This window comes from Pseudoalteromonas maricaloris, assembly GCF_024746855.1.
GTDB lineage: Bacteria > Pseudomonadota > Gammaproteobacteria > Enterobacterales > Alteromonadaceae > Pseudoalteromonas > Pseudoalteromonas maricaloris.
The window spans coordinates 1051885-1109555 of the sequence record NZ_CP024625.1 but is presented as its reverse complement, the minus strand read 5'-3'; the positions used below and the strand labels follow the sequence as shown (position 1 = coordinate 1109555).

Below are 57671 nucleotides of genomic sequence, written 5' to 3'. Positions count from 1 at the left end.
GTTATCATCGTAAAGTACGATGTCAACACGCTCACCACCAAGCTCTGAAGACACAGCTTGTACACGTGCGCCACGCATACCAACACACGCACCTACAGGGTCGATACGCTTGTCGTTTGATTTTACAGCGATTTTAGCACGAGAACCTGGGTCACGTGCCGCGCCTCTAAGTTCAATCATTTCTTCGCCAATTTCCGGAACTTCAATACGGAATAGTTCCATCAACATTTCAGGCTTAGAACGCGTAACAAATAGCTGTGCACCACGCGCTTCAGGCTTCACTTCATAAAGTAGACCACGTACACGGTCACCCGGACGGAAGCTTTCGCGTGGTAGCATGTCTTCACGGTAAATTACCGCTTCAGCATTGTTACCAAGGTCGATAACGATAGCGTCACGCGTTGCTTTTTTAACAACACCTGTCACTAGCTCGCCTTTTTGATCTTTATATGCATCAACAACTAATGCGCGCTCAGCTTCACGTACTTTTTGTACGATTACCTGTTTCGCCATCTGTGTGGTGATACGGTCAAATTTAATTGATTCGATCTGCTCTTCAACGTAATCACCTAATTGAATGTCAGGCTCATCAACTTGCGCCGCTTCAAACGTGATTTCCGCATATGGATTCTCTAGTGAACCGTCTTCTTGTGGTTCAACCGCTTTCCAACGACGAAAAGTATCGTACTCGCCCGTTTTACGGTCGATAGTAACGCGTACTTCGATTTCACCACCGTGCTTCTTTTTTGTTGCCGTCGCTAGTGCGAACTCTAATGCTTCAAAAATCTTTTCTCTTGGGACCGCTTTTTCATTGGAAACAGCTTCTGCCACCAACAATATTTCTTTTGCCATAGGTAATGCCTCGCTTGCCCTTGTCCTTCGCACTCAAAGTTAGAATTTTGCGATGATATTGGCACGCTCAATGTTGCTCAACATCAAGATGAAATCCTGAGCGTCAACTTTTAACGTGATCATATCGCCATTAACTGCTACTAAGTCGCCTTTAAAATTACGGCGACCTTCTTGCGGAAGTTTAGTACGCAAACGTACTTCCTCTCCCACTGCTGCTTCATAGTGAGCTTGTTTGAATAATGGTCTGTCAACACCAGGAGAAGATACTTCCAAACTATATTCGTTCGTAATCGGGTCTTCGACATCTAAAATTGCACTAACTTGACGACTCACTTCCGCACAGTCATCTACATTAATGCCGTTTTCATGATCGATATATACACGAAGTGTAGAATGACGACCAGCTTGCACAAACTCAAGACCGAGTAATTCAAAGCCACACGCAGCAACTGCAGGCTCCAACATTTCAGTCAAATCTTGCTCGAGTTTTGACACAGAACTCCTCCATACAAACAAAAAAAGGGCCTAAAGCCCCAAATCATAGCTGCTTGATCTTGGGCTCAGAATACACCTTGCGCCAGATACAACAACGCCCCGAACCAAGCGGGGCGTCACACGAATAACAAACTGTGTGGCCAAAGGCCGTGCTTGGTTTGCGAGCTATCTCAGCCAAATTAATCATCAACTTAAACAAAAAAGCCGATGCTTAAACGCAAAACGCGCATTACAAGGAATGCGCGAAATCAAAGAACTCAATCTTTAACTTGGTTGCGGGAGCCGGATTTGAACCGACGACCTTCGGGTTATGAGCCCGACGAGCTACCAGGCTGCTCCATCCCGCGCCAACACATAAAATTGTTTTACTTCTACTTTTCAAAGAAGTGGTAACCGGATTTGAACCGACGACCTTCGGCACTTTACCAAATCAAGCGCCCGACCATCTATCGAGCAACTCCATTCTACACCGAAACATAAAATTGTTTTACTTCTACTTTTCAAAGAAGTAGACATCTCAAAAATGCCATTTGAATGAGCGATGTATTGCCCATGCTTAAAGCCAATTATACTGAAAAACGAAAGTTTCAGTCCGATTGACTAAATATGCTGCGTATTATAAAGACAGTATGCCTAGATAGCAACCTTGATTTAGAACTATCTTCTGACGTTTCAGCTCGTTGCTGAGATGTAATCAGGTATTTTACTTTTCACATACAACACCGTGACACCAAACTCATCGGTCCAGTTTCGTCCCCTCCCATTTTTTGTAACAAAAAAGAAATATTTGATCCATAATTGGGAACAGAAAAATCACGAAAGAAAGGAAAACCAAATGAGAACGGTTATAAAATCAAGCAAATTGACAGCGCTGTCTATATTTAGCTTTGAAGCGTTTGCAGCGCAATGTGAATCGGCAGGACCACAAACACCGAGAGATATTGATAGTTTGCAGGGTCACAACAAACGGGTTTTTGCTATGGCTCCACCAAAAGAAAAACTCAACCTATGTAACATCCACTTTCATAAAAATGCGGAACATAAAGCCAAAGACTTCTCTGTCGTTTCCAATGACCCGAAGTATGGTGGATTCCAGTGTAATGCAACTGCAAGCCTCACCCCTGCGGAGCTTGCTCCTGTAGAAGATAAAGTATGTAACAACGTAAAGCCCGGCGATACAATTGAAGTACACTGGGTTCATAGCTCTTGTGATGTAAAACCCGGCCCGACACTCGGCGCTTGCTTAAATGACAGCTGCGCCAACCCCGGTCTACGCGTCGAAACTCAAGTGTTTTTAGTGGTTAATGATGAAAATGCGCAAGACTTCACTGAGCTTGATTATCAAGGCCAAGTTGGCGGTTACCATCAAGCGGGGGCTTTACCGAGCAATACCGGCACACCAGTTGAGTTTTTAGGTTCAACTACAGGACCTAGCTATAGCAACCAACAGTGCTCACCTTTACAGGTAAGCTGGAGTGTACGTCCAAGCTGTGCCAAAGTTGATATAAATAGTCTCGCGCGTTGGTGTAAAGACAATGATTTTGAAGAGGACCATGCGCATGGCATTCGTAAACTCGTGACAGATCCACAGTTGCTTTCACCAATCAAGCACTAATATTTTTAAATCAATGTGGGCCGTTGCTAAATATCGGCCTACTTTAGCTAGGTCCAGCATATTGAAATTCAATTAATTATTACAATGTAAGAAAAATCTCACAAAAAAATATTAAAAAGTCTCGCATTTAAAAAAAACAGCTATACTCAGACTTAGGCTATTTGTTTTTGAGCAAAGGATCCGCTCTTCATCAGTTTGAAGAGGCGTCTATGAGCATTACTCCCTATCAATATCAACTTTTAACTCAAACGCTTGCGAGTATTCGTCCGAATTTCCATGGCTTTTGCACTTCTTGGTACAACCAAATTCAACATTACGATTTGCGCATGCAAATTCCAACAAATGTGGGACAACTCATAATCTGGGAGCATCAAATATTTGATTTTGTGCAAAATTGTGTGATGCGTATCCCACAGCAGTCAAACTTATTACATTATCTGCAAAAACAACGCGGTACGCTGTTATTTATGGGAACGTCAGAAAAAGATATCAGTGTCTTGTTGTTTACCTTTATAGCAACGCTAAAAAGTCATCTTGGCAGGCATTTTACCACAGCAGCAAAAAACGCTTGGAACAAAGCACTGTTACTCATCGAAAATATGCTGCGCTTTGAATTATTCAAGAAAACGAATATCGTTGGTCTACAGGAGTTCAAAAGAGCGCAGCAACAAGCAAACTAACTTGAGCAGCTAAACGAAGAGACAACGGCAGCCACTAAACATTACTCTAAGATCAAAGTCATGCAGAGCTTACAAAACCAAACTCTGCGTGACTTCTGACCCTTAGCTATTTAGACTTTCACAAAATCTTTATATAGGAAGTGATAAAATGCTAAGAGCGATTGCCTTTGCGTCTACTATGGTCGTTTCACTTACCGCATGCGATATGCTGGAAGACTCTAAAGCCCAAATCGAGGCACAATATTTATCTGAACATCAAGAGCTACAACAAGTGGTTGAGCAGATCCGTGATAAAGGGATCGAGTCAGTGCAAGCATCAGCAGAGGCAGGTAGTGTTGCAGCTTGCGTTGCAAATAATCTAGATGCCGATCCGATGGGCGCGCTTATTGCGGTTGAAGGCGCATTGCAAGACAGTGCAAATTTAAGCGACCTACTCAACTCTATTTCTCGCCTAAGCCAACAGGAAATTTCCATCGAACAATTTCCTGATTTGCTTCAGCAAGGTGCTGATACAGTTAGATACTTAAGAACTTTGCTTGAGCAGTATGATTTGGCTGAGCTAAAACAGCAAGCAAGTAACTTACTTGAGCAAGGCCAAACCAAAACACAAGACGTTGGTGCTCACTTGCGTACACTTATAGAATCTTGCCAAACTAACTGAGCAATTTAGCTGATTGTTACGTATAGAGTCTTATTCGTTCATGACTGTTAAGAATAAACGTGAAAGTAGGACTCTATTTATTTGAAAACGACTGCCGCCTTAGTGATAATCCCGCACTTACAACGCTGGCGTCTCAAGTCGACACACTCATCTGCATTTATCTACCCACTGTAAACCTATGGACGGCTCGCAAGGCGCAGTGCTCACCTTCTTTTGCTGTCGAATGTTATCGCAATCAGACGCTCAATGCCTTACATCAATCACTAGTTTCACAACAACAGAAGCTGTATCTGTTGCGTGACACAGCTCAGCTCAAAGCACTGACTGAGATTATTCATACACAGCAGGTAACTCATATCGGTCGCACTGTTCATCCAGGATTCGATGAACAAAAGCTTTGGTTAAAATTACAAGATAATTTCCCACACATTCAATATATTAGTGCTTATTCAAACACCCTTTTTGAGCCAAACTCACTACCAATCAGCGTCAGTGAACTACCACAGAGCTTTACGCCATTTCGCAAAGCTGTAGAGGAAATTGAACCTAATTCACCTATTGCAACCGCGAAGCTTCCACCAAGACCGAATCGGATATCAGAGTTAGCTGAATTTAAAGCAAACTCTTCATACAGTATCAAAGTAGCCGCCGGTGAAGCGCAAGCTCAACAGCAGCTACAACAATACTTCCAAACGGGTGCGGCTCTCACATACAAAGAAACCCGAAACGCCTTGTTCGGTGAGTATTTTTCCACTCGGTTTAGTCCTATACTTGCCTATGGCGCTATCAGTCCTAGACAGATCAAGCAAGCACTTACTCAATTTGAGCAGCAAAGAGGCGCAAATGAATCAACCTATTGGATTTGGTTTGAACTGTTGTGGCGTGAGTACTTTCATTGGTATGCGCTCAAACATCAATACAGGCTATTTTGCTTTTCAGGCGTCAAAGCCAAAACACCAAAAACCAGTTTCTATCCAGAGCGCTTTTTAAAGTGGTACCAAGGTCGAACGCCCAGCGCACTGGTCAATGCCATTATGCACGAATTGACTAAAACCGGTTGGATTTCCAACAGGGCAAGACAAATAGCTGCGAGCTACTGTGTTAATGAGTTGCAGCTAGATTGGCGCTATGGTGCCGCTTTTTTTGAGCAACATCTTATCGATTACGACGTCGCGGCAAATTGGGGAAATTGGCAGTATATCGCGGGTGTTGGGGCAGATCCTCGTGGCGGTCGCCATTTCAATATCACAAAGCAACAAGCACTATTTGACCCAGATGGTGAATATATAAAATTATGGCAAGGAGAAGCCACTCCACAACTCGACAGCCAAGATCATGTTGGTTGGCCTTTGGAGGATAACTAATGGCACAACAAAAACCTCAATATAAAGGCCTCAGATTAATTCTTGGCGACCAACTCAATGCTAAACATAGTTGGTTTGCTGACGATAAAGCAAAGTATCTTTATCTGATAGCAGAACTCAAACAAGAGACCGACTACACCAAACATCACATACAAAAAGTGTGTGCTTTCTTCAAAGCTATGGAGAATTTTGCCGTTGCGCTGGATAAAGCTGGATTCCATGTGCTACATCTCACCCTCGATGAGACTCAGGACTATTCGGATCTCCCCGCTTTAATTGCGCATTTATGTGATAAATATCAGGTGTCTAGTTTTGACTATCAAAGACCGGATGAATATCGCTTACTGAAGCAAATGATGGAATTAACACTCGACCAGTTACAGGTTCGCAGCTTTGACACTGAGCATTTTTTAGTCCCTTATGAAGAGCTGGATGACTACTTAACGCCAGGAAAACACACTACGATGGAGTTTTTCTATCGCAAGCTCAGACGCCGTTTTAATGTATTAATGGATGACGGTGAGCCGCTTGGCAAGCAATGGAATTTCGATAGTCAAAACCGTAACAAGCTCAAGCAAAAAGACATCGACGCTATCCCACAACCGCTTTGTTTTGTCAACGATGTTAGTGACATTTTAAAGCGGATTAAGCGGCATAAAGTAAAGACCATTGGCAACAGCGAAGAATCATTGCTATGGCCGACTACCCGTGCGCAAGCTCAAGATCTTTTGGCCTTTTTCTGTGAACACCTATTGCCTTCGTTCGGTCAATTTCAAGATGCAATGACCTGTAAAAGTGACGATAAATGGACACTGTATCACTCACGACTCTCTTTTGCCCTCAACGCAAAAATGCTTCACCCCAAACACGTTATCGACAGTGCTATCGCAGCATACCAAGACAACTCACAAATTGATATTGCACAGATTGAGGGGTTTGTAAGGCAAATATTAGGCTGGCGAGAGTATATCCGAGCTGTTTACTGGCTCAATATGCCAGACTACCGCCATAAAAATTACTTGCTTGCCCAGCGTAATCTACCAAGCTATTTTTGGCATGGAAAAACGAAGATGCGCTGCCTCAGTGAAGCCATCAACCAAAGCCTGGATTACGCCTACGCTCACCATATTCAACGATTAATGGTCACGGGAAACTTTTGTCTGTTGACCGGAATTCACCCAGATCAAGTGGATGAATGGTATTTAGGTATCTACATCGACGCCATTGAATGGGTCGAAATGCCGAACACCAGAGGCATGACACAATTTGCTGATCACGGCATAGTAGCAACCAAACCCTACGCTGCAAGCGGTAACTACATGCAAAAAATGAGTGATTATTGTCAGCATTGTCACTACGACGTCAAGCAAAAATCGAGTGATGATGCCTGCCCACTAAACAGCCTCTATTGGCATTTTATGCACCGCCATGAGGATAAGTTTGCCAATAACCACCGGATTGGCATGATCTATCGAAATTGGCAAAAACAAGATGAGAAAACACGGCAAGAAGTGCTCATAAGGGCACAATGGTGCTTAGATAACATTGAGCAACTTTAGGCTACGCTCGGACGTAGCCTAAACATTAAAAGAGGCGCCAACGCCTTTTTTTGGTTTTTACTTTGTGAACCCAGTTCACCTCAATAGTGGTCACTGCTAGCACATCTCGAGACTGCTTTGAGATAAGCTCATAGCTCAAACTCTCATCAGAACTAAAGTCTAACTCATATTTAAAAGTATCCGCTTTGGCCCAACACTGGAGGATCTTTTTCGACAAACTCTCTCGAATGCAATAGTCACCTTCAGTTGGTGCATTTACCGTTACTTTGACGTCAGCATAGCAAGTCCTCCCCTGGTTCAGGGCAACACACTTGCTCGGTACAGCATGAAGTATTCCCACTGAGTTAGTTTCTTCGGCGCGGAGCTGGTGGCTCCACAAGACCCCTAGAAACAACACTGTCCATGTGATTAATTTAGAATACATATTTCACCCCAGTAAAGAATACTCTGGCGTGGCGAGAGCGAACTAAGGGGCTATCTAACGTATCTTGAGAACCAACTAACCATGATGCGCCTGCGCTAAACACCCAATCTTCTGCAATTGGATAATTTAGTTGCATTTGTACGAACGCCGAGGCCGAAGCACCGGGTTTATAGGGAGTCAAATAGTCATTGACTTCATCCTCTGAAACACCATAGAAGTAATTATGAAAATTACTAGAATAATAGTTAGCGCCAAAGTTAAGCCATAAATCCCAGTTCCTCAATTCAAAGTTACGTGTCGCTTCGAGGTGAAAAACCCAACCGTTTGTGTCACCAAAAACATCGTAGACTATTTCAGCAACGGCAAGAAATTCACCGACATGGCGATAATAGGAAAAGCCTAAAGAATTATCTTGATCGCGTTTACGAATGCCTCTTAGCTCAGGTACCACATCGTCGGTATCGTAGTAACCACGTTCAGAAAAAGGCAACATATAACTGCCATAAATGGCATCAATTCCCCATTCACCATTGTTGATAATTTGGTAACCAACATCCGAGCCACCAAAGAAATCTCCTGAGTGGGTATTCAAGTAAAAACTTTTATATTCTATTTTTGCATCGACTAGAAAAGTACCATGTTTGAATGTCGAGTCCGTGCCAATCAAAGCTGGCATTGTCATATCAACGTAAAAGGCACCAACACTCAGCTGCCAAGCAAACTCGTCATCAAGCTCGTCACTTTGTTCTTCGCAAATTCCATAAAACGGTAACAATAAACTGATTATTATAAGTAGTTTTTTCATAGTTCCATTCGTTTAGCGCAGGTGTGCCTAAATTCTCCCCGAGATCATACCTGACCCCTTTGTGACCAACAAGCATCTTCTCTAATTTTTAACCTATACACAATTTAACTTTATTTTAATAAATATTTCACATAAATTATTTTAAATAGCGCACTTTGCTTTAAGCAGAAAAATTCGCGTTCACATAAATTAAAATCAATAGAGGCAATTCATGAAAAAATATTTACTCCCTTTGGCGCTAATAGTCGTAGCAGGTCAAAGCCACGCATTTAGTCAAGAAACACATAAGCGTATCGTAATCGACGCTGTGAACTACATGGCGCAAAACCCGACAACAACACAATATGCAAAGCTACAAGCCTACGCACAAGCTAACGGTATGTCTGTATCTGCGCTTGCCAACTTACTAGGCCAAGCGGCTTATGACGTCGATGATTTTGAAGATACGTTTTTTTGTGGTGCCATTACGGGTGACTGTGTACAGGCACCTCTTTGGGGTGCTGCTGAAAGCATCGTGAAATACACCAGTTACTGGCACTTCCAAAACCATACTCAAGGAGCTGATACTCACGGCAATGACTTCGGTGGTTATAACTATCAAAAGTTAACCGTGTGGGGCTCTGTTGATACGATGGCGGCGACTTGGCTAAAAGGCGATTATTTAGACGATGGTCATGGCGGCGAAACTGGATGGTTTAGTGCTGATGACACTGAATACGATAGTTATGGGATAACAGAAAAGCACTATCGTATTGATAGTCACTCAACGTACAGCATGTATGATGACTTTGAAGAAATGCCTTTTCAACCGATTGACAACTTAGGTCAGTATTGGTACCAAAGTTATGTGCAAAGCGGGAACCCACAAGTACTCGGTTTTGTATTTCACACCACGGATTTACTTCAACCACACCATACTTGGACAACATCAGATCTGAATCATGCTGGCTGGGAGTCTTGGGTGAAAGACTATTATGATCAAGAATCATTAAATGACTTTACTTTGGTCAAGCAAGCAATGAATAGTTTTAGTGCAGTTGATACTAACTCAATAGACATCCGCCCACTACTAACGCAAGGTGGCGCTTTCTCCTACTCACAAGGTGGTATCGTATTGAACTCTGAGGATCATTACGATCGCGTAAATACAGGAAAACAAGTGATCCCACATGCGATAGCGATGGTGGTTCATTTACTTAATCACGCGATGGACGTGAGATAATGCGATTTGTTTTACTTTTCTTGGTAAGCAGTTTTTGCTTACCAAGCTTTGCCTCACCAAGTATACCTAAAGCCCTGACGCCTTTGGTTCACCAACTCTACCTTGAGCAAGGCCGAACACTATCTAAAAAGCAAACTACAGCGCAGTTACTTGAAAACCAGTTCTTACTATTCCAAGCGAAGCAACTTAACCCAAGTATTTTGGAGCGCCAATCTAACGTTGGTTTCAGCACCCAATATCACGTCGATAAGTTTCTCGCAAGCTCACTCTTACATTGGTTCCCGGCACTTTCTCAGCTTGAAAAAAAACACTACCCTTTGGTATTTGATAAGGATCAGATGCTGTCTTTACTAGGACAGTACCCCGCTGATGGGCAATACCCTGCTGAGCAATTACTCAAATGGCAACAGCTGCAACTAACAAAATCAGCGCCACTGACACTTGCTCAAGTATTACATAGCCAATCAATGCAAAACCGCTTTAAACTTCACCAGGGAGAACTCGCGTTACTGCAAGCTATTGTCAATCAACATCTCAATCAACAGGCGCTATTTACCGCCGCAAAACCTTATGTTGCTAAGCAAGGCCTGACAATAGAACAGTTACGACAAGTGGTAACCGCAGAACTATTGAGGCCGAGCATGTTGGCATTTCTTGGTGTTAAGGAAGAGATGCATGGTGCAACGAGCCAGTATGTTGATACCCTAAGAAGTGAAATTCCAGAAAGTGCTATCGCGAAGTATTATGAGCGTCATAAGAAGCGGTTTAAATACATCAAGCAAGTCAGTGCGAGCGCAGCGAAATTTCCCGAACAAAAAGCCGCACAGCAATTTAATGATTATGCAAATGCACACTCATGGCAACAAGCCGTCGCTAAATATACCCCGATATTAATATGGCAGGCTCAACTCACTCCGCTGACCCGCCAAAGCACGCCGAAATGGGAAACACAGCTGGCGTTTAGTAATCAACAAGGCAAGATAACGCCTAGTATTCGCACGCCAAGTGGCGAATGGCTGGTATTGTATAGCCAGTCACCGATATATGATTATTACGATGTGAAAAGTGAAACAGTACGCTACCAAGCACTGCGGGCACTGACCCAAGAGTTTGCTCAGCACAAATTCGAGCAAGATTATATGGCTTGGAAAACGGCAAACAGCGGAGCGGTAATATGAAGTATTGGCAAGCATTGATTGTCATATTCCTTGGGGCTGTGATAGCTGGATTCACACTGCGTTTTGCCAACATAGGTTGGCAAAACCCCACATATAATCCCCCTTCACAGACAAAGCCTGAGCAGCAGAAAAGAACTGAAACGTTAATCACGCCAATCAATACTTATGCTCCTATCAAACCAAATGCCGAGACCTCACCCAAAGCCGTTAAGCCAATCACGGAGCCTGAATATCTGCCGCCAATAAACCAAGCTGAAAAGCAAATGGATGATTTTCAGGGCGATTTGTCGGATACCGAAGCTTACCAAGCGTATTTGGATCAAAAAGACGCCAAGCTAAAACAACAGTATATTGCGGCCGTCGATGGTAAAGTAGCGCAAATAGAAGTTCTGCTAGCACGTGGGGTTAAAGAGGGATTACCACAACAACAGTTACAAGAGGCAAGAGACAAAATCACGGCACTTAAAGACATGCAAAGTAAACTACGTACTGAATTGAGCGAACGTGATAGCAAATAAAATTAGGCCGCGGCTCCTCTTGCGTCTCCCATGCGCTCAGTCACAGAACAAAACCATTAACGTACCTGCAGCTGAACCTTGCCGCTAGCCACATTAGGGTTTTTCATCACCGCATTGAGGACGACATCTTGTTGTCCTCCGTGATAATAGCTAATAATTTCTTCTAGCACTGTTTTGGGAGTACTTGGATTCATCGCAAGTGCTAAGTGCGTAGCAAAGTCTCGTTTTAGACTCAAATAAGTTAGCGTGTTTGGTGCCGTCGCGGGGTTTTGTGCAACCGCAAGATCTATCACATCGCCACTTTCAGGCAGATAAGAAACCAACGCTTCGAGTTGCTGAGCTGAAGTGTGGCTGTCTTTGGCTTGTTTTAACACTAAAATATGTTGATTCATGTGTAATAAGATATAAATCGCAATGCTGACAACACCTCCCCAAAGCACTAAGTGTGTATATTTGATGCTTAGAACTAAGCCATCGACATGTAAATCATGACGGACAGCATGCATTTTCAAAAAGAAATAGCTAAAAATGATACTGAATAGAAAAACCAACAAGCTATAAATTAGCATCGCGTTTACGCCAGTATCTTGCGAAAAGGGCGAAAATTGCACTTGGTGATGAAATTGTGCGGACATGTGAAACAACAAAGTATAAAATCCACCCGCGATGAGTAACGATAACCCACCTGATTTCAACAACAATATCAGCTTATCTTTTAGCTCCATTCTTCATCTCAACGCAATATTTTTCTTCTACCATACAAGTAACTCGCTAAAAACACTACTTAGATAAAAACTAAATACAATGATCGAGCCATTAAACAAAGATGCAATGAGAAAGTGCTGACTCGGATAACGATACCCCGTCACTTTAAATCCAAGCGCAAAAACCCCGAGTACAGCAAAGAATGGGGTAAATGTAAAAATAGTTTCTCCCACTACTAATCCAACAATAACGTCATGCAATGCGCCGCTCACGATAAAAGTAAACCAATAGCCAAGTTTTCCCCCCACTTTCGCTGTACATGGACGAAATACGAAGCGCGCCAAGTAATAACTCCAGATAGGATTCCAATAAACCCAGAAGCCATCGAAAGACTGAGCGCCGAAAGCGCGCCGTAACATGTTTCCTAGTGACTGACTATGACCCAGTGGTACACCATTTCGTCTTTTTACGTATTGTCTTAGTCCTAGTTTCATTTTCTGGGGGATAACAAGTGAGGCATAACTTTACTAATAACAAATGCTTTGTATTTAGGCAAAAAAAGCCGCCTGACGGCGGCGAGTTGGAAATCAATAAATTAGATTGATATTACTTGCTTTCAAGCAAGTTGCCCGAGCCAATCTCTATTTTTTTTGGCTTCAGTGCTTCTGGGATCTCACGCTCGAGGTCAATAACCAGTAAGCCGTGCGCTAAGTCTGCGCCTAATACTTTGACGTGATCACCAAGTTGGAATTTGCGCTCGAATCCGCGTTCGGCGATCCCTTGATGAATAAATTTACGCTCGTTGGCTTCTTCAGTCGCTTGCTTTTGCCCCTTTACGGTCAACGTATTGTTCTCTGATTCCAGTGTTAGCTCTTGCTCGGTAAACCCTGCAACAGCCATGGTAATTTGGTACTTGTCTTTACCTAGCGCTTCGATGTTGTATGGTGGATAGCTAGGTTGTTTATCTGTTCTTGCAGCAGCATCCATCATAGAAGCTAAATGATCAAAACCGATAAATGAACGATATAATGGTGATAAATCTACTGTACGCATAATTTTGTATCCTCTTAAAGCTATACATAGGTGCTCACTCTTCAAAAAGAACCAATAAGCACTTTTAAAACAAATAGTTATTTAATTTATGAGGCCCTGTCGGCGTCCTCATAAAGCTATTTATGGTCAGCAAATTTATTTTCAAGAAAATTCTTTTAAAAATTTTCAACTTTTTTAAAAAACCTATTTAAAACAGATAAGTATATTCTTTCTATGGCATGTAGATCGCTGAGGGATAGATGTTCATTCACTTGATGAATTGAATCATTCTTTACCCCGCATTCGATCACTTGCGTTTTTCCGGTCGCAAAGAAGCGACCATCGGAGGTGCCACCTGCAGTACTTAAACTCGGATATTGCCCCGTTGTTTCCTGAATTGCTTGTTCTACCAGCGTTAAGAAACAGTTTTCTTGCTTCGCGCCGGTATAAAACGACTCACAAGGCCGCTCCCAACTGATCGCTAACATAGCACCGGATTTAGCCAGCGACTCTTGAATATAGTGCACAACTTCTTGGCTCTTATAGGCATGGCTGTAACGAATATTAAATGTGATTTCACACTCTGCTGGCACTAAATTATCCACGATATTTGGTACTGTGATCCCGGTGACTTGCAGCGTGGTTTGCGATCCTGCTTCGTCTTTCCACCAAGGTAAAAGCGCGAGCTGGCTAACCAACTGGCCTGCGATGTGAGCAGCATTAATCGTTTGTTCTGGATAAGCCACATGCCCCGCTCTTCCTTTAACCTGAATACGCCCAGAAATCGCCCCACGACGACCATTTTTAACCGTATCTCCCACCACTTGGTGTGAAGTCGGTTCACCAACCAAACAAGCATCTAGCTCAATGCCATTTTCAGCTAATCGCTCTGCAATCAATTTGGAACCAAACTCCGCTTCACCTTCCTCGTCAGAAGTGAGCAACCAGTAAAAGCTTCCTCGTAATTTTTCAGGATGCTGTAGTAATGTTTTGGTTGCAGCAAGCATTGCCGCAACGCCACCTTTCATATCTGCAGCACCGCGTCCATACATCACACCATCAATAATCTGCGCACTAAATGGTGGCACAATCCAGCCTTTATTATTTGCAGGCACGACATCCACATGACCAGAAAAGGCAAAAGTTGGTCCTTGAGAGAAACGATAACTTGCAATCAAGTTTTTTACTCCCTGCACCTCAAACTGCTCAATAGTAAAGCCCAGCGCAGCGAGTTGCTCTGCCATAAACGCAATAGTGCCTGCATCACACGGCGTAACCGAAGGCGCTTGGATCAAACGCGTTAAGATCTCTGTGGCGTAGGAAGTACTGAGGTTTTGATACTGTGTTGCTAGTGACATAACTAAGAATGATTTGTAGGTGAAATCTAGCAATTATTTAAAGATGAAACTTTGACCACAGCATTGCAGTTTTAATGCAAATTAATGACATCGAGAAAACTTAATCTAAATCAAACTTTCAAAAATTTCTGAAATCTTACAATTTAAAAATTGATCTAGAACAGTTTTTCATTTTTTGAACCCTTTTAAGATGACTTCATTGAAAACACACACTGTTTCACAGTTTAAAAATGTCCTCACATAGGGTTAGGAGAAGAAAATGAAAACTTTAAGCGCTGCACTTTTATCTACTCTGCTAGTTGCTGCTCCCTTCGCACACGCAAATTTCAGTGTTAATGTTGGTGCTATTAACGTAAACCCTGACAATTCGGCTTCTGCAATTGATCAAGATAACTCTCTTGGTCTAGTTGCTGACTCAAATACTCAGCTAGGTATCACGCTTGACTACCACTACAGCGATAACATCGTATTTGAACTGGTTGCGGCAACACCATTTTCTCACACAGTTGACGGTGCTGGTGGCTTAGCAGGAGCTGAAATCGCAGACATTAAACACTTGCCACCAACATTACTTGCACAGTATCACTTCTTTGATGCAAGCGCTAAGTTCCGTCCATTTATCGGCGCGGGTCTAAATTACACAGTATTCTTCGATGAAGAGCCGAGTGCTGCACTAAAAGCAACACTAAAGACTAACGACGTAGAAGTTGATTTAGATAGCTCTTTTGGTATTGCATTACAAATCGGCTTTAACTACGACTTAAATGAAAAATGGGGCCTGCACGGCATGATCTCTAAAATTGACATCAATACCGATGCAACAGTTTACGCTAACGGTGTAAAGGCACTGACATCTGACGTTGAGCTAGACCCTGTTGTGGCCATGTTCGGTGTGAAATATAAGTTCTAATACCTAAATGGTTTAAATCACAGATTTACTGTTACTTTCTCAATCCCCAAGGCCACTGATGTGGCCTTTATAGTTTATAGATTACTGTTTTTCTTTGCCTCTAACATGGCTTTCCAATGCATAATCTCAGGAGATAAAATAGGTGCTTCACCGTTAAACCCAGCTACTTCGAGCATTTCTTCGACCGCAACCACCCCACCCTTACGCTTGAATACCCCACGCACATAAGCAATTGCATGCAGTCCACGTTTAGAATGAAAGCGCTGTTCAATGTAAAAGTATTTATGATCCCATCCCACCACCTTAGTGGTAATGGTAAATTTTTGCAGCGGCTTGATATCGCGGATATAAGTAATCGCTGTTGCGTTAACAATTGGGAACCAGCGGCGTTTCATCACAGCTGCAAATAACCCAACTCGCTCTGTCATCCAAGTACGCGCCAAATCCATAAATGCCAGGTATCGTGAATTGGTCAAGTGCATATTGATATCGCAATCGCTTGGCAGGGCGCGGTACTCGATATCTATCGGAGATAAAATGGAATCTGCCGTTTGTTTATTCTGTCTTATTCTCCAAAACAGCAGCAGTAAACGAAAATATAAGTTCATAACAATGGTCTTACCAGTTAATAATTTTCCGATTCTAGCATAGCAATTCATATTCTAAAGTGATTATTTTGCTACGCTTGCGTCTATAACTGATACATTACTTTGACCCTTGGTTGCGGTAATGCTGTCAGTAAACTAGATTAATAATCTGAGCTTCAAAAAATGAACGCCTTTCTAGCATGACCAGAAATGACCATAAAATGAGCTTAAAAACAATGAGTTCGGTTACTACATACGCGAACCTCAAATTAAGTAAAATAGCTGAAGTGAAGTCAATGAAAAAATTATCCCTTGTTACCTGTTCCACCTTATTTGTCTTTTCCAGTATGTGCTATGCAGACTTCGACTTTAAAGGAGAAGGCGCGCTAACCTATCCAACCGGTGTAGAGAAAGCGTTTGAGTTTGGTTTTGCTTGGAACAAACAGACTGAACAGTTTCGCATCGGTGCAAATCATTATGACATGTCTGAACTACCAGAGTCTTACTCAGTTGCCATTACACTGAGTAAAGACGATACCCGCGTGTGGATCCAAGAATTCAATCAAGGTTTTATTTCTGAATTTAAGTGGCAAATTGCAGATCATCACATCTCTCTTGTGAAAAAAGAGTTTAGCGACTCTGTAAAGGGTAATTACGTCTTGACGGTAAATGGGATAGATTACTTCTTTGCGCGAGATAACGTGAGTATCACACTCTCTTTTGAAGAAGATGGCATTAAGAATATTAAGGTAGATGGCGTGACAAAAGACATGGGAACTAAATCATAAAGGCCACATTGCGTGGCCTTTAGATCATACTTTGACTGTTTTTCTATTTATCCCATACTCACGCAGCTTGTTGGCAACGGCTGTGTGGCTTAATCCCAAACGTTTAGCCAGTTGCCTTGAGCTCGGATAAGCGGGGTAAAGCTTGCGCAACAAAGTTGCTTCAAATCGCTTCACCGCTTGGTCTAACGTCCCTTCAAAATCAGACTCTAAATAACCTAAGTCATGGGTAAAGGTCGGTAAGTTTAGATGCTCAGTACGAAGTTCTTTATCATCAAGCAACGAGACCGCACGATAAATGGCGTTTTCTAGCTGCCTCACATTACCAGGCCAAGGGTAATTCTCTAAAAACTCAATACATTCTCTAGCAAGTGTTGGCGCTGGATGACCATTTTGCTGGGCATATTTTTGTACAAAATGCTCAGCCAAAGGCCCGATATCTGCTTTTCTATCTCTCAGCGGAGAAATTTCAAGCGTTAGCACGTTAATGCGATAGTAGAGATCTTCTCTAAATACGCCCTCTTGCACCATTGCTGGTAAATCTTTTTGCGTTGCAGCTATGATGCGAACATTAACCTTAACTTCATTCTCGTCACCGACTTTACGGAATGTACCGTCTTGTAAAAAACGCAGTAACTTAGTCTGTAACTGGGTTGACATTTCACCCACTTCGTCAAGGAATACCGTGCCACCATCAGCCTGTTCTAATACACCACGTTTTGGCGCTGCATTTTCTTCATAGCCTGCATAACCAAACAGCTCTGACTCGGCAACATCATCTGGCAGCGAAGCGCAAGAAAGCGCGATAAACGGCTTTAACGAACGGTTAGACGCATAATGACATGCTCTAGCCAATAGCTCTTTACCCGTACCAGTTTCACCTGTGATCAGAATTGGCGCTTCTAGCTGTGCCATTTTTCTGGCTTCACGCACGACTCTACGCATGGCTGTGCTGTGGTTATGGATCGTCGCAAAACTTTCTTGACCGTAACGACGAAACGCACTGACTTGCTGCCCTAATCGCGACTGCGATTTAATGTTAATCACCGCACCGGCTAATACATCGCCTTCGATCCCTTGGGGCACCGAAATTGGCAAAATATCAGCAATAAAATCTTCCCCGCCCACTTCGACACGGGTTGTCTGACCTAACACCTCTTTACCTTCTAACCAACGGGTAAAGTTAAACCCTTTCAAAAGGTTGTTAATGTTGGCACCGATCACTTCCTTTTCAACCATGTTAAGGTCGCGACAAGCTGCGTCATTGCAATGACGTACCCAGCCTTTAGCGTCGATAGAAATTACACCATCAGGCAACGCACTGAGCAAAGTATTCAGCTCATTATGTTCACGTTCTGACGGTAAAAACGCTGTAGTACGAACATCTTCAACGCCATCGATTAAGCGGATCTCAGGCATGATCTTCTGAAACTGTTCAAATTCGATGGGTGGAAAGCTCACGTACATTCGACAATTTACTGAATCGACTTCTATACCTTTCAAATCGACACGGTAACTCACCAAGATATTGAGAATTTCTTGGGCAATACCAATACGGTCAGCGCAATGTATCTCTAGACGCATTTGTTCCTCAAAGCGGGTTTTCACAATTGACGAGATCATACTCTAAGAATAGCTGGCCGACTAGAAAAACGTAAAGAATATTGAACAGAATTTTAGCTATCCTCGCAAATTCTTGTCCTATACTAATGAAGAACTGAAAAAAGTTGTTTTTTAAGACGTTTTTCAGCGCTTGTTAAGTTTTTGATTTGGAAACTTACATTCCATTTCAAAGGATTGCAACGCATAAAGAGTTACAGATATAATACTAAAGAATTGGATAATGTATCTTTTTTGAAACCAGGCTGGCCACAATGAAAAAAATCTTAAATTTAGTATTACTATTTGCGCTCACGGCCTGCTCAGTAGAGGACCCAAATGAAACAGGTCCTTCACAAATAGATAAGGATGAAGATAAACGCCAACAAGATAGGGATAACGAGACGCCCAACTTAAGCGTGTTGCTGCAAAACACAAAAGCGATGCCCATCGCCAATGCCAACCTCACGATAAATGGTCTGTCATTTACCTCAAATAGCGATGGTGTATTTGACCTGTCGACTCTAGCATACGGCGCTTATGTTGCAGAAATATCTCACCCCGATTATTTACCCTTGGTTTTTACCTTAGCGAATCAAAGTAACAATGAACAGCAGCTCACGCTTGAACTAAAAGCTAAGTCAAGCACGCTAAAAACCGTACTTTTCGCGGGTGATACCATGTTTGGGCGTCGTTATTTCAACCCTGACCTCATTACCATGGGGAATTCATTGCCCAGCACCCCTGACGGACTTATCCAGCCCCAAAGCGCAGGACCTGATGCCCAAGCGCTGGTGCAGTTTATGCATCCTTTATTTAAACATGTCGATTTTGCTTCGGTTAATTTGGAGTCTCCAATCCTAAAAAACCCAACCACGGTCCATCCAAGTAAAGAGTTTGCATTTTTTAGTCTGCCTGAGTCATTAATTGCCCTCAATGATTTGGGTATTGACTATGTCGCACTTGGCAATAACCACGTTTATGACTATCAAGCATCTGGACTGAACGACACCTTGAAGTACGTCGAGCAAGCGGGACTTAAACACAGTGGCGCGGGCACAAGCGCGGCAGAGGCATTTAAGCCCTATAGCCTAAGCCTTGGTGAAGCAACCATAGACTTTGTGTCTGCGACTTCCATTACAGGCGATCAACATACCGTCACTTATGTGGCATCGGATGCTAAAGGGGGAGCTGCCGATCTAACAGATACCAATGGCATGAAAGAAACGGTGATGCAAGCCAGTAACAACGGCCACTTTGTTGTGGCTCAGCTTCACGGCGGTGATGAGTATTCATACGCACCAACGGCGTATATTTCAAACCGCTTTGATTTACTTTCCAAAAATGGCGCTAACTTGATGATTGCGCATCATCCTCACGTTGCGCAAGGGTTTGGCTTATACAATGGCGTACCAAGCATACTTGGACTAGGCAACTTTGTGTTTGAGCAAAATCGTCTTGAAACCTTTTTGGGACTGATAGCTGTGGTAGAGTTAGAAACTGCAGGCTCACCTAAAATCAGTGCACTAAAAGCCTATCCCGTTTATCTAGAAGACTATGTTCCTAAGTTTGTAAGTGGCGATCTTGCCAATGCCCTACTAAAACGTATCGCTGAATTTTCTTCACCCGAAGTTGGTATCTCATTGCGCCCGGGATTTGCAGAAGTCACCTTTGATAAACCGGTTCAAGCAAAAGCAACCGAGCAACAAGTTATTACCTTAGAAGCCGGTGAGCATATTGTCGATTTACGCCAATATTCAAGCAGTGCTGAGTTCCTTAGCAAACTCACGGCTAGTGATGCTCAAGCAGAGATTGTGCTTGGTCGAGACTTATTGTTCTTTGGGGATTTTGAAGACTGGGACAGCGATAACGAAAAAGGGGAAGTCTCTCGTTGGTTAATTGAGACCGACGATATCGCGCCATGTTTAGTCGGCAAATATCGTGGCGTACAAGGACTTTGTCTACAACGAACGCAATTTAACGAAACACCAACGCGTGTGCCGTTCAAACATACAATTCGTACCATGCCTATTACGCCAGCGCCGAGCACGGCACAGGCTTACCATGAGCTCTCGCTCTTTGGTTATGCCAAAGGAGAGAACGCTGGTGAGTTTAAGGCTGATATTCGTATCTTAACATCAGAAGATAGCCTTATCTTTTCTGAGTCAACGCCCCGATTAAAGCCTGCCGGTAGTTATGAGTGGCAAACGTTTAGACAAGACATTACCTTACCTGACGATTCCATTGTGCTTGGCGATGAAGGATTGCCTGCTCGTGGCGTCCAGTTTGGCCTCTCCATGGCGCCACCAAGTAGCGGTGACAGTGCCTTATTTTTAGATGATATTGCGATGATCTCGTGGCAACGCCCTGTGCTGCTTCAAAACGGTCAGTGGCAAAGTGCACAAATCCACGGCCTAGAATTTATTAAAGTAAAAGTAGCGAAGACGACTGAGCTGACTCTCACTTTTAGCCAGCAATAAGAGAGTGAAAAGGCATGTCGGTTTTTAGTCAATTAAACTTTATAAAACGCCAACGTGAGTTTTGGCTATTTATGAGCTTATTCGCTATTTTGTTGATCGCCTCAGCATCAGGCTTATATAAACAGGTAAACCTAATTGGATTACAATGGTTTTCTAAGCTCAACACCACACAAGCAACGCAAGTAGTCGTGATTGAAGCAGAAAACTTACAGCAACAACATCAGCAGTTGGCAAAAATACTCTCTGACTATCAACCAAAAGCCGTTGTGTTTTTTGCAAATACCGAACTTTCGCCACAACAAAACGACCGCTCGATTTACTATCCATTCAATACGCAATCGGTTTGTCTGTTGGAAACAGAAAATTGGTATGGCAGCGCAATCAGCCTTGCACCGCCAGCAAGCACATGTGACATACTGTGGGATAAAATATTCCCGCAGCATGGTGAATACCTCAACAAAATCATAGACTACTCACTGCCTTATTATTCACTGCCAAAATTCAGTGCGCAGAGAGTACTTGATGGTGACCTATTCACAGCACAACTCAGCGAAAAGGTCATCTTAGTTGCTCAGCATTCAAAGTTTTCACGCTTGAATAGTAATGCTTATTTTGGCGCGCAAGAACTTCCGCCAGTTTACCTACAGGCATTTATCGCCAATAGCTTTGCATCCGACAGCTTTATTCAGCCTTTAAATAAAGTGACGATAGTCGCACTCATGGTACTAGCATCAATATTTTTCTTAGTGTGGTACCAAAGAAATGCGACCAAGACCAATGTCATCATTGCAATATCCACCAGCATATTACTGATCATAAGTGGCCTTGGCGCGCATCATTGGTACTCAGTGTTATTGCCGCTTGGTGAGCTGCTATCTTTGATATGGCTGACGCTACTTTGGGTGTTTATCTCTTTGAAATGGTCAGAAGAAGAAAACTTAAAGTCTCTCATAGCCCTGATCCAGCAACGTATGATGGGTCGATATCTACCACGGCACTTTCTCGAGCATAATGAACCTTGGGATGCAATCATCCAACTGGTTAATCAGCAGCTTAATCTGAGAAGAAGTATCTTTCTCACTCGCTTAGAGGGTGACCACCGAGTAACTGAAATACGCGCAATACACTGTCAGCTCAGTGATATCTTAGAGATGCGACGAGATTACCAGCGAGTACCTTATTCCGATGCAATCAAAGCGTTTGGTGCTATCAAAATTACCCGCCCTTTTTTCCAACATCTAACGGAAGATGAGCAGCAGTATATCGCACCCTTGATGTACGCAGGAGATGTTCGGGGTTTTTGGGCGCTAACCGTCACTCCTCAAGACAATTTTGATGAGCAAGCGTTTATTAAAAATGTAAATCTCTTTGCACATCAAATTGGTGAATTATTATTCCACTATAAAGTGTTTTCTGCTGAGCAAAAAAACCTCAAAAGCACACTGACTCGGGCGCTGACCTTTTCTCTGAAAGAGCCACTAAGTCATAAAATTAAAAATGCAATTAATGAGATGGATCAAAAACTCACCTCACTGGAGCATGTCTTCAACCAGCTTCACAGTGCCAGTATTTTATATAACTTATTTGGCCAAATTGTGCAGGTAAATGAATCTCTTGAACGCTTTGCTAGAGAACATAAGCTGTCTATTTTCGACATGTCCGCCTTAGACTTACTTTGTCGCTGTACCGAGATGGATAGCGAACTAGCCAAAGGAAAGCTACGCTATTTAACCCTAAAGCGTGGCAAAATCGTATTACCCGTGTATTTAGACAATCGAACTTATTTACTGAGCATTCGCGCCTTACTCAAACAATCAACCAGCCTTAACGCTAGTACCCCATTTGAAACCAGTGGGGTGTTGTTTGAATTTATTGACCTTGGCGAGCAGTTATCTCAGCTAGATGATAAAGAAGCCTTTTTAACACACTTGTCAGAGCAGCTTGCGGTTAACGAGCAACTTTTGCCTGAAGAGTGGGATGAGGAATAGATGGACTGGACGCTGATGCTATTCCCAAGTGCGGGCGGACTTGGGCAGTCCGTTATCACGTGTGTTTGGATAGGCATCGCGGTTGTCGCATTTTTCAATCTTAGGTTTGGCTTCCCGTTAACTGGTTTAGTGGTGCCAGGTTACCTAGTCCCTTTATTTATCGTGAGCCCAACATCGGCTTGGGTGATCATTGTTGAGGCCATTGTTGTTTATGGCTTAATGCGGTTTTTTGCCAAAACACTTGTTGAGAGACTGGGCTATGCAGAAATGTTTGGCCGTGACCGATTTTTTGCCATCGTTTTGTTAAGCATTATTGTTCGAGTTACCATGGATGTGCTGTTTTGGCCGCTGGTCGCCGCGTACTTAACACAATGGGACATCACTTTTGATTACGCCGCACAGCTGTATAGCCTCGGGCTGATTATCATCGCCTTGACCGCCAATGTAATGTGGAATGGCGGCTTTAAATATGGCATAAAAGTCACCGCTATTCAGTTGGTTGTTACCTATATCATCATTCGTTTTGGATTGATGACGTTCACCAACTTTAGCATTGCCAATCTTGCCGTCATGTACGAAGCTGTTGCGGCCTCCATTATTGCAGCCCCTAAAGCTTATATTATCTTGGTGATCACCGCTTTTATCGCATCAAGGGCTAATTTAAAGTACGGCTGGGAATTCAATGGCATTATGCTGCCAGCGCTGCTAGCTCTGCAACTGATGCAACCCACTAAGCTGCTCACATCATTCGTAGAAACAGGGATTATTTTAGTCTTTGGATATGTAGTCTTAAACTTTACTCGTTTAAAACACGCCAATATCGAAGGCGCGCGACTCATGCTGCTGTTTTTTAATATTGGCTTTGTCTACAAACTGATTTTAAACTACGTCGTCGTCGGTTACTTCCCAACCTTAAAAGTGACCGATACCTTTGCTTTTGGCTACATGCTATCGACCTTACTCGCCCTTAAAATTTACCAAAAAAATGCGCTAGGCCTTGTGATCCGTGCAACTTTTCAAACCTCAATTGTCGGTGGCTTCATCGCCATCTGCATCGGTTTTGCAATTATGGTTATTCCAAGCCTATTCGTACAAAGTAATACATTAGCGATAAATGAAACAGCTAGCGATTTAACGCTCGGCCAAGTGATCAGTAATTACAAGAGCCAGCTGTATACTCAAAATGCGGCTAACGTTAATGTCAGCCAATATGTGACCGAGCAGCAACGTAGCCATTTTAAACAAGCAATTAGGTTGCTTAAGCGGGATAGTGAGTCACACTATGCCGAGGCCGCCACCTTACTGCGTCAAGCCAACTTTTCTTTGCAACGTACAACACAATTTTTAGTAATAAAAGACAATCAACAAGATCACAAGCGCGGTCTGTTTATCATTAATTTAGCTGCTCAAAAAGCCCATATCATCAGCGTCCCCTACCCCACTGCAGAGCGGCTTGCCAGTGAGGCTGGTGGGATATTGTTTTCCTACTGGCAAAGCCAGGCAATGGCGTTTGGCAATGCGCGACCTAACCAAAGTGGCGATAAGAATGGTAAACAAAGCGAGTTCTATAGTGACTTTTTTATGGCGATGGATATTCCAGAGGTCGTCCAACTCAGAGAAATTAATCGGCAAGTAAGCCAATTGATGCACCAACACAGTTTAAAAGAAGACGCACAGATGTGGATATTTAACAGTGTGCCAAGCTCAGTGCAACAATCTGAACTTGCTACCTTGTTTAACATCAACGATGCACACTTTGGTCTCGCGGCGAATGCGCCTTTACCTTACAGCCAATTCCATGGCCAGATGATTGAGGCGTATTTAAGCTCGGATAGCTATTCGTCGTTGCTAAGCGCATATGGCCTGCAACGCATCGACAAAGACATAGATAAAATAAGCACAAGTGATGAAAGCATACAGGCACTTATTGAAGCATTTTCAAGTCACATTAGCGCCAAAGGCAGCGGTGCATTTAGCGCACTGAGCGATACCAGTGCTGCACTGTGGGAATATGAAGTGTTAAGGCCGTTATTTGCCATCACCCAAAACCTTGAGATAGTAACAACGCCAGAAACGCTTGAGGTAAGGCTGAGTCAGATAAATCGCGTAGCAAACCTATTACAGTACCAATTAACTTTAGTTGAAAATAACCAAGGGCAATTCGTTGCAATTTCTCCTTTAGATACCAAATCTGCCTATGATTTGGGTCAAGGGGTGTACTTTATTGCCTTGCTGGCTAAACCATCCCTCACCATTGCGGTGCCTAGACCACTCTTTGAAAGTAACACGCTGGAGTTCTCTGGTCAGTTGTTTACGGCCACCCATGCAAAGTTACTGGCAATCGCTGGTGCTCATCCGTATACCAGCATAGATGCAAATGTAATGGCAGCCGACAACGTGCGGTCATTATTTAATGTGGTGTATCAAAGTGCACAGCGCTACTTTTATGACAACCCCTTACTTAATTTACAGATCCGCAGTCATAGCGCGCCTGCAAGCATCAGACCTTCAGCGCTTGCGTATCAATTTACAACGCCTAACCCTATTCATAATGACACCATTGCTACACTACAAAGGGTGCTAGCTGATCTTGGTGTTAATACTCAAACCGTTTCAGGACAACAAGCAACAAGAGGCTTAGAACTCGGTACCACACCGCAGTCGGGGTATCAGCTGTTCGCACCAAAAAGTGAGTTAGCGGCACTGTGGTTAGCATCGGATTTTAAATCGCACTTTGCCATTACCAACGATGCTTTATTGCAGCGCCTTTTAGCCGTTGCACACACACCTAGGCTCAAAGTAATCGACTTGCTTACCCTCTCTCCAAATGATTGGCATGAGGCTAGTGCGCAATTTATTGATGCACTTAATGTGGCCACCGGGCGTTATGCCACCACTCAACATTTACCGGTGCTCCAAACACTTTGTCAATTTGAAAGCCAATGTAAAATAAGCGCCTTTAGCACCCATAGAAATGGTGAGCTGGGATTAATGTTTACCCGAGATAACGCACTGCTCGCGCTATACTTACCAAGAAGAAATCGCGTTATTGATTTAGCCACTTATGCAAAAGCGGTTCATGAGGGGCGTTATGTACTGGATTAAGCAGATATTACGATTTGCTATTTTTACGGCTTTGCTGCTACTTTTTGTTTGGTTCGCCGTCACTTTATTTGTGTGGGTAAAATCGGCGGAGCCTTCAAATACCTCGACTTTGTTTAATATTCGATCCAATGTTCATTGGCTAAAAACCGACAGTGCACTGAAGTTTTCCTTTTCTGCGTCTCGGACCATGTCTGTTCGGGTGTTGTCTAATGGGATATTCGAATCGCAACCACTGGATGATCAGCCTGTCAACTATGCTATTGAATATCAGTTACTTGATGCAAAAGGAGCGATTATTTATCGCGGTACTTATCATCATGCAGCTAAAGCTGCCTCGAACGACTTTCAGCAACAGGTAAAACAGATCATTGAAAACCGTGAAGCGTTGGCCGTGGCGTCTGGGCAATCCTTTTATTTAAATCGTAAAGAGTTACAACAAGCTACGACTATCACGTTAAAGCTAATACCAGAAAATGCTCAGCTTAAAGGTGTGGTGGTACGCGTCCATGCCCAAACCAGTAACAGTATTACCGACCCCGCCAAAGCATGGCTGAAAAGGCCAACCGAATGGCGTGAACGCATGACGAATTACCACACCATAGGTGAAAACGCCTTAACCAACGAAGAAAAATACAATTCGGTCATGTTAGATTGGCAAAAGCTAGCGCCACAGGGCGTGCCTAACATCGACTTTCGTGCTGACTTGTTATACGAGTCACTGCCCTACAATGTGCTTAATCATGATTTTTCGACCCAGCTAGACTTAGATAGTTTGTTTATTTCTGAGCAGCTAAGCGCGAGTTTTCGCGTCTATGAACACACGGAATATTTATTAAGCCATTCCGAGAATGCAAATCTTACTTTTGTTTGGCACGATTTACGCCAACTCGACGCGCCAAAGCCACTAATGCCTGAGGTGCTATCCGCTGCGCAAGCTAAACTAAGCAACTTACCAGCTGGCCTTGTTACCGTTAGCGCAAGCGCCCCCACCAGCATTCGGGTATTTAGCAATGGCGTCGACCCTATAGTCCCGTTGCATAGTTACTATTATATGCTCAACGCGCAAACGCCGGCTTACTATCAAGTCTCTCCTAAAAGCGATATCGCTTTAGAGTGGCGTGCGCCCATTGGCAGCACTCTCTCTGTGAGCCTCTATAGCAACAATGAGCGGATCAAGGACTATGTTTTTACCGCAACGGCAGAGCAAGCTTTGTTTGATAGACTGATAACTGAAACCACGGAGCGACAAACCTTACCAACCGCAGAGAAGCGTTATTTGGCAATACCAGATAACGTTAATCTAATCAAAATTGAAGCCGAAGACGCGATGGTGAAGCTGCAAGCCCGCAGTCCAACATTTAATTATCTGAGCCATCGTTGCGATTCGGTGTGTGACCCTGAAAGTCCAGTTTATCAAGGGATTGACGCATGGTTTAGCCAAAAGGCCGACAACCATTATCTCTTTCACACTCAAAAGCAGATAGCATCGGTGCGCTTATTTGAAGCGCCACCTGAAGTACCTGAGTTGCTGCCTCAATACCGCACCAAAGACTTAGATCAGCTTTTAGCTGTATCGGATATCGCGTTGGTGCCCATTGAGCAAGCTTACTTTGATAACTCAGTACCGCAAATGGAGTTTGAATATCGTCAGGTAGCCAAATCTGCACTATTTAAGCTCGGTAAAGCAACAAGCTACCCAAGCAGTGTGATTGTGAAGCAACAGCATAAACCTACATTATTTGAAGTTCCGTTAAACAGCTTACAAATAGAGGAGTTGGCGAACACCCAAGCACTTTTCATCAATCAAGGGATCCCAAGAACCGTGCGGAAGATCCGCCTGTACAAAGTGGCAAAAACAACGCCATTTACCGTTGCTGTTAGCGAGGATAACTTGCAACCTAACGCTTTGGTCGTCAAAGTGTTTAGTGCCGAACCTCAAGCTGAAATCACGGTAGCAACCGCCCTAGATAGCACTAAGGTAATCACCCCAAGCGATGAATACACGATTTTAGCTAAACACTTTGTACTACACCTAAACCCTGCACAAACGAGGATGTTTTTTAACCCTAATCACACAGAGCTGTACGAGTACCCAAGTATTACTTTGCCGCTGTTTCAAGACTTAACATCGCCTAAAACCATGACGCTTCGCTTTTCACATGATGTTTGGATAAGTGTATTAGAGGAACATGAACAGCCTGATGCAACATTAAACTGGTGGCAAGATGAAACGCCTTAGTCGCTACGCACTTTACATTGCATTATGCTTGTCATTGAATGTTAACGCTGCGATTCCCGACAGCAGCAAAATGGCGCACTGGTTTAAGCAACCTGTAGAGCTCGATGGCTGGCAATTTACGCACCAAGCAGAGCAATTTACATTGGCGCCAAAGCCTCAGAGTGAAGCGCATGGCGAAGTCACGTATGCGCCTAAGCACCGGCCTTGCGTGGTGTCTGTTCCACATCGCTTTCATGATAAACATACGCAGACCATTGGTGAGCACATTTTCCAGCACAGTTGCCAAGTGTTACTGAACAACACAAAACACAGATATGATAACAATGACACTGGTAAAAACTATGATTACGCCAAGCAACCTCACAATATTCACGCGTCAGCTATCGTAGCTTTTACATCTTTACACCCAACAGCAAAAGTGTTCCAAATACATGGATTTAGTCAGAAGAAGCGAAAAACCGACGGCGGTAAACTAAGCGAAATAATTTTGAGCCAAGGCAAAACAAATGATGAAACACTATGGAATTTGAAGTCTTGTCTTGTTAAGCAAGGTTATCGGGCGCTGATTTACCCTCAAGAAGTGCAAGAACTTGGCGGGACGCAAAATATCATGCATCAGCTTGCGCTTCCTGAATATAGCTTTATCCATATTGAGCTAAGCTATCAAACAAGAAAGCAATTAATTAATAACAATCAACAACTAGAGCAGTTTACGAAATGCGTGCAATCACTTTTATAATGACACTACTGCTGTTTGCAACGATATCCCGAGCCAATGAGGTAGGGATACAAACGGCTGCCCAATGGATTGATCTGTCACGTATGCAATTTACCCAAGCCAATGCTGACAAGCGCTTTGCACCGCAGCAAAAAGCGTGGCTGTTTTTGCCAAGTCACGCATGGTTAGTCACAACACCAAGTGCCCTCGATACATTCGAATTTTTTGCAGGGGAAACTCCAAAACTACGACATGCCATTCCAACATCCGATTGGTTATGTATTCAATCCCGCTGCCAACTGAGTACAACGGCACAAAACCGCTTAATTCAGGTTGCTTACACCGGTGATAACGCTCAATCTCTCGCGCTTTGGCAAGGCAGCATGCACAGCCACAGAGATCCGTATCGAAGAGCGCTCAGACTGCCAGGGCTTGACGACCAAACACTGCAATTAGCGCAAGATACAGAGCGCTGGTTTTATCTACAACCCACACAAGTGACAAGCGTATTCTTTGAACACGCCAAAAAGCTCAAACTAGAGGTTCGAAAAGATCTACACGCGATTGCGCAAAACGGTACTGTCACAATTAAAGTCAACGGTGAGGTTATCAGCACCATTGCAATATCAGATATCCAAGCGAATGAGTACCTTGAGCCTAAAGTCGGCTTATCTAACCAAGATTATATTGCCGTCCCGCAAGGTAGTTATCTCACTATCACAACATCGGTGCCTACCTACCTTAACTTACTACAAATGCACCGTGGTATTTACGACGATAATGCGGGAATAAAGCAGCAAGAGTCGCTATTTAATCCGTATTGGAATAAACAGCTGAACGAGCAACTCAGCGCCCTTTACATGAATGGTGATACTTCTCCACTTACTTTTAACGCTTCTGACACGGCGTTGGCGGTCAAACGTAAGCAAATGCTTAACGATATTGCCTCTGCGGTGTATTTTTTAACGCCAAGTTCCCCTCAACCGCTCACTCATCATGTTGCGCTAAGCGGAGTGACTCTGGGCAGCCGCAGCGCCGCTGGGCAAGTGCTGCTCGCTTCAAGCGCTCAGCGAGTCAATTACATTACCTCGTCTCAGCCACTGAAGTATCATCTTGAGAATATAGTGCGAGTTGATAATGCAATTACTTTGTATGTTCGAGCAAGAACGCAAGAGCGCTTAACCATCACCAGCGAGCATGGCCAACATACGCTGCTTGTTGCGCCTAGCAGTCATTTTCAAAGACTTACTCTACACATAAATCCAGCATCCAAAGTTGTGATGATTGAAGGGACTAAGCAAGCGCTTGATATCGCTGTAGCAGTAAACCGCTTACAACCATTTCCCGACTTCTTGACCATGACGCAAGAAGCACTAGGCCAATGGCCACTCGTTCAAGGTCTACTTGCAAGAAGCAAACAAAATCGAGCTGACACTTACTATTTATCTCTTAGCGTGCTGAGTGCGCCGGAACTAAGTGTTAAGACAGACAGCCACGACCAGTTTACCGCCACTAAAGTGCTTGCGGAACTACAAATGGTAGCAAAGACCAAACCACTCATGGCACTTGCGAAACTGAAGCCGTATTTGAGTGGGCATAGTGAGCAAGTTACGTTAATGGCTTGGCAACTTAATATCGCTATTTTGACTCAGCTAGAACACAGTGGAAACGCCGAGGTGTTACTAAAATCGCTGCTAAAAAGCACTGCTCAATCTTTAAGAGAATACGCCGCTAATGAACTACTCACGAGATATTTAGCACTGAATGAATATATCCAAGCTAGCCTATTATGCGCTGCCCACGAAAGCGATATCACGCAATATCAATGCGATGATATCCTGTTGACGTACCTACTTGACTCCGGCCTTCAGCAAGAAGCGCTGTGGACAAGCCAGCAAATGGCATTAACACCAAAACAGGCCGAACAAGTCGCGGCAATTCAAACGGACGAACTAACCCTGCCTCAATACAGCCTTAATCACTATGGTTTACAAGTCGTGGAGTCAATGGATGATCAAACTGAGCTGTACCCGCTAGGTTCGGGTAAACCCATCAAACTGGTTGCTAAGACGCCTTTGACGGTCAAGCTAAGTGCACGTGCTGCGTACCAAGGACAAGAATACAAAAATACTCAATGGCTGCTGTATGAACACAACGCCAAAACCCGGATTTTACCCATCTTTAGTGATATTGCAGCAAACTTGCAATTGCAGCCACAAACCACTCGATTATCTATTGCATCGCAGCAATATATTCAATTAGCGGCAAATGAAAGTCTCACCCTTTTCAGTAATAATGAGTTGTTTGTAGAGATCCGGGTGCAACCAGACACCGCTGATACTCCGGCTTTTGTAGATAAGTCTGCACACTTGGTTAGTCGCGCTGATGCGCGCATAGTAAATGACCTCAGCGCCAGAGAAATTGCGATAAATGCCTTGTATCAATTGAGCCAGCAAACACTGTCTAATGAAGGCTACAACAGGGTCCTTCAACGTCTGCACCCGAGTTTGTCGGATGATGCCGTTTTAACCGATTTATATGCCCGCCTGATGCGCTATGGTCAATGGCTTGCTGCGGAACAATACACTAGCTATGTTGGCACACAAAAGGTAAAAGTTGATACGCTTGCGGCGCAAAGCGTTGGTGACCAGATCACCGCACACCTCACAGAAAATCCGCCGTCAGGCCTGCCACTCAGAGCAAATGAGATACTGACTATTGATTTTTCTGAGTACCAACAAGTGCAAGTAAGAGTAAAGTTTGCCTACTCTTCTGCCAAGCAAATCGTGGCACCGCCTGCTAATGTAGAGCTGGTGGGGCCAAATCAAGGTGATGTGATCTCGCTGCAGCCAACGCAACCACTCTATTACGGCATTAAACAAATCGAGACACGACAAGGACTGCTGCAATTGCGTTGGCTCAACCCTCTATCGGGGCAAAGTGTGAGTGTACGTCCGCAATACTTCGACCAAGGTCAATGGCATGATATCCCATTGGATACGAGGCAGATTTTTTATCGCTCTGATGAAACAACCCCAATCACGGCGAAATTAGCTCGAGATAGTCTGATTAAAATTGAAACCTTTGCCGATGGTATAAGAAGTGAAGCCACCTATTTTCACCCGGCAGGACAAGTATCACTAACCGGCCAACAACAGCAAACGTTAGCACGCATGTCTATCTGGACGTTAAGTCCAACATTGCATCGCGTTAACCTAGTACCTGAAGTGCCAATGTTCTTAAAAGCCAAGCAACAGTTAACACCAACAAGTGCTGAGCCCGTATTTCAGCAAGCTCGTATTGAAACTGATGAAAGTCGCACTGGCATCGAAGGCTTTTTGAATATTGATAGCGACGACATTGTACAGACAACGGAGCCTAGCCCTAGCCGTACTACACTCGATTTAGGTTTATCACTGAGAATGAAGGATGAAAATAACTGGTACCGCATCGATACTTTCTACACGATGGATAATCATCACCAAGACACTTTCTCTATCAATGGTCAATATGATTGGCTCTCGCAGCAGTCGAACTGGTTTGCAGAAGCAAGAATGCGTAATCGCTGGCAGGATGCAACGGCAATCAGTGAAACCCATTTAAGCTCTAGTATTTCGGCAAAGTTTGGCCAAATTCACCGTTATAACAGCGGTTTTAGAAGCATTTGGTGGTGGCAGCCTTTTTACACGTACACCAGTATCAGCAAGGACGAATTTATTGCAGACGAGCAAATTGGTCCTGATATGTACGCCTTTTACCGTAATAATCACAAGCACGGCTGGCAAGCGCATGCTGGGCTGCGCTATCAGCCCTGGGTTGATAGTTACTTCAGCTCCGGCGTTACCCTGACGTCAAATCAAGATTGGCAAACGCTCGACAATGCACTGTTTTCATTTGATTGGTATCAATTTTATCAAGGCCATATTTTTCATGCCGGATTAACATCAAGCTATGTATTTGCCGATCAGAACCGTCCTAATCCAACATGGCAATACTTAACTCAATTGGGTTGGCAAACGGGCTTTGACTTTAGTCATAACACCGCGGGTTGGTTAGGTGTAACTTGGACTCAAGACTGGTTTAACAATACCCATCAGGTTGGGCTACAAGTACGTTTAGGCAACTTACAGCAAACCGCTTTTGCCCCCTATGCTCACGATGAAATTATTTTTGAATCGTTACAGCTAAGTCATTTATTAGAGCAAGATTTACATGAGCGTTGAAGCCTTAAAGAGTCAATTAGAAGCCTTATTTTTTGCCGAAACTGAAAAGTTTTGGCTGAACTTGTATCAACATAAATACAGTGCGTTGATCGACGAATTGTGTGCATGGGAACTCATTTACAATCGCCCTGAAAACGAGGATGAAACCGACTGGCTGGTACTTCAATCTATCGCCTTTTTACGCCATAAAATTGAGACTCTACATGAGCAAATTTTGCTGCTTGAGGTATCCCACACCGGATTTGTACAGCGTATCGCTAAGTCTGAATTTGCCAGTGAAAAAGAGCTTCATATTATTGCATATGCTCAAGAACTTGGCACTACTAAAGCCGCGTTAGAACAAGATAAAAAAGCTTTTTCACGATGGTTTGACGAAGGCGCTGTAGTTGCTCGATATCAACATCAAGTTGCCGCTATTGAGCAACAGGTTAAATTTTTAATCGCCAAACTTGGGGCGCTAACGAATCGATATTTACGTGCTCACCACGATACCCTAGAAAATGCTTGGCAACGCTTGGATTTACAGCCATTTTGCTTAAATTTACTCGCCCATAGTCAAAATCAACATATTCGTCATGGCTTGATCCGCGCACTGGTCAATATGGTCGCAACCTTGAACAACTATGAGGTTGACTCGGAATTAGACGCAGATCTTATCGCCAAACTTATTGAGTTGCTTGAGTCTGACAACATGCCCTATCAGGCAACCGTCGATATTTTAGAGATCTTAATACATCAACGCCCCACTTTTATTCGTGCCTACATGTGGGCTTTGCTTGAAGAAGCGAACGACATTGAAAATAGTCAGCACGTTGATGCCGAAGTACTCTATATTTTGAGTATCTTTCCTAAAATTATTGTCAGCCAGCCAAAGCTTACAGAAAAAGATCTCAACATGCTTTGTGCACTCAGCGAGCACACCTTACCCAGAGTGCGCCAAGTTACGCTAGAGTTTGTCGAGTTTTATCCCACATTCTTTGCACAAGAGTTAATCGCCAAGCGGTTTGAGCAAGAGAATGAGAATGCCGTACTTTTCACCTTGATAAAGCAGTTATCCGCCGACCGCTTTTGCCAACAGGACTTTGCATTTTTACTGTGGCAACGCGTACTAACTGGCGACTTTAGTATGCAACTCAAGCGCTTAGCGCTTGAGCAAAGCGCGCGTATTATGCTGAATATGCAACTTGAATCAAATCAAGCCGAACTCTGCTTCAAACGGTTTATTGATACCTTAAATGACTGCTTATCGAACGAAAAAAACATTGCCGTTTGCCGTTATATCACCAGAGCCAGAGAGCAGCTAGGTAGCTTCTATCATCAAGCCATCATCGCGCAGCTCAACGCTTCTCTTGAAGCCAACGAACAAAGTGACGCACTGGCAACTTGGTCTCGTGATGAACTGGGCCGCTCACTTTCTTATATTGCACAGCGCGGTCAAAGTCTTAATGCCTCAAAAACAAAAGCTGGCTGGCGTATCCAACAAGGCTATCGTCAAGCAAGAAGGTTGTGGCGAGTAATACACGAAATAAGACAACCAAGTACCGATAAACGTCAAAGCTATTCCCATACCAAAGCGAAAAAGCCCAGCGTATCGATCCACGTCCCTAGCTGCACTACCGCGGAAATTAGCGAAACAAAAGTGCCGGGGGAGTTGCTCTTTAATATCGCCGAACAAACGAGTCGACCACATTTACCATTACTCGACTTTTTGCTAAGTGTACTGACTAATGACCACAGTAAAGAAGACGCCAAAACCTATACGCCGGATGGTATTTTAGCCGTTACTCCGCCATCAACTTTGTGGCGACGCCTTAAGGCGTACTGGACCATAACATGGCAGTTTGCAGAGCTAGACCGCTTACGAAAAGGCAACGAACTTGAGCAAGGTAAGTATTTGGATGCACTTAACACGCTGGGGTTTTCGCTACGCTTTAGTGCCTATGGCGACATCGCAAAAACGCCCTTTCCTGTCGCGAAAGACATTCAGCAACTTTATACTCGCTCTGGTGTAACCTCAGCGCTACTCACCATTTGGAGCAGCTTTAAAGAATACGTCGATGCCATTTATCAAAATAGTATTTCGCAGCTGGTTTTCTTTGTGCTTGCATTTATTAGCTACTTTTGGACTCGGCATATTTATGTCAGTAAAAGAATAAAGCAAAATCGCAAACACATTCCGGTGTCCATTGGCGGCTGGGGAACACGAGGAAAATCAGGAACCGAGAGGCTGAAGTCAGCTTTATTTAGCAGCTTGGCGCTGAGAGTCGTGAGCAAGACCACGGGCTGTGAAGCGATGCTTATCTATTCAAAAATTTCTGGTGAGCAATATGAGATCCCGCTATTTCGGCCTTTCGACAAAGCGAGTATTTGGGAGCAAGCTGATGTGCTACATTTTGCAAAGCAGGTAAAAGCGGACGTTTTCCTATGGGAATGTATGGGCCTGACTCCGAGATATGTAAAAATTCTAGTGCGCTGGATGAAAGACAATTTTGCTACCATTACAAATGCTTACCCGGATCATGAAGATATTTTGGGCCCAACAGGCTTAGATGTAGCAAAAGAAATGTCTGCCTTTTTGGGCTACAACACCCAAGTGTTCACCGCCGAGCAGAATATGGCCTCCGTACTCAACTTGGCGGCAGAACAAAAAAACACTTCGCTCATTCAAATTCATTGGGGTGATGGGTATCAAATAACGCCTGACATTCTCGCAAAGTACCCCTATGTTGAGCATCCGGATAACATCGCCCTAGTCTGCAAAATGGCGCAATATATTGGCATCAATAAAGACTATGTGTTCAAAGAAACGGCTTCTAGGGTTATTCCCGATGTTGGCGTGCTTCAGCAGTTTACGACCGCAAAGATTGGTGCAATCAGTCAAAGCTTTATCAACAGCATGTCTGCCAACGAACGCCTAGCAACGATAGAAAATTGGAAACGCTTAAACATCGTCGAACAGGGAAAGCAGGGGCAAATTGTTGCTCTGATTAATAATCGCAACGACCGCGTAGCGCGCTCGCAAGTATTTGCGAACATTCTGGCCAATGATCTGCATTTTGATGCCATTGTGGTGATCGGCACCAATATCGATGGCTTCTTTAAGTACTTTATGGTTGCACTGGAGAACCTCTTACACAGTATTTTCAGCAATAACGACCACAACGCACTGTGCGATTTACTCACGCGTTTTAGGCTCACATTATCGCGAGATGCGCTTATTGCATCATTAAATACTACGGCAGACAAGCTGCCTGAATCTGCATTTTCAAGTATCGACTCACTACAATCACACCTTAACAGTGAAGATGAAACACATCAGCTAATTCTAAAACGTTTTGAAGCGTGGACAATTGCCTATACGATTTTTGAAGTTGAAGATCTGAACACTAAGCTTTCGCAAACAGCAGCGCTTGCAGAGCAACTTGCCACTCTCAAATGTACGTTAGTGCATGATAGCGACATCAAGCCTGATCCCTTAAACCAAATCATTGCCAAACAAGCACTGCCAAATGAACACCAAATTATCGTCGGCATGCAAAATATCAAAGGTGCGGGACTGGGCTATGTTTACATGTGGCAAAAGTGGCAGTTGTTTAATCAGCATTGCGAGCGCCTGAGCCGCCGCAGCGTGACACAAACTGAGTTTAGAAATGGCTTAAGTAGAATTTTACAGCAAGAGGAGCTCAGCGCGATTGAATGCCAATACTTAGCTGACAAGCTCGACTTGTTCAAAATGTTGCCCAATGCCCAAAGCGAATTTAGCCAAGCCGAATTAACGCAAATAAAGCGCAAACTCGAGCAACAAACGCAACGCTTAGAAAGTAAAGATAATACTCGGGCTCGCTCGCCGCTAATACGCTTTTTGAATAAATTGGTCGAGTCATTTTTAGATGCCGGCGCGGCGGTAAAAAGAAAGAAAATAGCAGTTCAGGTATACAAAGATATCGCCGACTTTAGGATCACAATAGAAAAGGCAACCCTTATTTTAAGTGAATTAAATCGTTCGCAAAAACCGGGATGGTTGAAGTTACAAAATGGTAAGCGCCGCAAAAAATAGCTCGGCGCTTGTTACCCGGCCACTAAAACGTAGATAAGTTTAATGATCAGCGTCACCATTAATAAAGGCAGTACATATTTGGCATACTTTTGCATTTTATCTAGTCCTAAACGCTGCTGATACTTTTCCAACAGCGGTATCAAGACGACCAACGCGATGACTAAACTCACTAATAATATAACTACGTTCATCTTAGTTCCTCTTTCTAAACAGGTATCTTACAACCAGTATTCACTTCAAGCAAAATTCCAGCTATGCTCATAAACACATCTGACCAGTAGAATAACAATGATGAAAACTGCTATCACCGAATTATTCGGCATCGAAAAACCCATTATATTACCCGGCATGAGCTGGATTTCTGTCCCTGAGCTTGTTGCGGCAGTGAGCAATGCTGGCGGCTTAGGTATTTTAGCCACGGGCCCGCTCAGTCAGGACGAGACACGTCAAGCAATACGAAAAATTCGTGAACTCACCGATAAGCCTTTTGGTATTGGTGTGACGTTAATGATGCCAGGCGCCAAAGAAAATGCCAAAGTCGCATTAGAAGAGCAAGTGCCTGTTATCAATTTTTCTTTAGGAAAAGGCGATTGGCTAGTGCAAGCGGCTAAAGCCTACGGCGGAAAAGTCATTGCTACTGTGGTGACGCAAAAGCATGCATTAGCAGCACAAAAATCTGGCGTTGATGCGCTATTAGTTACAGGTCATGAGGCCGCAGCCCATGGTGGTGAAGTAACTTCACTGTGTTTAGTGCCGAGTATAGTCGATATTGTCGATATACCTGTGATTGCCGCAGGGGGATTTGCTGATGGTCGAGGACTTATCGCCGCGCTAGCGCTTGGCGCAGAGGGCGTTGCGATGGGCTCTCGTTTTGCAACATCTAAAGAAAGCCCTTTGCATCAACATGTCAAAGATACTGTAGTAGAAAAAGACGTTGAACAGACGATTTATTCCAAAAACTTCGATGGTCTTTATGCTCGAGTAATGAAAACCCCCATGGCTGAAAAGGCAACGCGCCGCCCGATGAACTTTTTCATAGCCACCATAAAATCATTCAAGGCCGCCAAAATGGTCGACATGCCCTTATGGAAGCTACTACTAGGACTGTTATCTCAATTCGATAAAATTAAGATGCTGTCGCTCTTTGGTGCCGCCACCGAAAAACTTGAAGCCGCCACAATCCATGGAGATTTAGATCATGGCGTGCAGTTTATTGGTCAATCTCAAGGCTTAATTCGAGAAATCGAATCAGTACAAACCTTAATGGATAACATGATGGCTCAAGCCACTGAGGTGCATTCACGTATCGGCGCCAACACAGCCGAGTAACGGATGTTTGGTATTGATGCGGTAAAAGCGGTATTATTTGCTTAATATCGCTCTGGCCCTAGCTGCGCCATTCAAGTGCTGGCCATAAACTCTGATTTTATAAGTGACTTTCAATGCCTAAACATTACCTTTTCTACATTGAGCAACCATATAGCTTTGCCATTCTAAGACCCCTCCAAAATGCTATCCGTGCAAACGGTGATGTGGTGAAATGGTTTTTAAAAGGTAAAGATGTAAACTCAAGTTCACTTGCACCAGACGAAACGGAGTTACTGAGCGTAGAGGACGTCAAGGCGTTTAATCCCAGAGCTGTATTTGTTCCTGGAAACGTTGTTCCTGACTTTTTTCCAGGCGCCAAAGTGCAAGTATTTCACGGATTAGAATATAAAAAGAAAGGTCACTTTGGGATCCGTGGTTTCTTCGATTTGTATTGTACTCACGGCCCAATTACCACTGCGCCATTTAACCAACTCGCACAAAAACATGGTTATTTCTCGGTGATTGAAACTGGCTGGCCAAAACTCGACCCCTACTTTGATTACACCAAGCAAGAGAATGAAAAGCCAGTCATACTGTATGCTCCCACTTTTTCACCGAACCTTACATCGCTTGAAGCATTACATGCACACATCAAACAGCTCGCAGAGTCAGGAAAATACAAAGTCCAACTTAAGTTTCATCCTAAGACGAAACAGCAGTGGCAACAGATGTACATGGAACTTGAAACCATCAGCGACTTTGAAATCGCCGGAAATGACAATCTCATTCCCCTCATTCAGCAAGCCGATGTGGTGATTTCTGATACCTCTAGCGCCGTTGATGAGTCGCTATTAATTGGTAAACCGGTTATCACTTTTAATAATCACCAACCTCAAGATGCCTTACTCAATATTACCGATGCAAGCCAATTATCTGAAGCGGTTGAACAAGCACTCAACCTGTCCGACGCACAAAGTGAACGTATTGAGCAATACATTCAGCAAGTGCATCCTTACCGTGATGGTAAAAGCGCCGAGCGCATACTCGCAGCAACAGAGGCTGTAATTGCTGCTGGATTAAAGCGTAAACCGCTTAATTTATTGAGACGTTACAAAATACGTAAAGCATTGAATTACATGAAGATAAATTAAAAGCAGATTGCTTTTCGAAATAAAAAAGCTCACTTAACTGTGAGCTTGTTCATGTTAATTTATCACTAATTTTAACACTCACACTGCCAATACTGGTTGCCAGTTTCTGACATTGGAGGACGACAACGAATACCTGTTGCGCCACCAGCGATGTTTGGTGTTTGCTCTTGAGGCAAGCTTTGCTTTTTATCTAATTGTTTTAATGCTGTTTTTTTAAATTTCAATTTCATCTTCTTATCCTTGATTAATCTTAATTTGTAAATCATGTTGTTTAAGGTTGGTAGTCCAACAAGTAGATTTTCTATCTCATCAGGCTAACCTAAAACACTGCTCGACTATACTAACAACGGCACTGACCGTAATCCGTACCAGTCAACGTTTCCGTTAAGCGGCAAGGAATTCTAGTATTTGGCTCAGCACCGCCTGCTACTTGAGGCGTTTGCTGTAAAGGTAGGCTTTGGTTTTTATCTAGTTGCTTCAACGCTGATTTTTTTAATTTTAATTTCATTATCATTTCCTTGAAATAGTCGTTTAGTGATAAAAATTTATCACTAATTCTTAAGCTGCCATGAAAAAATAAAAAATTCAACATTATTCACAATAAAATTAACTTTAAAATTCACCTCACCACTAAGACAACCCTTAATCATATGTTAAATAATGCCTTTTAACCAAAAACTCCAAAAAGCACACCATTAAAAACAAACAAAAAATTAATAAATCTGCAATCTAATAAGATAAACTTACCTCAACTAGGCATCTTGTTGTTTATCCATAAAATCAGCCATACGCGCGAGCAACTCGGTTTCTGTGAGATCTTCTTTATGCGTGCCAATCGTCCAGATATGACCAAATGGGTCTCGTAGCGTTCCAGCCCTATCACCATAAAACTGATCACAAACGGGCGTGACTTGCTGTGCCCCCAATTCAATTGCCCCCGTAAACACAGTGTCCACATCGTCAACATACAACATCAAGCTAACGGGCGTGCCACCAAGCTCATTGGGATCTTTAAAGTGCATATCAGGGCACATATCTGAAAGCATCACATAAGAATTTCCAATCAGCAGCTCCGCATGTGCTATTCCGCCATCTGGCATAGGTAACTGAAGCTTTACACTAGCGCCAAAAGCAGCTCGGTAAAACTCAATAGCTTTTGCTGCACCAGCCACAATAAGGTAAGGCGTGAGTGAATGATAACCGGAAGGAATTGAAGAAGTCGCCATTATATGGATCCTATAAAGTCCGTTAAATTCCCTCTAAACCTAGCCGATTATTTGAAATATGCGAATTAAAATTGCGATAAGATTTACTCATAACTCGAGTGTTGATTAACGAATTATTTACCTATATGCTAATTTGGTTTTGTTCATAAAACACACAACAACATGTAAGGGATCAGTATGAAACCAACTTCTATATTACGATTGGCTTGGACGAGCGGTGCTCTCATCCTCGCAGGCCAAGTAAACGCCTACGACTGTAGTAATTTAAGCTCTTGGTCTGAACAACAAGTCTACAAACAAGGGGATATTACCCAGTCCCAAAACCAAGCATATGAAGCTAAGTGGTACAGTCAAAACGACAATCCAGCTGGCCACTCCGGTCCTTATGATGTCTGGCGGTCACTGGGAGCTTGTGCAACAGGGTCTGGTCAAGCACCGAGTGTCGTACTCACCAGCCCAAATAATGGCGCTGTGCTGGGCGAAAATGACAGCGCTGTTTTTTCCGCTAATGCCAATGATGTCGATGGTGATCTGGCTTATGTCGAATTCTTAGTAAATGGGCAAGTCATCGCAACGGACACTACCGCACCATTTCAAACCACTTGGAACGCAGTACTTGGCAAATACGATATCAGTGCAATTGCCACCGATGCCCAAGGGCTAACCGGAAGTTCGCAATCAGCACAGATCACAGTAAAACCGGGCGGAGAAAATTTACCACCGAACGTATCCATTGTAGCACCAGCCAGCGGTCAGCAGTTCTATCAAGGCGATATGGTAGGGATCAGCATCACAGCTGAAGATAGCGACGGTACTATTTCGGGAGTGGAAATTAGCGTGAACAACCAGCTTGTTGCGAACCTAACAACCCCTCCTTTTCAGTTCCAATTCCAAGCGGAGCAAGTTGGCGTAAACCAACTAAATGTAACAGCGATAGACAATCAAGGCTTGGTAAGTGAGGCAAACCTTGCCATCGATGTGCTAACAAAAGTGGGAGGTGGCTGCCTAGGCCTTAGAGCATATAGCGCTGGACAAAATTACCAGGCTGGTGAACTCGTCGCTCATAATAATCATAAATATCGCTGTGATATTGCAGGTTGGTGTAGCTCAAACGCGCAGTGGGCATATGAGCCAGGTGCAGGCCAGTATTGGAGCGATGCATGGAGCGATTTAGGGATCTGTGCAATCGCGCCAACCGTAACGTTCGAAAGCCCGTCCAATAATGGTACTGTTTTGGTCAATGCGCCCACCACTATCTCTGTCAGTGCTCAAGATACAGACGGCAGTATTGCTACACTGTCACTCTATGCCGGCAACACACTCCTTGCCACAGCCAATCAAGGAACGCTTAGTCACAGCTGGACACCGACAGCCCTCAATACGGTGAGTTTAAAAGCCATTGCCGTGGATAACGAAAGTAATCAAAGCGAACAAACAATTACAGTGAATGTGACAGATAAACCGATTGCCGTTGATTTACTCGCCCCCACTAGCGGCAGCCAAATTACCTTGGGTAATTCCACTCAATTGATTGCACAAGCATCCTCTTTTGTTGGACAAATCACTCAAGTACAGTTTTATGCTGATGGCGTGTTACTCAATACAGACACAACGCCACCCTACGAATATAGTTATGCACCGGCCTCAATCGGCACAAAAACACTTTATGCCACGGCCACCAACGACAATAATGATCAGGTGTCCAGTAGCGGCGTGACTGTTCAAGTCATCGACAAACCCATCGGTAAAAAGCACAAATTGATTGGCTATTGGCATAACTTTGTCAATCCAGCTGGTTGCCCAATTCCACTTGATCAGATGTCTACTGCTTGGGATATCATCGATATTGCCTTTGCTGAAAATGATAGAAACTCGAATGGTACAGTGCACTTCACGCCATTTGAAAAAGACATTCGCTCTAACTGCCCGCCTATCGACCCGGTAAAATTCAAATCCGACATGCAGGCACTACAAGCGCAAGGTAAAGTTTTTGTGCTAAGTCTTGGTGGTGCAGAAGGCACAATTACCCTTAATACGGATGCCGATGAAGCGGCATTTGTCAGTAGCCTCACCGATATTATTCAACAATGGGGATTTGACGGGCTAGATATCGATTTAGAGAGCGGCTCGAACCTTGTGCATGGCTCTCAGATCCAAGCTCGACTGCCAAGAGCATTAAAGCAAATTGAACAAAATATTGGTGGCAATATGGTACTTACCATGGCCCCTGAACATCCCTATGTGCATGGTGGCATGATTGCCTATTCAGGTATCTGGGGCGCTTATATTCCACTTATAAACGAGCTACGCGATACATTAGATTTACTTCACGTACAGCTATACAACAATGGCGGCCTACCTAACCCATATGAACCGGGAAGTGCTCCAGAGGGCTCAGTGAACATGATGGTTGCCCATGCAAAAATGTTGATTGAGGGATTTGATCTTGCTGATGGCACCCGCTTTGTGCCACTTAGGGATGACCAAGTAGCCATCGGTCTACCTTCTGGTCCACAGTCGGCAAATTCAGGCCAAGCGCCTATTGGCAATATCATCAATGCCTTAGATTGTTTAACCAAAGGTACAGGATGTGGCACTATTCAACCTAGCAAGACTTATCCGAACTTTGGTGGCGTGATGACATGGTCGATTAACTGGGATAAATACGACGGCTATAACTTCTCTCAACCCATTGGCGATAAATTAACGCAAATGAATCAAGGAAATTAAAACTACATTGGCCTGAGCTTGGTATGTACGTCAGACGTTATGCTGAGTTCAGGTTGATTAATCAATAAAATACAAAAAATAAAGGCAGGTACAGCCCAGCTCCTGCTTACTTGATTGCTAACAATTTTCAGTCGTGTAGTTGTCACACCTAGCGCTTGTACAAAGTGCCGTGGTGATTAAATCACACTCTTTAGTCGTGGTTTCACAACCAATCGTGCCAGGCCTCGTTGTATAACCACCTGCCACATTAGGCGTCGCAGCATAATCAAGTGTTTGGTTGTTTTTAGATAAAGACTTTAATTTTTTAACCGTTAATTTCATTGGTAATCCTTTTTTGTTCTATTGATAAATTCAGGAACTAGCTCGTAATAATTTAGTCCTGAACTTAAGTTGTATCACCTGAACAAAAAACACTCAACCCAATTAAAACAACAATTCAATTATACGCGTGTTATCACTGTATTTTTGCCAGAACCACACTGAATAACCCATAACTTAGGCTATGTAGTAATCAGCCAACGACACAAGCAAACAAGGCTGATAAACAGTCAACAGCTTTTTGCTTGGAAATAAACTATTTCTCCCCTACTATTAGAGCGTTACACGCAAATTCATAATGAATCCCAAGGTCGATATGAAATCTTTTCCATCGCTTTATTTAACAAATCTATTCTTAGTCGGTGGGACAGGCCTGCTGACCACTTACTTAGCGCTTTATTTAGGCCAGCACGGCGTCAGCACGTTTTGGATCGGCTTGCTTACCTCGTTTTATTACTTGGGTTTGTTGCTCGGTGCTAAATTAGGCTACCACCTGATCAAATCAGTTGGGCATATTCGCGCGTTTGCGGCAAGCACAGCTGCAGTGACGGCCTGCGTAGCGATACATGGGGTGAGTGACAATATCTATCTTTGGCTTGGACTACGACTTGTGGTGGGTCTGGGCATGATGTGTAACTTTATGGTGCTCGAAAGCTGGCTGAATGAACAAGCGGCACCTGAGCAACGAGGGAGGGTATTTTCTTTTTACATGCTCACCTCCTACCTCGGCATGGTAACAGGGCAGTTTGCACTGTCTAATTTTCCTGAGCTTGGCTATGCGCCGCTGTTTTTAATTGTTGTTGCCTTATCCTTTGGAATTATCCCCATTTCAACGACGAGGCGGATCCACCCTAAGCCACTTAAGCCTATTCAAGTCAGTCTGTTTACCTACTTCAAAAAAGTGCCTCAGTCTCTCACCGCGGTCTGTTTTGCCGGAGTAATTAATGGTAGTTTTTATGGCCTTGCCCCGACTTTTGCCAGCCAATCAGGATTTAATGCCGAAGAAATTGCCATGTATATGTCGGTAACGATTTTTGCAGGTTTGCTTGCACAGTGGCCAATGGGCATTATCTCTGACCGAGTTCGCAGAAGTATCTTACTACGCAGTAACGCTGTTTTTATCGGTTTGATTTCTCTTTGTATATTTTTGCTTCCGCTGAGCCCAAGCTACAGTCTTTGGCTGACTTTTGGCTTTGGGTTATTTGCATTTACCATGTATCCACTTTCTTCAGCACTAGCAAACTCCCGTGTTGATGATGAAGACCGTGTTGGCGTTTCTTCTGCGCTGCTGGTGGCGTTTGGGGGAGGTGCCTGTGTTGGCTCGGCCGCTATTGCACAGATCATGTCCCATTTTGGTCATCAAGCCCTATACGCTTCGTTAAGCGCACTAACCGTTGTTATGTTCTTACTCCTCCACTTTATCAACGCTAGACAAAAAGCCGAGCAGCCAGAGCCTAGCGACTATGTGGCTGCGACTTCTGATATTACCAGCTCACCGCTCGCTGCCACCATGGACCCGCGTATCGAGGAAAAAACAGCACATGAGCAGCTACTTGTCGTTGACGAAGACGAAGACGCGCCTCGCGATAACGACGATGAACTCGACGACAATGAGCAAAATAGTGAGCCAACCGAGGAGCTGGACGAAACGACTAACAAACCTTAGACATAGCCTGACTGATAAGCACTCGCCACCAAAGATTGCTTAATCAAGGTGTTATCAGCTATGTTTATAGGATGTAGCTGATGATTGATGAGTATTGTGATTTGCAAAACACTTGGATTGCCTTTGGTGGCGTTATGCTGCTCACGGCTTGTACCATAGCCAATAGCTGTGAGCTTGCTGTACTTGATGGTAGTGTCGTGCTCAGTTCCTCAAAGATACAGCCTAAATGTCGTTTTAAACAAGATCAAACCGGCCTGTTGTCTGCTGCGGCTAAGTTCACCTCAGCGCTAACCCATCAAACGCCAAATTCTAAAATAAAGCGGTTATCACAGGAGCAAGTTCAGCAATCATGCAACATCGACGCTACACAAGGCAGTTTGACTTGTACATTTAATGGTAAAAGCGACCACTTCACGCTGACTAACACCGTTAAACAGGGGAAAATCGCATCAATAAACTGGCAAGATGATGAATATGTTTACCTTGGCTGGATGACCAACACTGAGGTATTAATGGGCTATATTGCGTTTGGCGCGCTTAACAAGCACAGCGATCCCTTTTTCATTCCCGCCTCCCAGTTTTGCCAATATGGTCTAAGCTCGCATCTTATCGACCTTGGTAAGGGCGACTTATTGTGCCAAAACCACGAAGGACTTTGGTCTCATAGCCGTTTACTGCCCCTACCACAGCCCTGCCAACAACCACAACAAATGATCCAAGATAAAGGTGGGATTTGGGCGCTGGAGTTTATCGAAAGTAGCTATCAATGGCGGATCTGCAGATACAACGATAACGCAGGTAGCCTGTTAGCTGCATACAAATACAGCATAGACTTAAAGGCAACGCTGGCTCGGTATGACTTACAGCCCAGTGATTACACCCAACTTACTTTTTTATCCAATGGCGATACTAACGCTATCGCGAATGCGGTGGAAATAGATAACGTCTTTCCGGTCAGTGATATTACGCCAGAGCTTGACCCACAGACGATAGAGCTACCTATTCAGCAGCTACAATACAAACTGACTAAGCTAAATTAATCGCCACTTACTCTTGTGCTTCACGTAGCACCTGCGTTTGGCTATTTTGCTTTCTAAATTGGTTTGGTGTGGTTCCCGTAGCGATTTTAAATGCTCTAGTAAATGGTCCAACCGACGCAAAACCACTTTCCAGGCCAACGACAAGTACTGGCCAATGCTGTTTAGCGGGGTCTTGTAACAGCACTTTGGCATGCTCAACCCGCAACTCATTGACCAATTGGCTGAAATTTCGCGCTTGCAGGTTTTGTCGTATCACTCGACTTATCTTGTATTCAGGTTCATTAAATTGCTGAGCTAAGTCAGCAACTTTTAACCCTTCTTTGAGGAAGCCTTTTTGCTCGATAAGAAAGTGTTCCACCTGTTGCTGGAGCGCAATATCATCCTCGGTTTGTGTTGGTTCATTTGATTCGACGCACCTAACGGATGTACTTGTACGTTGAGATGAAAATCGCCAATACAGTAACACTTGCGCCGTCAATATAATGAGGATGGCTGCGCTTGTCACTGCCCATTCTTGAACCTCACGATTATCGGCAAAGCGATTTTCGATTAGTTTAGTGCCTGCGACGCAAATAAAATAAGCGGATAAAAATAGCACCCTTTGTGCTTTTTCTTGCCCTTGAGACTGCGAGAACCCTCTGCACCCTTCCCAAAATGCCAGCATGAGTACACTAGATGACAACAACAAGGTAAGCTCATACGCCGCAATGTTAAGCCACTCAACAAATCCGCGAGCGTTCATGTGTAATTGACTATCGATAAACAAATAGCCTTGTCGCCATATGACCAAGGCAGCAATGGCGATTGCAAACACAACATGCCTTTTTAAAATGGCCTGTTTTTCTCTAAATAGTGCCCTAGCAAGCAACCAAAACCCATTACAGGTCACACAAGCCCCCATGCCAATTAAATACTGATATCCATTTAAGGAGTCCTGAGTCAGCTTTTTGGTCGTGGCCAATGCTATCGAGCCGCACACTAAAGCAAAGAGTAAATGTGCTGCTTTTTTCTCTTTTACAAAAAGCTGAGTAACAACCAAAGTGCAACATAGGCTAAGCAAAAGTAGGTAATAATTTTCAATAGTCATGGTGATTGAAGGAATATTGGTAGACACAAAAACTCTAACAGCCACACCAAAAGCATTCAAATTAACTTTGTAAGTAAACTTAACACCACCATTTTTTAAATTCGGCCTACTTTCTTTGCTTTGATTTTCAAAATCAAAGCGACGAGATAGCAAAATCTTGTCATTTTATATATCAAGTTCATTGATTTATAAGGATAAGTATTTTGTCTTCCTTCAATCTAACCAAAACAACTGGGCTTTTCTTTAGTCCCTTTAGCGTATTGAATGGTGCCGTAAAGAGCTGGATATGTATCGCACTGCTCGGGCAATGGATGTTTGCTGTTTATATCTTAGGCCTATATGCCATCCCGCTTATCGTGGAACTCACAGAGCAAAGTGCAGCGGTTTCACCGGCGAGCGGACACACAAAAGATGCCAAGGTGTTTTTTAGCCATGTCTTACCCGCTGTGATTTTGGCCACCAACGGCTTATTACAGCTTATTCCTGCGGTGCGAAAACGCTTTCCACGCTTTCACCGCTACAACGGACGCGTATTTTTTATTCTCGGTATTTCGGGCGCACTCACAGGCTTATATCTCACTTGGGTAACCGGTCTTAGGCTAAGCGATATTGGTGCCATTGGAATAACACTCAACGGTATGTTAATTCCCATTGCGATATTTTTTGCTTGGCGCACTGCCATACAAAAAAATATCGCCGCACATCAACGTTATGCCGTACATAGTTTTTTCTTGGTTAATGGGGTGTGGACGTTTCGTCTTTATTTGTTTGGTTGGTACATGGTCAACCAAGGCTTCAATGGCAATACCGCAACCTTAGATGGCCCTACCGATATATTTATTTCGTTTGCCTGCTATCTGCTACCAATGGCACTCGCAGAACTCTACTTTTGGGCAAAACGCCAAACCAAAGCCAGCGCACCGGTGTGGATAATCGCGGTGATGATGAGCTTAGGTTTTGTGATCACCGCGATTGGCGTTTGCGCGGCCGCTGTCATGATGTGGTGGCCACGCATTTCAGCCGTCTTTTTTAGTTAAATTACAGTTTAATCAGCTAGGAGTAGAAACATGCTTTCAGTCACAGCGAACAAAATCAACAAAGGCCTAATTACATCGGCAATCTTACTCGTGATATTAACGCTGATGTGGCAACATTTAAACGGCGGCATAGTCAGTCACCACTTACTTCACAGAGCAGATTTTCCGGCAGTATCTAACGCATGGGGCATTATCATAATTCCCGTATTAGCTTGGCTTACTGCACTGCGGCTCCATAAAGCAATTGGCACAGAGGGCATTAAAAAAACAGCACCCGTGGTTATTCCTACTGGGTTTTTGGTCGCATTCTTTGTGATGTTACTCTTTAGCTTGTTGCAATCAGCCCTTTGGGAGTTCGGTTATCAAAGCCTCACCATGTATACAGCCCTAGGACTTTTGATAGCTGGACTATTTTATCCAATCTACCGCGCAGAATGTATATTGGGACACGTGGTCGGTGCTAGTTTTACCTTTGGTTATGTTATTCCTCTAATTGGCATTTTAGTGATGGCAATCGTTTCAGTGTTTTCTCTTTTTTGCTTAAAACCTATCTTTTCTAAACTACTTAATAAGGCACAAACACCAATAAGAATGGAGTGATAGTGACCTTAGAAGGCTCAAGACAAAACAAATAATTCCTAAGCGCTGCTATATAACTCGTTCCTTGTCGTTTTGACTCGTGTTAAATTAGCGATGATTTTTAAGCAAGGAACGAGCGGTTATGCAAACTAGGTTAGTTACTCACATTGTTATCGTGGCTATTTTTACATTACTGTCAATTGGTAGCGCTGTTGCTAATAAATCAGTAAATTCGAACTCGACACTGCAGCTTTCATCCGCTTATTTTTCGCAAAAAAGAACGGTTCATATCGTCCTGCCACCAAGCTATGAACAAGGCAATACAAGCTATCCAGTGTTATATCTGACTGATGGTCAGAGCAATCTTGAACATACCGCTTCAGCGGCTCGCTTCTTGGCACAACAACATAAAATACCTGAACTTATCATTGTTGCCATCGAAACCAACGAACACCGCACTCGAGATCTGACTCCACCTTATCGCAAAGGCAGCCTTGCGGTACTGGGACATTTTGCAGGTCCAACACGGCAACAAAATCCAGGCGGTGCAGAAATGCTACTGCAATTTATCGACAAAGAACTCATCCCTTACGTAGACAAGCATTATCGAACATCAGGCTATCGCGCGTTAGCAGGACACTCATTCGGTGGGCTGTTTGCAACCTATGCGCTACTTGAAAAACCCGATTTATTTAATGGTGTGATGTTGGCAAGTCCAAGCCTTTGGTGGGATAAAGAGCGATTATTAAATGACTTACTGGCAAAAGCGTTAATCAACAAGTGTATCTACATCAGCATGGCAGACGAAAACGCAATCATAACGCAGCCTTTTCAACGTCTTAATGATGCTTGGCGAAAGCCAAATGGAATTGACTTCAAAGCACAGCATTTTGGTGGCGAAACCCATACGAGCGTCGTCTACCCGAGCTATTATCATGGTCTGCAGCACCTATTTAACCATTATCAGCCATCCTTGAAGGTAGCGGCCGCCGGTGTCACTCAGCTGGAAAATCATGTCGCCATCGCTAAGTCACTATATGGACTTAAGGCTTACCCCTACAGCGCGCTGACTTCGCTCGGGAATGCCGCCCTATTCGAACGTAACTTCACTGCGGCCATCAACCTATTTAGCTTTGTGAGCCAGCACAACTCAGAATCCCTCAATGCACTGCAGCAATTGGCCACGGCTTATCAGCAAAAAGGAGATAAGCCATCACTATTAAAGACCTACCAAGCCATGCTTAAGTTTGAAGGGCTAAGTGAAAGCGAACAAAAACATTTGCTCTCTGAAATCAAAGCATTGCAACACTTACATTAACTGATTTTTTCTAAAGTGATGATATTCACTCAACGCAAGTGGCACGGAAACCTAAGAGAGAGAGTAGATATCGCTTCATAAACTTCCTGTCATTGTTTTTATTATTTCATACTTTTGAATACTGTTTACTTCATCCTACTGTATATTTTTTAGAAACTAAATCGCAATCGCTATTATATCAGGCAGCTAAACATAACATCATGAAAATACTAAAATTTACGTCAAACCTAAATGCAAGATTATGTTTTAAAAAATAAATTATCACTGTAATGTGGTGTAATGGATAAAATTAGAATCTACCCTACCCTTACGCTGCGCAACAAATTTGCAACCAATCAAGTTCATTTTTTTTACTTGCGCAAATCATGTATCTGCATCAGCAGTACAGCCAGATACTTCTTACACCATTTGAACAATATCTTGTCGCAGCCGTAAGGTTTCCCGATTAGATAATGCAAATGGTATCTTTTGACATGGAGTTCACGATGATGAAAATCTTAGTATCTGCCATTGTATTGGCAACCACAATGTCGAGTTTCAATTCGCTCGCTGCGCCTGAATCTTATGGCGTGCTTTTTTTAGATCGCAGTAGTTCAATGAACACGTTGCGCCCAGATGGACAAAGCCGATGTTCATTCTCAAAACAACAAGCAGTGCAAAAAGTATCAAAATTCTTTTTAGATGCCACAATTAATGGCCAACTGCTAAATGTGAAAACCTTTGCTAGTGGCGGTCAAATTCAATCCCTAACTAACGGGTTTGTCGGTTTCAATGCGGCAATGATGGCACTCTATCAACTAGATCCAGAAGGGTGCTCAGGGCTAACGGCTCTTGCACAAGCTATGTGTGATGGCGCTGATGAGTTGAGAGTAAACTACTCAACGGAAGCCGCTAATGGCGCACTGTTAAGAGTGTATGGATCTACTGATGGCGGCGAAAATGACAGCCCAGTCTCTAGCTGTGGCGGCTCAAATTGGCAAACGAGCGTAACCTCTAAATACCTGTTTGAGCTACCACCAGTGCAATTCAATGCCACAATCTATACAGGCACAGTGCAAAATATTCTGGCTAATAAAGATAAGATGTATGTATTAGATGTTTCATCTGCATCTCAGTCGGTATCTAGTACCCCTACATTTCAGTTTCTTAAACAGCTGAGTATTGACACTGGCGGTACTTACGAGGAGATCAGCGACTCAGATGGCGGCGACCCAGGCGACTGGTAATTCACCAAATACAAAACTATATAAAGGTCGATAAGGCCTTTTTTCTATTCGTCGTTGAGAAAATACAGAATGTTGTTTTTACACATTATTTAAAATAAAAAAACAATTAAATTACACAAAGCGCAAATACCTAAGGATCTTCAACTACACTCTTCGTGGGCATTTGCCCTGTGCAAGTTAAAAGGAGATTGTAATGAAGATTAATGGCAAACAACCGAACTTTCTAATCATTACCACCGATGAAGAGCGTTTCCCTCCGCCTTACGAAAATTCACAAGCAAAAGAGTATCGACTCAAGCACAGTGCGTGCATGGCAGAAATGCGCCGCTGTGGCATGGAATTTATGAATCATAATGCAGCAGCGACGGCATGCGCACCAAGTAGAACATCCATTTACACGGGACAATATCCATCACTACACGGTGTGAGCCAAACACCTGGAATTGGCAAGTCGTCATTTGATCAAAACATGTTCTGGCTGGCTCCCAATACCGTGCCAACCATGGGCTCTTGGTTTCGCGAAGCAGGTTATCAAACCTATTATCGTGGTAAGTGGCACCTCTCCGATGAGGATATTATCGTGCCGGGGAGTCAGCAAGCGCTGTATAGTAACTCTGCAACCGGAGAGCCTTACCCAGCAAAACAAGCTCTCTATGAGCGCGCAGAGCGTCTAGATAAGTTTGGTTTTAGTCAATGGATAGGTCCTGAACCTCATGGCGCAGCAGAGAACAATTCAGGCACATCTCGAGATCCGGGATTTGCCAATCAAGTTTGTGAAACCCTTAAACAACTTGAAGAAAAGGCACAAAACGGCGACCAAACACCATTTTTACTGGTTTCTTCATTCGTAAACCCTCATGACATTGTATTAATGGGACAAAAAGATTGGTTTTCCAACTTTTATGCTGAAAAAGAAGCCGGTAACCTTCCAAGTGTTGCGCCAGCCCCAAGTCAAACTGAAAGCTTAATGGACAAGCCTAGATGCCAAAAAGACTATCAGCTTATGTACCCGCATATGTATCTACCACAACCACCAGATGAAACCTATCGACAGTTTTATTACTACCTAATCGCAGAAGTGAATAAGCATATAGAACAGGTAGTTAACGCATTAAAGCAATCATCTTTTTATGAAAATACTATTGTCGTTTTTACCTCAGATCATGGTGAGCTACTGGGTGCTCACGGCGGTCTACATCAAAAATGGTACACCGCGTATCAAGAAGTATTAAACGTGCCGTTTATTATTTCTAATCCTGTGCTTTTCAATCAACCTAAGCAGCTTGATATCACCACATCGCACATCGACTTACTGCCTACCCTGCTTGGTCTAGCAGATATAGATATTGAGCAAACTCGTACTCAGCTTGCTAAAGATCACAGTGAGGCACAGCCACTCGTTGGCAGAAACCTAGCCAACGTCATTTTAGGTGAAGCGTCGCCCAAAGAAGAAGCCATTTACTTTATGACCGATGACAACATCGAAGTTGGCAGTGATATGACGAATATGCTTACCGGTAAAGCTTACAATAGTATTATCCAACCGAACCATATTGAAGCCGTAATAACGCAACTACCGGATATCAGCGGTGACACGAAATGGAAGTTTGTGCGTTATTTTGATAACGCTAGATTCTATGAGCAAGACCCGAACCAAGTTGATCTTGGTGGTAACGATGAGCCTACCACGCAAGCGTCTGTGAGTAATGTCGTTGGCGTCGGCAACCCAGACGGAATAACAACCACTCAGTTCATTCCCAGTGAATACGAGTGTTATAACTTGAGTGAAGATCCGACGGAAGAGAACAACCTGTTAAGCCCGTTTTGCGAAACGCCATTGGATGCGCGGATTTTAAAAGCGCTACAATTTACGCTACGAGAGCAGCGTAAAGCCAAACGTTTATTACCACAAAACCTCAATGAAGCACCGCAAAAGCAAGTCAACCAGCAAGTGCCGATTAGAAGGTAATCGAAAAGCTCTGCAAGTAGCCCTGAAATATGCGGGCTACTTGCGATATAGATATTTATACTTTTTTAAACACTGCCAGCAACTGACTTAGCACCGCCGCAATAATGACACCAATCACCGCCCCCAAGCCAAGCTTGGCGATAATATTCAAAAGCCAGCTTATTGCAGGGATCAGCTTTTCAATAGCGTGAACAATTTCTTCGAGTAAGTGGAACTGGTGAGCTAAAATATCAACGCCAACTAAAAGCATTGCCAGCACACCGGCGACCGACAAAAACTTCATCAGACCGTTGGCAAAATAAAGCAGCCCCTTACCCACCCCACGTTTTATCGCCGCAAGTGTAGTCTTACTTGCGTCCTTAATCATGGCTAAACCAATATCATCAAGCTTAACAATCAAGGCCACAATCCCGTAGACCCCGACTGTCAGTGCAAGCCCAATTAACGAAAGGACTATTGCTTGCTTTTCAAAAGGCTGATCAGCAATCGCACCCAGCGCAATAATGATAATTTCCGCCGACAGAACAAAGTCGGTAACAATAGCGCCCTTGATTTTGTCTTTTTCAAACTCGACCAAGTCAACACGCTCATCCTCAAGCGCTTTGACAAACTCATCGGTTTCTTGCTGTTGCTCCTGACGGTGAAAAATAGCGTGGAGAATTTTTTCGCCGCCCTCGAACAGCAAATACAGCGCCCCTAAAATTAGCATAATGGGGATCATAAACGGCGCAAAGTAACTGCAAGCCAAAGCAACGGGCACCAAAATAAACTTGTTCAGCAAGGAGCCTTTAAACACCTTCCATACCACTGCAAGCTCCCGATCTGGTTTGATCCCGCCCGATAGTTGCTCTGCGTTGACGGCAAGATCGTCTCCTAACACCGGAGCGGTTTTCGTTGCGGCTAATTTTGTTAGCGCAGCGACATCATCGAGCAAGGCAAGTAAGTTTGCGGATGGCATAGCACACTCCTTTCGTTTAAGTTATTCATCAGGTGCGGTTGTCAAATTACTGCTTACGTTAGCAACAGACCCTAATACACAATATTTTTATCATAGGCCAAACATGATATTGCAGGCATGACCGCTTCAAGACAACTTAAATGTTGCTTTAATTCTCTCGGCTCGGTAATTTTTTTATACCGGATCCAAGGGATCAAAGGCATAGTGTCGTCCAGCTCAGCTGTTAGGTAGGCCTCATACCCTTTAATCCACTCATTCAACAAACCAAATGCATACGCATAAGGTAACAATGCTTCGTACTCTGCTTTTTCGACCCCTTCAGCGAAGCAGTGCTGACTCTTAAGTTTAATGTATTGATAAAATTGCTGAGACTGCAATACCCAAGCTTTAAATTGCTTGGAGGGCCCGATAAATGAAAAGAAAGCCGCAATAAAACCCAGATAAAAGAAGTGAAAAACCACACTGGTACCATTCACCAGCTCATCATCACCATCAACACACATCCATAATATGAATAAATAGGTAGGAATATAAATTAACGCGCGTACAAGCCACATTTCTCGGCTCTTTTTATCTTCGCTGCGATGTTCTATAAACATCTCTACAATAAGCACCGCAATTAATAATATTGAAGTGCACAATAAAACTACAATTAAACTACCCGCAAACACTTGCCACCCATTGCCAGCACCAACTCCAATCACAACAAAAGAAGCACTTAACCAAAGTAAAATAGGCACAATAAAAGCAAGAAAGTTTACATTATGCTGAGCTTTCCCCACTTCGGCATTATTCACATAATGACATATTATTTCTGTGAAAGACGTTCTCCCCTCGTTTCCTTTGTTAATAACAAAGCGGTTTTTTATTACTCGTTTTCGCTTGCGTTTTCCACTCGAGCTTTGAACGTCTTGCTGTTGATAAAAGTAACGTTGCAGTTTACCGCTTAACCCAACCGCCTCTGGCTGGCTCGGCGCTTCAGGATTTATCTGAATTTGATCCAGCTTTTTTGGCTCAACATTACTAAATTCATCATTGTTTTTACCCCGTTCGCTAATCGTTAACTGTTTCGCCACTGCAAGCTTTAGCACCTCAGCTAATGCGTCTTTTGCTGTTAGCATGCGTTCGATATTTGCAGCAACCAACTCTCTCACCAAGCAAATCGGTAAGTCTGGTGGTTGAGTTGAACAAGGATGCGCATCGGCAAGTTTTGGCAATGCGTGGAGGCGCTTACGCGTTTGCCACACAGCCAATGCAAATAACATTAAAAACGGCAAAGCAATAAATAACACTCTAAACGGATACCAAATTTTGCGGTAAAGAAAATTATCCTTAAACACACCTTTTTCAAACGCGAGGGCGATTTCTCCCTGCGCTTTATCTACTATCTCAGATTGGCTCTCGAATAGGAGCTGATTGCGTCCATCAACCACCCCATCGCGTATCAAAAACGCATCATTTTTTAGGTGATCGACAAACAATTGGTGCTCCTTCAGCGTCGCAGTTTGAGGATAGAGAATGGAGACGGTAAGCTTTTTTATTTTAAGATTAACATTCGGAAAGAGTGCATAAGTCAATTCATCCAATGCCGGATAAAATCGCATACGGTTTTTTGATTGATATCGCACTTCAAATTGCTGAGCTTGTCCTTGCTTTGGAAGCTGCTCTTTGCTTATGACAAGCGTGACTGCACTTCTATCGTAGTTATACTTCAGTGCATAACGCACTTCTTGCTCGTCGATTTTTACTGAGTCAATGCTGATATCGCTCAGATAGTGTGTACCATCTGGATACCTCACATCCAGCTCAATTGTTTGCGCGAGCCCCTGCCAATCGAAGTTTCCCCCTTGCAATATGCCTTGCTGAGTAACTTGAAGTGCACCAGTTTTATTAATATCGAGCTTAACTTGTAGCTGAGAGAAGTGAGGATCTGCTACCGACGCATCTTTAAATCTCAAATAAGCCTGAGAAGGAACGCTCACAACCAATAAAATGATTGCCAGCAATACACCATAAAGCATGGTAAACCAACAGCGTTTAGTCATCGTTCAAATCCTTTGAATGCAAAGCGCTAAGTCTATGTAACTCAGCTCAATTTGCGCAGCAGACTAAAGCAAACAAGGTCTAATTTCAACACTAAAGTTACCGTTGAAGACGCCGCCTTTGCCGATTAGACCTTGATAATATTTGCACATCACCGGTTGAATTTTTGGTTATATACGCTCCCTTTGCTGTAACGAACAACCGTCTTAACGCATGCTAATTGACACCGAAATAGCGCAATGATCGCTGAGCATTTTCTCTTCAGACATATCCGCAAAAAAGTGTACGCTGGGGTCGAATTTCACCGTGTTTGCAAGTTTGTTGCTCAGCAATATATGGTCAATCGGCACAGGGTAACGTGGGTGACAACCTGTCAGTGTTTTAGTTGCGTTTACCAAAGGTGCAGAGGCGCTATTTTGATGCTTGGTTAATTGCTGCCAAAATTGATTGTCGCCATGGCTTAAACGATGATTAAAGTCGCCCAACACAATGGTGTTGCTATTTGCGTGTTTCTCCAACCAAGATTTAAGTACTGGTAACTGATCTGCCAGCAATCGACAGGCCTTTTTATCCGAAGTCGAGTAGTTATCAACAAAACAGCCACTTTTAAGGTGAACATTAAGCACTGAAAGCTCACCAAACTGAGTATCTAAGGTCACAACTAGACCATGTCTTAATCCTTCAACATCCACGCTAAGTTCGCTCACGTTATCCACTTTGCTTGGGACTAGGTTATTTCTAATCGCAAACGCGGTTTTCTGCTGTGTAGACAGATTGCCACTTCCTCTACAGTCGTACGTCGTGCTATTAGCTCGACTTGAAATCAGTAATTGCCATTCACTACTTGGAAAGACCT

Annotated in this window: 46 protein-coding genes and 1 tRNA gene (2 of these 47 only partly in view); 27 read left to right on the top strand and 20 right to left on the bottom strand. The window is 43.5% G+C overall.

Annotated elements, in window-relative coordinates; genetic code table 11:
• From nusA to CTT31_RS04680, 3 genes are all read right to left on the bottom strand, one after another.
• On the bottom strand, window positions 1-852 hold the 5' portion of the coding sequence (gene nusA, locus CTT31_RS04690) for a transcription termination factor NusA (RefSeq protein ID WP_010370820.1). The gene continues 648 nt to the left of window position 1, outside the view; the window shows 852 of its 1500 coding nt (coding positions 1-852); it begins with the start codon at window positions 850-852; the stop codon falls past the left edge of the window.
• 39 nt (window positions 853-891) lie between these two features.
• Window positions 892-1347, bottom strand: coding sequence for a ribosome maturation factor RimP (gene rimP / locus CTT31_RS04685; protein ID WP_010370818.1), 456 nt, complete (start codon window positions 1345-1347; stop codon window positions 892-894).
• A gap of 270 nt (window positions 1348-1617) precedes the next feature.
• Window positions 1618-1694 (bottom strand) — tRNA-Met (locus tag CTT31_RS04680).
• Window positions 1695-2182: 488 nt separating this feature from the next.
• On the opposite strand from CTT31_RS04680, the gene CTT31_RS04675 reads away from it, so the two are divergent.
• From CTT31_RS04675 to CTT31_RS04655, 5 genes are all read left to right on the top strand, one after another.
• Window positions 2183-2962, top strand: coding sequence for a delta-class carbonic anhydrase (locus tag CTT31_RS04675; protein ID WP_260492082.1), 780 nt, complete (start codon window positions 2183-2185; stop codon window positions 2960-2962).
• Between the two features lie 209 nt (window positions 2963-3171).
• Entirely contained in the window at window positions 3172-3642 is a 471-nt protein-coding gene (locus CTT31_RS04670) for a globin family protein (RefSeq protein WP_260492081.1), read from the top strand.
• A gap of 148 nt (window positions 3643-3790) precedes the next feature.
• The gene (locus CTT31_RS04665; protein WP_260492080.1) at window positions 3791-4303 is read left to right on the top strand and encodes a hypothetical protein; all 513 of its coding nucleotides are present in this window, start codon (window positions 3791-3793) and stop codon (window positions 4301-4303) included.
• Window positions 4304-4362: 59 nt separating this feature from the next.
• Window positions 4363-5667: a DASH family cryptochrome gene (locus CTT31_RS04660; protein WP_260492079.1), complete on the top strand. Its 1305-nt coding sequence runs from the start codon at window positions 4363-4365 to the stop codon at window positions 5665-5667.
• Window positions 5667-7226, top strand: a complete 1560-nt coding sequence (locus tag CTT31_RS04655) for a cryptochrome/photolyase family protein (protein WP_260492078.1) — start codon at window positions 5667-5669, stop codon at window positions 7224-7226. The genes CTT31_RS04660 and CTT31_RS04655 overlap by 1 nt, the downstream gene beginning before the upstream one ends.
• Window positions 7227-7251: 25 nt before the next feature.
• Here CTT31_RS04655 and CTT31_RS04650 read toward each other — a convergent pair whose 3' ends face one another.
• Window positions 7252-7650 carry a DUF3019 domain-containing protein gene (locus tag CTT31_RS04650; RefSeq protein WP_039492187.1) on the bottom strand — a complete coding sequence of 133 codons (399 nt, stop codon included), beginning with the start codon at window positions 7648-7650 and terminating at the stop codon, window positions 7252-7254.
• The gene (locus CTT31_RS04645; protein WP_010370798.1) at window positions 7640-8455 is read right to left on the bottom strand and encodes a MipA/OmpV family protein; all 816 of its coding nucleotides are present in this window, start codon (window positions 8453-8455) and stop codon (window positions 7640-7642) included. The genes CTT31_RS04650 and CTT31_RS04645 overlap by 11 nt, the downstream gene beginning before the upstream one ends.
• 211 nt (window positions 8456-8666) lie before the next feature.
• Here CTT31_RS04645 and CTT31_RS04640 point away from each other — a divergent pair, with 211 nt between their 5' ends.
• Genes CTT31_RS04640 through CTT31_RS04630 form a run of 3 tightly spaced genes read left to right on the top strand, consistent with a single transcriptional unit; the run spans window position 8667 to window position 11373 of the window.
• Complete coding sequence (locus CTT31_RS04640) at window positions 8667-9677, top strand: phospholipase C/P1 nuclease family protein (RefSeq protein WP_260492077.1); 1011 nt, start codon at window positions 8667-8669, stop codon at window positions 9675-9677.
• Window positions 9677-10855 (top strand): peptidyl-prolyl cis-trans isomerase, encoded by a 1179-nt coding sequence (locus CTT31_RS04635; protein ID WP_211859413.1) that lies wholly within the window; start codon window positions 9677-9679, stop codon window positions 10853-10855. Before CTT31_RS04640 ends, CTT31_RS04635 begins: the two co-directional genes overlap by 1 nt.
• Complete coding sequence (locus CTT31_RS04630; protein WP_260492076.1) at window positions 10852-11373, top strand: hypothetical protein; 522 nt, start codon at window positions 10852-10854, stop codon at window positions 11371-11373. The genes CTT31_RS04635 and CTT31_RS04630 overlap by 4 nt, the downstream gene beginning before the upstream one ends.
• 56 nt (window positions 11374-11429) lie before the next feature.
• Here CTT31_RS04630 and CTT31_RS04625 read toward each other — a convergent pair whose 3' ends face one another.
• From CTT31_RS04625 to dapE, 4 genes are all read right to left on the bottom strand, one after another.
• On the bottom strand, window positions 11430-12098 hold the full coding sequence (locus CTT31_RS04625; RefSeq protein ID WP_130126700.1) for a hypothetical protein: 669 nt from the start codon (window positions 12096-12098) through the stop codon (window positions 11430-11432).
• A 27-nt stretch (window positions 12099-12125) separates the two neighbouring features.
• Window positions 12126-12497 (bottom strand): acyltransferase, encoded by a 372-nt coding sequence (locus tag CTT31_RS04620; protein WP_010370784.1) that lies wholly within the window; start codon window positions 12495-12497, stop codon window positions 12126-12128.
• Between the two features lie 187 nt (window positions 12498-12684).
• Window positions 12685-13131, bottom strand: a complete 447-nt coding sequence (locus tag CTT31_RS04615; RefSeq protein WP_260492075.1) for an Hsp20 family protein — start codon at window positions 13129-13131, stop codon at window positions 12685-12687.
• 155 nt (window positions 13132-13286) lie between these two features.
• The gene (gene dapE / locus CTT31_RS04610; RefSeq protein ID WP_260492074.1) at window positions 13287-14468 is read right to left on the bottom strand and encodes a succinyl-diaminopimelate desuccinylase; all 1182 of its coding nucleotides are present in this window, start codon (window positions 14466-14468) and stop codon (window positions 13287-13289) included.
• 259 nt (window positions 14469-14727) lie between these two features.
• Here dapE and CTT31_RS04605 point away from each other — a divergent pair, with 259 nt between their 5' ends.
• On the top strand, window positions 14728-15378 hold the full coding sequence (locus CTT31_RS04605) for an OmpW/AlkL family protein (protein ID WP_039492172.1): 651 nt from the start codon (window positions 14728-14730) through the stop codon (window positions 15376-15378).
• A gap of 74 nt (window positions 15379-15452) precedes the next feature.
• Here CTT31_RS04605 and CTT31_RS04600 read toward each other — a convergent pair whose 3' ends face one another.
• Complete coding sequence (locus CTT31_RS04600; RefSeq protein WP_088532277.1) at window positions 15453-15986, bottom strand: acyl-CoA thioesterase; 534 nt, start codon at window positions 15984-15986, stop codon at window positions 15453-15455.
• A 200-nt stretch (window positions 15987-16186) separates the two neighbouring features.
• On the opposite strand from CTT31_RS04600, the gene CTT31_RS04595 reads away from it, so the two are divergent.
• Complete coding sequence (locus tag CTT31_RS04595; protein WP_039492231.1) at window positions 16187-16753, top strand: hypothetical protein; 567 nt, start codon at window positions 16187-16189, stop codon at window positions 16751-16753.
• Between the two features lie 24 nt (window positions 16754-16777).
• Here the strand turns inward: CTT31_RS04595 and tyrR are convergent, their stop codons facing one another.
• Window positions 16778-18334 (bottom strand): transcriptional regulator TyrR, encoded by a 1557-nt coding sequence (gene tyrR / locus CTT31_RS04590; protein ID WP_039492229.1) that lies wholly within the window; start codon window positions 18332-18334, stop codon window positions 16778-16780.
• Window positions 18335-18624: 290 nt separating this feature from the next.
• Here tyrR and CTT31_RS04585 point away from each other — a divergent pair, with 290 nt between their 5' ends.
• The 7 genes from CTT31_RS04585 to CTT31_RS04555 are packed head-to-tail and all read left to right on the top strand — an operon-like array spanning window position 18625 to window position 37159.
• Window positions 18625-20829 (top strand): CapA family protein, encoded by a 2205-nt coding sequence (locus tag CTT31_RS04585; RefSeq protein ID WP_260492073.1) that lies wholly within the window; start codon window positions 18625-18627, stop codon window positions 20827-20829.
• Between the two features lie 14 nt (window positions 20830-20843).
• Complete coding sequence (locus CTT31_RS04580; protein WP_260492072.1) at window positions 20844-22817, top strand: hypothetical protein; 1974 nt, start codon at window positions 20844-20846, stop codon at window positions 22815-22817.
• Window positions 22818-25922: a poly-gamma-glutamate biosynthesis protein PgsC/CapC gene (locus CTT31_RS04575; RefSeq protein WP_260492071.1), complete on the top strand. Its 3105-nt coding sequence runs from the start codon at window positions 22818-22820 to the stop codon at window positions 25920-25922.
• Window positions 25909-28161 carry a hypothetical protein gene (locus tag CTT31_RS04570; RefSeq protein ID WP_260492070.1) on the top strand — a complete coding sequence of 751 codons (2253 nt, stop codon included), beginning with the start codon at window positions 25909-25911 and terminating at the stop codon, window positions 28159-28161. Before CTT31_RS04575 ends, CTT31_RS04570 begins: the two co-directional genes overlap by 14 nt.
• Complete coding sequence (locus CTT31_RS04565) at window positions 28148-28900, top strand: hypothetical protein (protein WP_260492069.1); 753 nt, start codon at window positions 28148-28150, stop codon at window positions 28898-28900. The genes CTT31_RS04570 and CTT31_RS04565 overlap by 14 nt, the downstream gene beginning before the upstream one ends.
• A complete protein-coding gene (locus tag CTT31_RS04560; protein ID WP_260492068.1) occupies window positions 28879-33102 on the top strand; it encodes a hypothetical protein in 4224 nt (1407 codons plus the stop codon). The genes CTT31_RS04565 and CTT31_RS04560 overlap by 22 nt, the downstream gene beginning before the upstream one ends.
• Complete coding sequence (locus CTT31_RS04555) at window positions 33092-37159, top strand: poly-gamma-glutamate synthase PgsB (protein ID WP_211859405.1); 4068 nt, start codon at window positions 33092-33094, stop codon at window positions 37157-37159. The genes CTT31_RS04560 and CTT31_RS04555 overlap by 11 nt, the downstream gene beginning before the upstream one ends.
• 11 nt (window positions 37160-37170) lie before the next feature.
• Here CTT31_RS04555 and CTT31_RS04550 read toward each other — a convergent pair whose 3' ends face one another.
• Window positions 37171-37350, bottom strand: coding sequence for a hypothetical protein (locus CTT31_RS04550; protein ID WP_095727329.1), 180 nt, complete (start codon window positions 37348-37350; stop codon window positions 37171-37173).
• Between the two features lie 100 nt (window positions 37351-37450).
• Here CTT31_RS04550 and CTT31_RS04545 point away from each other — a divergent pair, with 100 nt between their 5' ends.
• Both CTT31_RS04545 and CTT31_RS04540 read left to right on the top strand, forming a co-directional pair.
• Window positions 37451-38488 carry an NAD(P)H-dependent flavin oxidoreductase gene (locus tag CTT31_RS04545; protein WP_211859935.1) on the top strand — a complete coding sequence of 346 codons (1038 nt, stop codon included), beginning with the start codon at window positions 37451-37453 and terminating at the stop codon, window positions 38486-38488.
• A 113-nt stretch (window positions 38489-38601) separates the two neighbouring features.
• Window positions 38602-39618: a CDP-glycerol glycerophosphotransferase family protein gene (locus CTT31_RS04540; RefSeq protein ID WP_260492066.1), complete on the top strand. Its 1017-nt coding sequence runs from the start codon at window positions 38602-38604 to the stop codon at window positions 39616-39618.
• Window positions 39619-39689: 71 nt separating this feature from the next.
• Here the strand turns inward: CTT31_RS04540 and CTT31_RS04535 are convergent, their stop codons facing one another.
• From CTT31_RS04535 to CTT31_RS04525, 3 genes are all read right to left on the bottom strand, one after another.
• A complete protein-coding gene (locus CTT31_RS04535) occupies window positions 39690-39848 on the bottom strand; it encodes a hypothetical protein (RefSeq protein ID WP_172439955.1) in 159 nt (52 codons plus the stop codon).
• A gap of 110 nt (window positions 39849-39958) precedes the next feature.
• Entirely contained in the window at window positions 39959-40126 is a 168-nt protein-coding gene (locus tag CTT31_RS04530) for a hypothetical protein (RefSeq protein ID WP_188249503.1), read from the bottom strand.
• Between the two features lie 244 nt (window positions 40127-40370).
• Entirely contained in the window at window positions 40371-40844 is a 474-nt protein-coding gene (locus tag CTT31_RS04525; RefSeq protein WP_039492154.1) for a VOC family protein, read from the bottom strand.
• A gap of 177 nt (window positions 40845-41021) precedes the next feature.
• Here CTT31_RS04525 and CTT31_RS04520 point away from each other — a divergent pair, with 177 nt between their 5' ends.
• Window positions 41022-43574 (top strand): Ig-like domain-containing protein, encoded by a 2553-nt coding sequence (locus CTT31_RS04520; protein ID WP_260492065.1) that lies wholly within the window; start codon window positions 41022-41024, stop codon window positions 43572-43574.
• Between the two features lie 117 nt (window positions 43575-43691).
• Here the strand turns inward: CTT31_RS04520 and CTT31_RS04515 are convergent, their stop codons facing one another.
• A complete protein-coding gene (locus CTT31_RS04515; protein ID WP_211859402.1) occupies window positions 43692-43895 on the bottom strand; it encodes a hypothetical protein in 204 nt (67 codons plus the stop codon).
• A 313-nt stretch (window positions 43896-44208) separates the two neighbouring features.
• Here CTT31_RS04515 and CTT31_RS04510 point away from each other — a divergent pair, with 313 nt between their 5' ends.
• Both CTT31_RS04510 and CTT31_RS04505 read left to right on the top strand, forming a co-directional pair.
• The gene (locus CTT31_RS04510; RefSeq protein ID WP_260492064.1) at window positions 44209-45558 is read left to right on the top strand and encodes an MFS transporter; all 1350 of its coding nucleotides are present in this window, start codon (window positions 44209-44211) and stop codon (window positions 45556-45558) included.
• Between the two features lie 80 nt (window positions 45559-45638).
• Window positions 45639-46598 (top strand): hypothetical protein, encoded by a 960-nt coding sequence (locus CTT31_RS04505; RefSeq protein ID WP_260492063.1) that lies wholly within the window; start codon window positions 45639-45641, stop codon window positions 46596-46598.
• Between the two features lie 7 nt (window positions 46599-46605).
• Here the strand turns inward: CTT31_RS04505 and CTT31_RS04500 are convergent, their stop codons facing one another.
• Window positions 46606-47712, bottom strand: coding sequence for a helix-turn-helix domain-containing protein (locus CTT31_RS04500; protein WP_249122463.1), 1107 nt, complete (start codon window positions 47710-47712; stop codon window positions 46606-46608).
• A gap of 176 nt (window positions 47713-47888) precedes the next feature.
• Here CTT31_RS04500 and CTT31_RS04495 point away from each other — a divergent pair, with 176 nt between their 5' ends.
• The 5 genes from CTT31_RS04495 to CTT31_RS04475 all read left to right on the top strand — a co-directional run bounded on the left by CTT31_RS04495 (window position 47889) and on the right by CTT31_RS04475 (window position 53814).
• On the top strand, window positions 47889-48722 hold the full coding sequence (locus CTT31_RS04495) for a DUF2306 domain-containing protein (protein ID WP_260492062.1): 834 nt from the start codon (window positions 47889-47891) through the stop codon (window positions 48720-48722).
• A gap of 30 nt (window positions 48723-48752) precedes the next feature.
• Window positions 48753-49322 (top strand): hypothetical protein, encoded by a 570-nt coding sequence (locus tag CTT31_RS04490; RefSeq protein ID WP_260492061.1) that lies wholly within the window; start codon window positions 48753-48755, stop codon window positions 49320-49322.
• 121 nt (window positions 49323-49443) lie between these two features.
• Window positions 49444-50619: an alpha/beta hydrolase-fold protein gene (locus CTT31_RS04485; protein ID WP_260492060.1), complete on the top strand. Its 1176-nt coding sequence runs from the start codon at window positions 49444-49446 to the stop codon at window positions 50617-50619.
• Between the two features lie 485 nt (window positions 50620-51104).
• Window positions 51105-51845, top strand: coding sequence for a VWA domain-containing protein (locus CTT31_RS04480; RefSeq protein ID WP_260492059.1), 741 nt, complete (start codon window positions 51105-51107; stop codon window positions 51843-51845).
• A gap of 193 nt (window positions 51846-52038) precedes the next feature.
• Window positions 52039-53814 carry a sulfatase-like hydrolase/transferase gene (locus tag CTT31_RS04475; protein WP_260492058.1) on the top strand — a complete coding sequence of 592 codons (1776 nt, stop codon included), beginning with the start codon at window positions 52039-52041 and terminating at the stop codon, window positions 53812-53814.
• Window positions 53815-53869: 55 nt separating this feature from the next.
• Here the strand turns inward: CTT31_RS04475 and CTT31_RS04470 are convergent, their stop codons facing one another.
• The 3 genes from CTT31_RS04470 to CTT31_RS04460 form a co-directional block, all read right to left on the bottom strand.
• Window positions 53870-54772, bottom strand: coding sequence for a DUF808 domain-containing protein (locus CTT31_RS04470; protein WP_260492057.1), 903 nt, complete (start codon window positions 54770-54772; stop codon window positions 53870-53872).
• 71 nt (window positions 54773-54843) lie between these two features.
• Window positions 54844-56817, bottom strand: a complete 1974-nt coding sequence (locus CTT31_RS04465; protein ID WP_260492056.1) for a DUF2207 domain-containing protein — start codon at window positions 56815-56817, stop codon at window positions 54844-54846.
• A 204-nt stretch (window positions 56818-57021) separates the two neighbouring features.
• Window positions 57022-57671, bottom strand: the 3' portion of a protein-coding gene (locus CTT31_RS04460) for an endonuclease/exonuclease/phosphatase family protein (RefSeq protein WP_260492055.1). Its footprint extends 286 nt past the window's final position; the window shows 650 of its 936 coding nt (coding positions 287-936); its start codon lies off the right edge, out of view — the gene reads right to left on this strand; it ends in the stop codon at window positions 57022-57024.

Excerpts from the sequence above, each read along its gene's own strand:
- CTT31_RS04635 (WP_211859413.1), top strand. The coding sequence starts at position 9,677 with ATGCGATTTGTTTTACTTTTCTTGGTAAGCAGTTTTTGCTTACCAAGC.
- CTT31_RS04600 (WP_088532277.1), bottom strand. The coding sequence starts at position 15,986 with ATGAACTTATATTTTCGTTTACTGCTGCTGTTTTGGAGAATAAGACAG.
- CTT31_RS04560 (WP_260492068.1), top strand. The coding sequence starts at position 28,879 with ATGCGTGCAATCACTTTTATAATGACACTACTGCTGTTTGCAACGATA.
- CTT31_RS04675 (WP_260492082.1), top strand. The coding sequence starts at position 2,183 with ATGAGAACGGTTATAAAATCAAGCAAATTGACAGCGCTGTCTATATTT.
- CTT31_RS04620 (WP_010370784.1), bottom strand. The coding sequence starts at position 12,497 with ATGTTACGGCGCGCTTTCGGCGCTCAGTCTTTCGATGGCTTCTGGGTT.
- CTT31_RS04670 (WP_260492081.1), top strand. The coding sequence starts at position 3,172 with ATGAGCATTACTCCCTATCAATATCAACTTTTAACTCAAACGCTTGCG.
- CTT31_RS04630 (WP_260492076.1), top strand. The coding sequence starts at position 10,852 with ATGAAGTATTGGCAAGCATTGATTGTCATATTCCTTGGGGCTGTGATA.
- CTT31_RS04535 (WP_172439955.1), bottom strand. The coding sequence starts at position 39,848 with ATGAAATTGAAATTTAAAAAAACAGCATTAAAACAATTAGATAAAAAG.
- CTT31_RS04625 (WP_130126700.1), bottom strand. The coding sequence starts at position 12,098 with ATGGAGCTAAAAGATAAGCTGATATTGTTGTTGAAATCAGGTGGGTTA.
- CTT31_RS04545 (WP_211859935.1), top strand. The coding sequence starts at position 37,451 with ATGAAAACTGCTATCACCGAATTATTCGGCATCGAAAAACCCATTATA.
- CTT31_RS04565 (WP_260492069.1), top strand. The coding sequence starts at position 28,148 with ATGAAACGCCTTAGTCGCTACGCACTTTACATTGCATTATGCTTGTCA.
- CTT31_RS04510 (WP_260492064.1), top strand. The coding sequence starts at position 44,209 with ATGAAATCTTTTCCATCGCTTTATTTAACAAATCTATTCTTAGTCGGT.
- CTT31_RS04645 (WP_010370798.1), bottom strand. The coding sequence starts at position 8,455 with ATGAAAAAACTACTTATAATAATCAGTTTATTGTTACCGTTTTATGGA.
- CTT31_RS04595 (WP_039492231.1), top strand. The coding sequence starts at position 16,187 with ATGAGCTTAAAAACAATGAGTTCGGTTACTACATACGCGAACCTCAAA.
- CTT31_RS04480 (WP_260492059.1), top strand. The coding sequence starts at position 51,105 with ATGATGAAAATCTTAGTATCTGCCATTGTATTGGCAACCACAATGTCG.
- CTT31_RS04490 (WP_260492061.1), top strand. The coding sequence starts at position 48,753 with ATGCTTTCAGTCACAGCGAACAAAATCAACAAAGGCCTAATTACATCG.
- CTT31_RS04485 (WP_260492060.1), top strand. The coding sequence starts at position 49,444 with ATGCAAACTAGGTTAGTTACTCACATTGTTATCGTGGCTATTTTTACA.
- CTT31_RS04540 (WP_260492066.1), top strand. The coding sequence starts at position 38,602 with ATGCCTAAACATTACCTTTTCTACATTGAGCAACCATATAGCTTTGCC.
- CTT31_RS04520 (WP_260492065.1), top strand. The coding sequence starts at position 41,022 with ATGAAACCAACTTCTATATTACGATTGGCTTGGACGAGCGGTGCTCTC.
- dapE (WP_260492074.1), bottom strand. The coding sequence starts at position 14,468 with ATGTCACTAGCAACACAGTATCAAAACCTCAGTACTTCCTACGCCACA.
- CTT31_RS04515 (WP_211859402.1), bottom strand. The coding sequence starts at position 43,895 with ATGAAATTAACGGTTAAAAAATTAAAGTCTTTATCTAAAAACAACCAA.
- CTT31_RS04470 (WP_260492057.1), bottom strand. The coding sequence starts at position 54,772 with ATGCCATCCGCAAACTTACTTGCCTTGCTCGATGATGTCGCTGCGCTA.
- CTT31_RS04605 (WP_039492172.1), top strand. The coding sequence starts at position 14,728 with ATGAAAACTTTAAGCGCTGCACTTTTATCTACTCTGCTAGTTGCTGCT.
- CTT31_RS04530 (WP_188249503.1), bottom strand. The coding sequence starts at position 40,126 with ATGAAATTAAAATTAAAAAAATCAGCGTTGAAGCAACTAGATAAAAAC.
- CTT31_RS04550 (WP_095727329.1), bottom strand. The coding sequence starts at position 37,350 with ATGAACGTAGTTATATTATTAGTGAGTTTAGTCATCGCGTTGGTCGTC.
- CTT31_RS04640 (WP_260492077.1), top strand. The coding sequence starts at position 8,667 with ATGAAAAAATATTTACTCCCTTTGGCGCTAATAGTCGTAGCAGGTCAA.
- CTT31_RS04555 (WP_211859405.1), top strand. The coding sequence starts at position 33,092 with ATGAGCGTTGAAGCCTTAAAGAGTCAATTAGAAGCCTTATTTTTTGCC.
- CTT31_RS04650 (WP_039492187.1), bottom strand. The coding sequence starts at position 7,650 with ATGTATTCTAAATTAATCACATGGACAGTGTTGTTTCTAGGGGTCTTG.
- CTT31_RS04570 (WP_260492070.1), top strand. The coding sequence starts at position 25,909 with ATGTACTGGATTAAGCAGATATTACGATTTGCTATTTTTACGGCTTTG.
- CTT31_RS04465 (WP_260492056.1), bottom strand. The coding sequence starts at position 56,817 with ATGACTAAACGCTGTTGGTTTACCATGCTTTATGGTGTATTGCTGGCA.
- CTT31_RS04475 (WP_260492058.1), top strand. The coding sequence starts at position 52,039 with ATGAAGATTAATGGCAAACAACCGAACTTTCTAATCATTACCACCGAT.
- CTT31_RS04575 (WP_260492071.1), top strand. The coding sequence starts at position 22,818 with ATGGACTGGACGCTGATGCTATTCCCAAGTGCGGGCGGACTTGGGCAG.
- tyrR (WP_039492229.1), bottom strand. The coding sequence starts at position 18,334 with ATGCGTCTAGAGATACATTGCGCTGACCGTATTGGTATTGCCCAAGAA.
- CTT31_RS04525 (WP_039492154.1), bottom strand. The coding sequence starts at position 40,844 with ATGGCGACTTCTTCAATTCCTTCCGGTTATCATTCACTCACGCCTTAC.
- CTT31_RS04580 (WP_260492072.1), top strand. The coding sequence starts at position 20,844 with ATGTCGGTTTTTAGTCAATTAAACTTTATAAAACGCCAACGTGAGTTT.
- CTT31_RS04505 (WP_260492063.1), top strand. The coding sequence starts at position 45,639 with ATGATTGATGAGTATTGTGATTTGCAAAACACTTGGATTGCCTTTGGT.
- CTT31_RS04655 (WP_260492078.1), top strand. The coding sequence starts at position 5,667 with ATGGCACAACAAAAACCTCAATATAAAGGCCTCAGATTAATTCTTGGC.
- CTT31_RS04615 (WP_260492075.1), bottom strand. The coding sequence starts at position 13,131 with ATGCGTACAGTAGATTTATCACCATTATATCGTTCATTTATCGGTTTT.
- CTT31_RS04585 (WP_260492073.1), top strand. The coding sequence starts at position 18,625 with ATGAAAAAAATCTTAAATTTAGTATTACTATTTGCGCTCACGGCCTGC.
- CTT31_RS04665 (WP_260492080.1), top strand. The coding sequence starts at position 3,791 with ATGCTAAGAGCGATTGCCTTTGCGTCTACTATGGTCGTTTCACTTACC.